The organism is Neisseria sp. 74A18, assembly GCF_001308005.1.
Classification (GTDB): Bacteria; Pseudomonadota; Gammaproteobacteria; order Burkholderiales; family Neisseriaceae; genus Neisseria; species Neisseria dumasiana.
Map to the genome: position 1 here is coordinate 1 of NZ_LGZA01000009.1, position 57,412 is coordinate 57,412.

General features: G+C 51.0%; 55 protein-coding genes and 1 pseudogene (1 of these 56 cut by a window edge). 21 read left to right on the forward strand and 35 right to left on the reverse strand.

The features are described 5' to 3' along the window. Together AKG43_RS04425 and AKG43_RS13195 are read left to right on the forward strand one after the other, a co-directional pair. On the forward strand, positions 1-221 hold a 221-nt coding region (locus AKG43_RS04425), incomplete at its 5' end, for a helix-hairpin-helix domain-containing protein (RefSeq protein ID WP_054599369.1). A 306-nt stretch (positions 222-527) separates the two neighbouring features. After that, positions 528-859: pseudogene (locus AKG43_RS13195) on the forward strand (transposase); the annotation flags it as partial. Between the two features lie 76 nt (positions 860-935). Here the strand turns inward: AKG43_RS13195 and AKG43_RS04435 are convergent. The 8 genes from AKG43_RS04435 to AKG43_RS04470 form a co-directional block, all read right to left on the reverse strand. Further along, complete coding sequence (locus AKG43_RS04435; RefSeq protein ID WP_054599370.1) at positions 936-1,364, reverse strand: hypothetical protein; 429 nt, start codon at positions 1,362-1,364, stop codon at positions 936-938. Beyond that, complete coding sequence (locus AKG43_RS04440; protein ID WP_054599371.1) at positions 1,354-1,644, reverse strand: hypothetical protein; 291 nt, start codon at positions 1,642-1,644, stop codon at positions 1,354-1,356. The genes AKG43_RS04435 and AKG43_RS04440 overlap by 11 nt, the downstream gene beginning before the upstream one ends. Before the next feature lie 271 nt (positions 1,645-1,915). After that, the gene (dnaJ, locus tag AKG43_RS04445) at positions 1,916-3,043 is read right to left on the reverse strand and encodes a molecular chaperone DnaJ (protein WP_054599372.1); all 1,128 of its coding nucleotides are present in this window, start codon (positions 3,041-3,043) and stop codon (positions 1,916-1,918) included. A gap of 220 nt (positions 3,044-3,263) precedes the next feature. Continuing rightward, complete coding sequence (gene oppF, locus AKG43_RS04450) at positions 3,264-4,250, reverse strand: murein tripeptide/oligopeptide ABC transporter ATP binding protein OppF (RefSeq protein ID WP_054599373.1); 987 nt, start codon at positions 4,248-4,250, stop codon at positions 3,264-3,266. Beyond that, positions 4,247-5,233 (reverse strand): oligopeptide ABC transporter ATP-binding protein OppD, encoded by a 987-nt coding sequence (oppD, locus tag AKG43_RS04455; protein ID WP_004286177.1) that lies wholly within the window; start codon positions 5,231-5,233, stop codon positions 4,247-4,249. The genes oppF and oppD overlap by 4 nt, the downstream gene beginning before the upstream one ends. 67 nt (positions 5,234-5,300) lie before the next feature. Then, positions 5,301-6,218 (reverse strand): oligopeptide ABC transporter permease OppC, encoded by a 918-nt coding sequence (gene oppC, locus AKG43_RS04460; RefSeq protein WP_004283975.1) that lies wholly within the window; start codon positions 6,216-6,218, stop codon positions 5,301-5,303. A gap of 89 nt (positions 6,219-6,307) precedes the next feature. Next, positions 6,308-7,228, reverse strand: coding sequence for an oligopeptide ABC transporter permease OppB (oppB, locus tag AKG43_RS04465; protein ID WP_054599420.1), 921 nt, complete (start codon positions 7,226-7,228; stop codon positions 6,308-6,310). A 136-nt stretch (positions 7,229-7,364) separates the two neighbouring features. After that, positions 7,365-9,026: an ABC transporter substrate-binding protein gene (locus AKG43_RS04470; protein ID WP_004283973.1), complete on the reverse strand. Its 1,662-nt coding sequence runs from the start codon at positions 9,024-9,026 to the stop codon at positions 7,365-7,367. A 382-nt stretch (positions 9,027-9,408) separates the two neighbouring features. Between AKG43_RS04470 and bioB the strand changes: the two genes are divergently transcribed. Further along, positions 9,409-10,416 (forward strand): biotin synthase BioB, encoded by a 1,008-nt coding sequence (gene bioB / locus AKG43_RS04475; protein ID WP_054599374.1) that lies wholly within the window; start codon positions 9,409-9,411, stop codon positions 10,414-10,416. Positions 10,417-10,505: 89 nt separating this feature from the next. On the opposite strand, the gene AKG43_RS04480 is transcribed toward bioB, so the two are convergent. Beyond that, positions 10,506-11,648: a class I SAM-dependent RNA methyltransferase gene (locus AKG43_RS04480; RefSeq protein ID WP_054599421.1), complete on the reverse strand. Its 1,143-nt coding sequence runs from the start codon at positions 11,646-11,648 to the stop codon at positions 10,506-10,508. Between the two features lie 554 nt (positions 11,649-12,202). Here AKG43_RS04480 and AKG43_RS04490 point away from each other — a divergent pair. Further along, positions 12,203-12,748, forward strand: a complete 546-nt coding sequence (locus AKG43_RS04490; protein ID WP_054599376.1) for a porin family protein — start codon at positions 12,203-12,205, stop codon at positions 12,746-12,748. Between the two features lie 140 nt (positions 12,749-12,888). Here AKG43_RS04490 and AKG43_RS04495 read toward each other — a convergent pair whose 3' ends face one another. From AKG43_RS04495 to AKG43_RS13200, 6 genes are all read right to left on the reverse strand, one after another. Next, positions 12,889-13,527, reverse strand: coding sequence for a hypothetical protein (locus tag AKG43_RS04495; RefSeq protein WP_054599377.1), 639 nt, complete (start codon positions 13,525-13,527; stop codon positions 12,889-12,891). 551 nt (positions 13,528-14,078) lie between these two features. Then, positions 14,079-14,705, reverse strand: coding sequence for a 16S rRNA (guanine(527)-N(7))-methyltransferase RsmG (gene rsmG / locus AKG43_RS04500; protein WP_054599378.1), 627 nt, complete (start codon positions 14,703-14,705; stop codon positions 14,079-14,081). A gap of 294 nt (positions 14,706-14,999) precedes the next feature. Beyond that, on the reverse strand, positions 15,000-18,209 hold the full coding sequence (gene carB, locus AKG43_RS04505; RefSeq protein WP_054599379.1) for a carbamoyl-phosphate synthase large subunit: 3,210 nt from the start codon (positions 18,207-18,209) through the stop codon (positions 15,000-15,002). A 40-nt stretch (positions 18,210-18,249) separates the two neighbouring features. Then, entirely contained in the window at positions 18,250-18,861 is a 612-nt protein-coding gene (locus AKG43_RS04510; protein WP_054599380.1) for a hypothetical protein, read from the reverse strand. A 451-nt stretch (positions 18,862-19,312) separates the two neighbouring features. Continuing rightward, entirely contained in the window at positions 19,313-19,840 is a 528-nt protein-coding gene (locus AKG43_RS04515; protein WP_054599381.1) for a transposase, read from the reverse strand. A gap of 268 nt (positions 19,841-20,108) precedes the next feature. Then, on the reverse strand, positions 20,109-20,312 hold the full coding sequence (locus AKG43_RS13200; RefSeq protein ID WP_231718109.1) for a signal peptidase: 204 nt from the start codon (positions 20,310-20,312) through the stop codon (positions 20,109-20,111). 290 nt (positions 20,313-20,602) lie between these two features. On the opposite strand from AKG43_RS13200, the gene AKG43_RS04520 reads away from it, so the two are divergent. Further along, the gene (locus AKG43_RS04520; protein ID WP_054599382.1) at positions 20,603-21,922 is read left to right on the forward strand and encodes a pitrilysin family protein; all 1,320 of its coding nucleotides are present in this window, start codon (positions 20,603-20,605) and stop codon (positions 21,920-21,922) included. Positions 21,923-22,116: 194 nt separating this feature from the next. On the opposite strand, the gene mnmG is transcribed toward AKG43_RS04520, so the two are convergent. The 5 genes from mnmG to prmA all read right to left on the reverse strand — a co-directional run bounded on the left by mnmG (position 22,117) and on the right by prmA (position 28,806). Next, positions 22,117-24,003, reverse strand: a complete 1,887-nt coding sequence (mnmG, locus tag AKG43_RS04525; protein WP_054599383.1) for a tRNA uridine-5-carboxymethylaminomethyl(34) synthesis enzyme MnmG — start codon at positions 24,001-24,003, stop codon at positions 22,117-22,119. 391 nt (positions 24,004-24,394) lie between these two features. After that, positions 24,395-25,993, reverse strand: a complete 1,599-nt coding sequence (locus AKG43_RS04530; RefSeq protein WP_054599384.1) for an isocitrate lyase — start codon at positions 25,991-25,993, stop codon at positions 24,395-24,397. Between the two features lie 430 nt (positions 25,994-26,423). Then, positions 26,424-27,293, reverse strand: a complete 870-nt coding sequence (locus AKG43_RS04535) for a lipid A biosynthesis lauroyl acyltransferase (protein WP_054599385.1) — start codon at positions 27,291-27,293, stop codon at positions 26,424-26,426. Positions 27,294-27,347: 54 nt separating this feature from the next. Continuing rightward, on the reverse strand, positions 27,348-27,890 hold the full coding sequence (gene ruvC / locus AKG43_RS04540) for a crossover junction endodeoxyribonuclease RuvC (protein ID WP_054599386.1): 543 nt from the start codon (positions 27,888-27,890) through the stop codon (positions 27,348-27,350). Positions 27,891-27,918: 28 nt separating this feature from the next. After that, positions 27,919-28,806: a 50S ribosomal protein L11 methyltransferase gene (prmA, locus tag AKG43_RS04545; protein WP_054599387.1), complete on the reverse strand. Its 888-nt coding sequence runs from the start codon at positions 28,804-28,806 to the stop codon at positions 27,919-27,921. Positions 28,807-29,054: 248 nt separating this feature from the next. Between prmA and rpmE the strand changes: the two genes are divergently transcribed. Next, a complete protein-coding gene (gene rpmE, locus AKG43_RS04550; protein WP_054599422.1) occupies positions 29,055-29,270 on the forward strand; it encodes a 50S ribosomal protein L31 in 216 nt (71 codons plus the stop codon). A gap of 81 nt (positions 29,271-29,351) precedes the next feature. On the opposite strand, the gene AKG43_RS04555 is transcribed toward rpmE, so the two are convergent. Continuing rightward, entirely contained in the window at positions 29,352-29,834 is a 483-nt protein-coding gene (locus AKG43_RS04555; protein ID WP_054599388.1) for a hypothetical protein, read from the reverse strand. 95 nt (positions 29,835-29,929) lie between these two features. Further along, positions 29,930-30,421, reverse strand: a complete 492-nt coding sequence (locus AKG43_RS04560) for a hypothetical protein (protein WP_054599389.1) — start codon at positions 30,419-30,421, stop codon at positions 29,930-29,932. Between the two features lie 271 nt (positions 30,422-30,692). On the opposite strand from AKG43_RS04560, the gene AKG43_RS04565 reads away from it, so the two are divergent. Both AKG43_RS04565 and AKG43_RS04570 read left to right on the forward strand, forming a co-directional pair. Then, complete coding sequence (locus AKG43_RS04565; RefSeq protein WP_054599390.1) at positions 30,693-32,150, forward strand: surface lipoprotein assembly modifier; 1,458 nt, start codon at positions 30,693-30,695, stop codon at positions 32,148-32,150. 248 nt (positions 32,151-32,398) lie between these two features. Next, the gene (locus AKG43_RS04570) at positions 32,399-33,199 is read left to right on the forward strand and encodes a J domain-containing protein (RefSeq protein ID WP_054599391.1); all 801 of its coding nucleotides are present in this window, start codon (positions 32,399-32,401) and stop codon (positions 33,197-33,199) included. A gap of 273 nt (positions 33,200-33,472) precedes the next feature. Here the strand turns inward: AKG43_RS04570 and AKG43_RS04575 are convergent, their stop codons facing one another. The 12 genes from AKG43_RS04575 to AKG43_RS04630 all read right to left on the reverse strand — a co-directional run bounded on the left by AKG43_RS04575 (position 33,473) and on the right by AKG43_RS04630 (position 46,725). Continuing rightward, a complete protein-coding gene (locus tag AKG43_RS04575; protein ID WP_054599392.1) occupies positions 33,473-34,702 on the reverse strand; it encodes a glycerate kinase in 1,230 nt (409 codons plus the stop codon). A 196-nt stretch (positions 34,703-34,898) separates the two neighbouring features. Continuing rightward, entirely contained in the window at positions 34,899-36,533 is a 1,635-nt protein-coding gene (locus AKG43_RS04580; RefSeq protein WP_197273115.1) for an SLC13 family permease, read from the reverse strand. Then, the gene (locus tag AKG43_RS04585; RefSeq protein ID WP_054599393.1) at positions 36,534-38,033 is read right to left on the reverse strand and encodes a HAMP domain-containing sensor histidine kinase; all 1,500 of its coding nucleotides are present in this window, start codon (positions 38,031-38,033) and stop codon (positions 36,534-36,536) included. A 53-nt stretch (positions 38,034-38,086) separates the two neighbouring features. After that, positions 38,087-38,353 (reverse strand): hypothetical protein, encoded by a 267-nt coding sequence (locus tag AKG43_RS04590; RefSeq protein ID WP_156300619.1) that lies wholly within the window; start codon positions 38,351-38,353, stop codon positions 38,087-38,089. 665 nt (positions 38,354-39,018) lie between these two features. Next, a complete protein-coding gene (glmS, locus tag AKG43_RS04595) occupies positions 39,019-40,854 on the reverse strand; it encodes a glutamine--fructose-6-phosphate transaminase (isomerizing) (RefSeq protein WP_054599395.1) in 1,836 nt (611 codons plus the stop codon). A gap of 247 nt (positions 40,855-41,101) precedes the next feature. After that, a complete protein-coding gene (locus AKG43_RS04600; RefSeq protein WP_054599396.1) occupies positions 41,102-41,623 on the reverse strand; it encodes a hypothetical protein in 522 nt (173 codons plus the stop codon). 12 nt (positions 41,624-41,635) lie between these two features. Next, entirely contained in the window at positions 41,636-42,286 is a 651-nt protein-coding gene (locus AKG43_RS04605) for a hypothetical protein (protein ID WP_054599397.1), read from the reverse strand. 57 nt (positions 42,287-42,343) lie between these two features. Further along, positions 42,344-42,883, reverse strand: coding sequence for a hypothetical protein (locus AKG43_RS04610; RefSeq protein WP_054599398.1), 540 nt, complete (start codon positions 42,881-42,883; stop codon positions 42,344-42,346). Between the two features lie 54 nt (positions 42,884-42,937). Further along, a complete protein-coding gene (locus tag AKG43_RS04615; protein WP_054599399.1) occupies positions 42,938-44,197 on the reverse strand; it encodes a PAAR domain-containing protein in 1,260 nt (419 codons plus the stop codon). Between the two features lie 45 nt (positions 44,198-44,242). Continuing rightward, complete coding sequence (gene glmU, locus AKG43_RS04620) at positions 44,243-45,604, reverse strand: bifunctional UDP-N-acetylglucosamine diphosphorylase/glucosamine-1-phosphate N-acetyltransferase GlmU (protein ID WP_054599400.1); 1,362 nt, start codon at positions 45,602-45,604, stop codon at positions 44,243-44,245. Between the two features lie 90 nt (positions 45,605-45,694). Beyond that, on the reverse strand, positions 45,695-45,994 hold the full coding sequence (locus AKG43_RS04625; RefSeq protein WP_054599401.1) for a hypothetical protein: 300 nt from the start codon (positions 45,992-45,994) through the stop codon (positions 45,695-45,697). An 83-nt stretch (positions 45,995-46,077) separates the two neighbouring features. Next, on the reverse strand, positions 46,078-46,725 hold the full coding sequence (locus AKG43_RS04630; protein WP_054599424.1) for a pyrimidine 5'-nucleotidase: 648 nt from the start codon (positions 46,723-46,725) through the stop codon (positions 46,078-46,080). Positions 46,726-46,879: 154 nt separating this feature from the next. On the opposite strand from AKG43_RS04630, the gene AKG43_RS04635 reads away from it, so the two are divergent. Continuing rightward, positions 46,880-47,890: a thiamine ABC transporter substrate binding subunit gene (locus tag AKG43_RS04635; protein WP_054599402.1), complete on the forward strand. Its 1,011-nt coding sequence runs from the start codon at positions 46,880-46,882 to the stop codon at positions 47,888-47,890. A gap of 97 nt (positions 47,891-47,987) precedes the next feature. Here the strand turns inward: AKG43_RS04635 and bioH are convergent, their stop codons facing one another. Beyond that, entirely contained in the window at positions 47,988-48,746 is a 759-nt protein-coding gene (gene bioH, locus AKG43_RS04640; RefSeq protein WP_054599403.1) for a pimeloyl-ACP methyl ester esterase BioH, read from the reverse strand. Between bioH and AKG43_RS04645 the strand changes: the two genes are divergently transcribed. From AKG43_RS04645 to nuoE, 12 genes are all read left to right on the forward strand, one after another. Further along, positions 48,745-49,470 carry a ComF family protein gene (locus AKG43_RS04645; RefSeq protein WP_054599404.1) on the forward strand — a complete coding sequence of 242 codons (726 nt, stop codon included), beginning with the start codon at positions 48,745-48,747 and terminating at the stop codon, positions 49,468-49,470. The two genes, bioH and AKG43_RS04645, sit on opposite strands and share 2 nt — an antisense overlap. Positions 49,471-49,534: 64 nt before the next feature. After that, positions 49,535-49,999 (forward strand): tRNA (uridine(34)/cytosine(34)/5-carboxymethylaminomethyluridine(34)-2'-O)-methyltransferase TrmL, encoded by a 465-nt coding sequence (gene trmL, locus AKG43_RS04650; protein WP_054599405.1) that lies wholly within the window; start codon positions 49,535-49,537, stop codon positions 49,997-49,999. Positions 50,000-50,063: 64 nt separating this feature from the next. Continuing rightward, positions 50,064-50,783 (forward strand): septal ring lytic transglycosylase RlpA family protein, encoded by a 720-nt coding sequence (locus tag AKG43_RS04655; protein WP_054599425.1) that lies wholly within the window; start codon positions 50,064-50,066, stop codon positions 50,781-50,783. A gap of 115 nt (positions 50,784-50,898) precedes the next feature. After that, positions 50,899-51,021 (forward strand): lipoprotein signal peptidase, encoded by a 123-nt coding sequence (locus tag AKG43_RS13205; protein WP_082402974.1) that lies wholly within the window; start codon positions 50,899-50,901, stop codon positions 51,019-51,021. A 56-nt stretch (positions 51,022-51,077) separates the two neighbouring features. Next, the gene (gene ruvA / locus AKG43_RS04660; protein ID WP_054599406.1) at positions 51,078-51,662 is read left to right on the forward strand and encodes a Holliday junction branch migration protein RuvA; all 585 of its coding nucleotides are present in this window, start codon (positions 51,078-51,080) and stop codon (positions 51,660-51,662) included. Positions 51,663-51,743: 81 nt separating this feature from the next. After that, positions 51,744-53,594, forward strand: a complete 1,851-nt coding sequence (locus AKG43_RS04665) for an ABC transporter ATP-binding protein (RefSeq protein ID WP_054599407.1) — start codon at positions 51,744-51,746, stop codon at positions 53,592-53,594. Between the two features lie 143 nt (positions 53,595-53,737). Beyond that, positions 53,738-53,884 carry a lipoprotein signal peptidase gene (locus tag AKG43_RS13210; protein WP_082402929.1) on the forward strand — a complete coding sequence of 49 codons (147 nt, stop codon included), beginning with the start codon at positions 53,738-53,740 and terminating at the stop codon, positions 53,882-53,884. Between the two features lie 515 nt (positions 53,885-54,399). Further along, positions 54,400-54,768 (forward strand): NADH-quinone oxidoreductase subunit A, encoded by a 369-nt coding sequence (locus tag AKG43_RS04670; RefSeq protein ID WP_054599408.1) that lies wholly within the window; start codon positions 54,400-54,402, stop codon positions 54,766-54,768. Next, complete coding sequence (locus tag AKG43_RS04675; RefSeq protein WP_009115715.1) at positions 54,759-55,238, forward strand: NADH-quinone oxidoreductase subunit B family protein; 480 nt, start codon at positions 54,759-54,761, stop codon at positions 55,236-55,238. The genes AKG43_RS04670 and AKG43_RS04675 overlap by 10 nt, the downstream gene beginning before the upstream one ends. A gap of 9 nt (positions 55,239-55,247) precedes the next feature. After that, the gene (locus AKG43_RS04680) at positions 55,248-55,835 is read left to right on the forward strand and encodes an NADH-quinone oxidoreductase subunit C (RefSeq protein WP_054599409.1); all 588 of its coding nucleotides are present in this window, start codon (positions 55,248-55,250) and stop codon (positions 55,833-55,835) included. Beyond that, the gene (gene nuoD, locus AKG43_RS04685; protein WP_054599410.1) at positions 55,828-57,084 is read left to right on the forward strand and encodes an NADH dehydrogenase (quinone) subunit D; all 1,257 of its coding nucleotides are present in this window, start codon (positions 55,828-55,830) and stop codon (positions 57,082-57,084) included. Before AKG43_RS04680 ends, nuoD begins: the two co-directional genes overlap by 8 nt. Further along, on the forward strand, positions 57,084-57,412 hold the 5' portion of the coding sequence (nuoE, locus tag AKG43_RS04690) for an NADH-quinone oxidoreductase subunit NuoE (protein WP_054599411.1). 145 nt of this gene lie beyond the right edge of the window; only the first 329 of its 474 coding nucleotides appear in the window; it begins with the start codon at positions 57,084-57,086; its stop codon lies off the right edge, out of view. The genes nuoD and nuoE overlap by 1 nt, the downstream gene beginning before the upstream one ends.

A 57,412-nucleotide genomic window follows, 5' to 3' on the forward strand; every position in this document is an offset into this window, starting at 1 on the left:
CGGAGGAGGAGTTGAAGGCTCTGCCGGGTATCGGCCCGTCGAAGGCGGCGGCGATTGTGGCCTACCGTCAGCACAACGGCCAGTTCAAGAGTGTGGACGATTTGAAGAACGTGAAGGGTATCGGCGAAGGTGTTTTAGCGAAGCTGCGCGATGAGGCGACGGTGAACGGCGGAGCCAGGAAGAAAACCGACAAAGCCGTTCCGGCAATTAAGGGTAAATAAGCACCGGCGATGGTAAGACTCTGAAAACCCGTCTTCACCCAAATGGACGATAGGGCAGCCTTGCGGATGAAGACGGTATTTGGGTTTGAGGAAACGTTTCCTGAGCCGGGCATCGGCTTGGGGATATTGATTGGCTGGAAGTTGGCCTGCCTGCGCAGTTGCCGAACCAACGGCGGATTGGTTAAATCGGGCAAATGGGGCTTGGGCGGGGAGGGGGCAACCTGTGGCGGAATACCCGGAAGCAAAGGTTTAAAGTTGGATATGGGCGAATTCAGCCATTTCCGTATTAACTACAGTAAGTATTTTGCTTTGCGTTACAACGCCATTCACACGAATTTAGCAGTATTGCCGAACAGAAAGGAACTCTACAGGTACACCCGAATAGCCACAGCATTGGTGAAGAAAATTTATTTTTATCGCCCTCACCGTTCTTGGGAAAAGGCGTTGAATGAAAACACCAACGGACTTATTCGCCAATACTTCTCATATAAACGGATTCCCGCAACATCAGCCATCAGGAAATACGCAAGGTTCAAGATGAGTTGAATCATCAGTAAAGAAAAACACTTGGCTACGAAAGGCCAAGTGTTTTATTCTTAAACCAGTTCAAAGCTTTACTGTCTGAGTGTCGCACTTGAGATTTGAATCTAAGGCCGTCTGAAAACACTTGTAATCATTTTCAGACGGCCTTGGAGACTGGATTTTTAATCTGATTTATTCTTGTTCAGAGTCATTTAGCTGCTTTAATTTGTCTTTTTCCAGCTGCTTGACAGACAAATATGTTCCACAGTAATAGCAGCGTTTCCTAAAAGGTGTGAACCCCTTGGTATAGGATAAGCCAACTCCGTTACCCACTTCTGCGCCCCCATAACCTGCAGGCTGAACTTTTTTGCATTTGGGGCATCGGGCGAATATTAATGTGCTAATAGATCCTAAAAAAGTTATTGCTCCTGTACTCCAGAGAAGAACAGATTCAGTTTTTTTATTAATTTCAAATCCTAAAATTCCAGGTAAAAATATCAGTGCCCAGAGCAATACAAAAATAATAGTACATACCTTACTGAAAAAACTAGTTTTTTGATAACATTTTGCATATGTAAGTTCTTGATTATAATAATATTCATTTTTTAAATCAGATTTCATTAATGATTACCTTTTTGCCATTCAAATCTAAACACATCTTACTTAACTTAATTAAATATCCAAATCTAGTAGAACCAGCCTTATACCCCACTCCTTTGCTGCATTGACCTGTCCATAAAGATTTTAGAACCGTGTTTTGAGAAAAAAGGATTAACAGACATGGAACCACAAGTTTGTTTAAATTGCTTCTCGGTATCTTGTTTTGCTTTATGGCTGCCATAAGACCGCCAAACAGATTATTTTCGATAGCTATTTCCACTGTTTGGGCAGCTGCATTCACATTTCTACCGGTTACAAAAACCGTGCACGCGGTGAGTTTGGCATATAATAAAACTACTTAATTTTAATAACAATTGCATTATGCTCGGCTCAATGTCCAAGCATGATTGATGTATGCGTTTTTAAGTTGATTGACCATACGCCTTGAATTGTATCTACATTTGGGAAGGGCAAAGGTCTCTTCCAATTGATTGATTAAAAATCCCCTGTCGCTTGACAGGGGATTTTCATTGGCTGGAGGCTGTCTGAAATGGCGTATGCTTGGGAGACGCTTAATCGAAAATATCGCGCACTTTGTCGAAGAATGATTTTTGACGCGGTGTTTGCGAGCGTTCCATGCCGGTGGAGATTTTTTCAAATTCTTCCAACAGCTCTTTTTGGCGGTCAGTGAGATTGACGGGGGTTTCCACAACCACATGGCAATAGAGGTCGCCTACGGCGCTGGAGCGCAGTGATTTGATGCCCTTGCCTTTGACACGCATACGGCGGCCGGTTTGGGTTTCTTTCGGAATGCTCAGTTTGACTTTGCCGTCGAGCGTGGGCACTTCCACTTCGCCGCCGAGTGCGGCAATGGCAAAGCTGATGGGCATTTCGCAGTGCAGATCCAAGCCGTTGCGCTCGAAGGTTTTGTGTTCTTTCACATGAACGACAACGTATAAATCGCCGCTGGGTGCGCCGTGCATACCCGGTTCGCCTTCTCCGCTGAGACGGATGCGTTGGCCGTCGTCGATACCGGCAGGGATGTTGACTTCAACCGTTTTGGTGGTTTTTACGCGGCCTTCGCCACGGCATTTGACGCAAGGGTCTTTGATTTCTTTGCCTGTGCCGTGACAGGTGGGGCAGGTTTGCTGCATCTGGAAAATGGCTTGGCGCACATGGATGGTGCCTGTGCCGTGACAGGTGGAGCAGGTGGTTGCCGAGGTGCCGGGTTTGGCGCCGCTGCCGTGGCAGACATCACACTCTTCGTAAGTGGGAATGGTGATGCGTTTTTTGATGCCTTTGGCGGCTTCTTCGAGTGTGATTTCTACGGCGTATTGGAGGTCTGCGCCCTGATAGTTGGGCTGACGGCCTCCTGCCGCACCGCCGAACATTTGGCTGAAAATGTCGCCGAAGTCGAAGCCTTGCGCGCCGCCGAATCCGCCAAAACCACCGCCGAATCCGCCGCCCATATTGGGATCGACGCCGGCATGGCCGTATTGGTCATATGCGCTGCGTTTTTGTTTGTCGGACAAAATATCGTAGGCTTTTTGGATTTCTTTAAATTTTTCCTCCGCTTCGGCGTTGCCGGGGTTGCGGTCGGGGTGGTATTTCATGGCGAGTTTGCGGTAGGCTTTTTTGATTTCGTCATCGCTTGCACTACGGGCTACGCCGAGGGTTTCGTAGAAGTCTTTGCTGCTCATAATCTTTGTTGGTAAGGGTATGTGAAAATTGGCGTATAGATAGGGGCGGCTTGCGAAAACTCAAGAGTGGCAACGGGTTAAAAGTGTATCTTTAAGCCATCTTTTTGCGTGATGAGTTTTTATACGGTTTTGTCTGGCTCTTTTGGGCTTCAATAGGATCGAGGCCGTCTGAAAAGTTTTCAGACGGCCTCGATAAGGGTTTTACGCCGTATAGCGGTTTTTAACAGGTTGTGGTTTTCAAACAGGCTACGGTATGGGTGGATGTGTCTTGCAGTACAGGTTTGGTTTCGGCGCAGCCGTTGTCGGCCTGCGGGCAGCGGGTACGGAATACACAGCCGCTGGGCGGGTTGATGGGGCTGGGCAGGTCGCCGGGCAGAAGTTGGATGGTTTTGCTGCGCTCGGCTTCGGGGTCGGGCAGCGGTGCGGCAGACATTAGGGCGCGGGTGTAGGGGTGGGCGGGGTTGCCGTACACTTCGTGATCGGTGCCGAGTTCGATGGCGTTGCCCAGATACATCACCAGCACGCGGTCGGAAATGTGTTTGACTACCGATAAATCGTGGGCGATGAAAATCAGGGTCAGCCCCATTTCTTTTTGCACTTCTTTCAATAGGTTGACGACTTGCGCCTGAATGGATACGTCGAGTGCGGAAACGGGTTCGTCGCAAATAATCAGCTTGGGCTTGAGTATCAGCGCGCGGGCGATGCCGATGCGTTGGCATTGGCCGCCTGAAAATTCGTGCGGGTAGCGGTTGATGAGGTTGGGCAGCAGGCCGACTTTGGCCATCATGTCTTTGACCTGGTGTTCGATGTCGGCTTTTTTGAGCTTGGGGTAAAAGGTTTTCAGCGGCTCGGCGATGATGTCGCCCACGGTCATGCGCGGGTTGAGCGAGGCCAGCGGGTCTTGGAAAATCATTTGGATTTCACGGCGTTTCAGGCGCATGGCGGCGGGGGAAAGTGCGGTTAAGTCTTCGCCCTGCCAGATGATGTTGCCGCTTTTGGCTTTGACGAGGCCGATGATGGCGCGGGCAAGAGTGGATTTGCCGCAGCCGGATTCGCCGACGACACCGAGTGTTTCGCCGGCTTGAAGGTCGAACGATACGCCGTTGACGGCTTTTAAGGTGGCGGGTTTTTGCCAAAACCAAGCGTTGTCGGCTTTAACGTCGAAGGTAACGTGTAAGTCGCGTACGGATAATAGGGTTTCGCTCATGCCTGTGCTCCCTGTAAATATTCAGACGGCCTGTGGCAGGCGCGTTTGCGGTGGTCGTGCAGGATTTCTAATGCCGGTGCTTCGCGGCGGCAGATGTCTTCGACGTGCAGGCAGCGGTTTTGGAAGGGGCAGCCGGGCGGCAGGCTGGTGAGGTTGGGTGGGTTGCCGGGAATGGTGGACAGGATGTCGGCGGTTTCGTCCATGCGCGGCACCGCACCGAGCAGGCCGATAGTGTAGGGGTGGCTGGGGCGGTAGAAGATGTCGTCCACTTTGCCGTATTCCATGGTGCGGCCGGCATACATCACCAACACTTGGTCGCAAATGCCGGCAACCACGCCTAAATCGTGGGTAATCATGATGATGGTGGTGCCGAAATCGCGTTTCAAATCATTGAGCAACGCCATGATTTGCGCCTGCACGGTAACGTCGAGCGCGGTGGTGGGTTCGTCGGCAATCAAAAGTTTGGGGCGGCACAACAAGGCCATGGCAATCATCACGCGCTGGCGCATGCCGCCTGAAAATTCGTGCGGATACATGCCGATGCGTTTTTTGGCTTCGGGGATTTTCACGGCTTCGAGCATGCGCACGGATTCGGCCCATGCTTCGCTTTTGCCCATGCCTTTGTGCAGGCGCAGCACTTCGCTAAGCTGGTCGCCCACGCGCATATAGGGGTTGAGCGAGGTCATCGGGTCTTGGAAAATCATGGCGATTTGCTCGGCGCGGATTTTATTCAGCTCTTTAACGGGCAGGCCGAGGATTTCGCGGCCGTTAAACAGTGCCGAACCTGAGGTTTGGCCGTTTTTAGCCAGCAATCCCATGATGGCGAAGGCGGTTTGCGATTTGCCGGAGCCGGATTCGCCGACGATGCCCAGCGTTTCGCCTTCGTGCAGATCGAAATTGAGTTTGTTGACCGCGGTAACGAGGCCGTCTTCGGTTTTGAAGCGGACTTCGAGGTCTTTTACTTGCAGTAAGGGTGTGCTCATTGTTTTTTCCTTTTCAGACGGCCTCAAGCATCAAGAGGCCGTCTGAAAATATTGATTTTTCTTGGATTTATCTGTCTTTCGGGTCTAACGCGTCGCGCAGGCCGTCGCCGATGAAGTTGAAGCAGAACAGCGTAACCACCAAAAACACGGCAGGCACGAGCAGCTGCCACGGCGCAATCTGCATGGTGTTCGCGCCGTCTTGCAGCATCGCGCCCCAGCTTGTCATCGGCTCTTGCACGCCCAAGCCCAAGAAACTTAAAAACGATTCAAACAGAATCATGCCCGGCACCAGCAGCGAGGCGTAAACCACCACTACGCCCAGCACGTTGGGCACGATGTGGCGGAACACGATGTGGCGGTTGGATACGCCGCACACATGGGCGGCTTCGATAAATTCTTTACGTTTCAGGCTCAAGGTTTGGCCGCGCACGATCCGCGCCACGTCGAGCCACGACACCATGCCGATGGCCACGAAGATAAACGCCAGATTGCGGCCGAAAAACGTAACCAGCAGAATCACAAAAAACATAAACGGAAACGCGTTCAGAATCTCTAAGAAACGCATCATCAGCATATCGGTTTTGCCACCGAAAAAGCCCGACACCGCGCCGTACACCACGCCGATAATGACGGCCACCAGCGCACCGGCCACGCCCACCATCAACGAAATGCGTCCGCCCACGGCCACGCGGGTAAACAGGTCGCGCCCGAGCGAGTCGGTGCCGAAATAGTGTTTGTTGGCCCATTCGGGCGGCATCTGCATCGCGCCCCAGTCGGTGTGGGCATAGTCGTAAGGCGCAACAAGCGGCGCAATCAATACGAACAGGCAGATCAGCAGCAACACCAGTCCGCTTGCCAGCGCGGCGCGGTTATGGCGGAAACGCCGCCATGCGTCCTGCCACAGGCTGCGGCCTTTTACATCGGGCAGGTTTTGGTCTTCCAAGGCGGCGGCTAATGCGGCTGCCTGTTTTTTACTTACCATCATGGTTGTGTGCCTTATGGTTTTTTTATTGAATAGAACAACACATCAGGCCGTCTGAAAACCTTTATGCTGTTTTCAGACGGCCTCTCGAATCAATAACGGATTTTCGGATCAATCACCGCATACAGAATATCGACCACGGCGTTGAACACAACCGTGAGTACGCCCACGAGAATGGTCAGGCTCAACACCATGCCGTAATCGCGGTTGAGTGCGCCGTTCACAAAAAGCTGGCCGATACCGGGCAGGCCGAAAATGGTTTCAATCACAATCGAGCCGGTGATGATGCCCACAAACGCCGGGCCGAGATAAGAAATCACCGGCAGCATGGCGGGGCGCAGGGCGTGTTTCCATACGATATAGCGGGTAGGCAGCCCTTTGGCGCGGGCGGTGCGGATAAACGGGCTGTTCATCACTTCGATCATCGAGCCGCGCATAATCCGTGCAATGCTCGAAATATAGGCAATCGCCAACGCCGCCACCGGCAGTACCAGATTGCTCACGGCTCCGTCGTTCCAGCCGCCGGCGGGCAACCATTTGAGCCAGATGGCAAAAATCAACACCAGCAGCGGTGCTTTCACAAAGCTGGGAATCACCACGCCCGTCATGGCCACGCCCATGGTGAGGTAGTCGAGCCATGAATTTTGCTTCAAGGCCGCCAGCACGCCGAGCAGCACGCCGACAACCAGCGCGATAATAAAGGCGTACAGGCCGATTTCGAGCGACACGGGAAAGGCTTGCGAGAGCAGCTCGTTAACGGTGTAGTCTTTGTATTTGAACGACGGCCCGAAATCACCGTGCGCCAGTTGTTTCAGATAATTGAGGTATTGCAGCCAGATGGGGTCGTTGAGATGGTATTTGGCTTCGATGTTCGCCAGCACCGCGGGCGGCAGGTTGCGCTCGCCGGTAAACGGGCTGCCTGGAGCCAAACGCATCATGAAAAACGATACGGTAATCAGAACCAGCAGCGTGGGTATGGCTTCCAACACGCGCCTGATGATGAATTTCAACATAAGCAAACTCTAACGGTGGTTTGTACTTTCGGCCCTGCCGTTTCAGACGGCCTGTGGTTGTTGTAGATAAACGTGCTTTTCAGGCAAAGGCCGTCTGAAAACAAACAAACTTGTTTTCAGACGGCCTTTTTCGGTTTTAGTGTTTCAGGATTTTCCAGTTTTTGATTTGCCAGTTGTCCATCGGGTCTTTGGTTGAATAGCCGTCAACATAAGGTTTCACCAAACGGGCATTTACATAGTGGAAAACGAAAATGGTTGCCGCATCTTTATCCATCACGGCTTCGGCTTGGCTGTACAGCTCGCCGCGTTGCTCGGGCGTTACATCGCCGCTGAGCGTTTTCAGTATCAGATTGTCGAATTCGGCACTTTGATATTTGCCGTAGTTGCTGCTGTTGTCAGACTTAAACGTGTTCAGGAAAGTTGAAGCTTCGTTGTAGTCGGCACACCAGCCGCCGCGCGCCATTTGGTGTTTTTGGTTGCGGCGGGTATCGAGATAGGTTTTCCACTCTTGGTTCACCAGATTCACATTCACAAAACCCAATGCCTCTTTCCACAATGCGGCAGCGGCCACGGCATTTTTCTTGTGGTTTTCGTTGGTGTTGTAGAGCAGCTCGAAATTCAAAGGCTTAGACTCGCTGTAACCGGCTTCGGCCAGCAGTTTTTTCGCTTCTTCGATGCGTTTGGCCTTATCCCACGATTTCCATTCCGGCACAAATTCCTTCATGCCTTGGGCGGCAGGCGGCGTGAATTGGTAGGCGGCCGTTTCTCCGCGCCCGATCACTTTATCTACCATGGTTTCGCGGTCTAAAGTAAGTTGCAGCGCCTTACGCACTTTCACATCGTTAAACGGCGGTTTGGTGTGGTTGAACTCGTAGTAATAGCTGCACAGATAGGGGGCAACTTTCATCTGGCCGCCCATCTCTTGCTGCAACGATTTGAATTGTTCGGTCGGAATGTCGTTATACGTTACGTCCACTTCGCCCGCTTTGAAGCGGCTCATATCGGTAGGTGGCGAAGAAATCGGCAGCAGGGTGGCTTTGGTGATGGTGGTGTTGGCATCGTCGAAATAATTCGGGTTGCGTTCCAACACGATTTGGCTGTTTACGTCCCACGTTTTCACGGTGTAGGGGCCGTTTACCACGATATTGGCGGGAGAAGTCCATTTGTCGCCGAATTTTTCCACCGTGGCTTTATGCACGGGCTTCACAGAAGTGTGAATCAGCATGTCGGGGAAGTAAGGCACCGGCTCTTCCAGCGTGATTTCCAGCGTTTTCGCATCCACGGCTTTCACGCCCAAGCTGTCGGGCTTGGCTTTGCCTTCGATGATTTTGGCGGCATTCAGAACTTTGGCATCAGCCAGATAGCTGGCATAAGGCGATGCGGTGGCCGGGTCGGTAACGCGGCGGAAGCTATATGCGAAATCTTCGGCGGTAACAGGGTCGCCGTTGCTCCATTTGGCATCACGCAGGGTAAATTTCCATACTTTGTTATCGGCACTTTCCCATTTTTCCGCCATGCCCGGAACGGTGTTGCCGTCGTTATCGGTAGAAGTGAGGCCGACTAAAATTTGGCGCAGAATACCCGATTCGGGTACGCCCGATACTTTGTGCGGATCCAGCGATTCGGGCTCGGCACCGTTGTTGATGACGATTTCTTGTTTTTCAGCCGCCTCGGTGGAAACGGGCGCGGTATTTTGGTTATTCTCCGCGCTGTTTCCTCCGCCGCAAGCTGCCAATCCGAAAGCGGTGGCTACGGCCAACAGCAGGGCTTTTTGCTGAAAAAAGGTGTGTTCTTTCATATTGTTCTCCTTTTAATTCAATTGGTTTTAATCAATAAAACTTTTCAATCGGGTCTATTTTTTTTAATTTAAGTAAAGCTGTCAAGAAAAATTTTACGTTAACATTGTTAACAATACGGCTTCTTTACACGAATGCGCCCGCCGCAAAACCGCTTGTTACAAACGGTGCAACCCGCCTGCCTGCATCATCATCTTCCCGACAGAAGCTGTTGAAGCGGCAGAATATTCCCGTTAAACTGCCCGCACTGCCGATGCCGTCTGAAAATATTTAAGCCGTTTCAGACGGCATCAACAGGCAAACCGCTGCTGCAAACATTGTGCTTGCAGTTTTGCACGTCAGCGTCATTGCGCCGCTGCGAAACCCGATAAAGAAAGACACGATATGACCGTATCCCCCGTAGCCTTGCGCCGCCAAACCGAGCGCAAGCCCCATGCTACCGCCCAATACTGGCGCAAATGCCAAGTTGAAGAACTGTTTGAAATGCCGTTTTTGGATTTGGTTTACAAAGCCGCCGCCATCCACCGCGAACACTTCAATCCGCAAGAAGTCCAACTTTCTACCCTGCTTTCCATCAAAACCGGCGGCTGCCCCGAAGACTGCGAATACTGCCCGCAATCGGCGCACTACAACACCGGCCTCGAAAAAGCCAAAATGATGGACGTGGAAGAAATCCTCGAAAAAGCCAAAATCGCCAAATCGCGCGGCGCCAGCCGTTTCTGCATGGGTGCGGCGTGGCGCGGCCCCAAACCGAAAGACGTAGAAACCGTGTCGGAAATCATCAAAGCCGTCAAAGGCTTGGGTTTGGAAACCTGCGGCACTTTCGGCATGCTCGAAGACGGCATGGCCGAAGATTTGAAAAACGCCGGTCTCGACTACTACAACCACAACCTCGACACCGACCCCGACCGCTACAACGACATCATCCACACCCGCCAACACGAAGACCGCATGGACACGCTGGGCAAAGTGCGCGGCGCAGGTTTGAAAGTGTGCTGCGGCGGCATCGTGGGCATGAACGAAACCCGCCCCGAACGCGCAGGTTTAATCGCCAGCCTCGCCAACCTCGACCCACAGCCCGAAAGCGTGCCGATTAACCAATTGGTAAAAGTGGAAGGCACGCCGCTCGCAGATGCCGAAGATTTGGACTGGACGGAATTCGTGCGCACCATCGCCGTCGCCCGCATCACCATGCCGAAAAGCTACGTCCGCCTGTCGGCCGGCCGCAGCAATATGCCCGAAGCCATGCAGGCCATGTGTTTTATGGCGGGCGCGAACTCGATTTTCTACGGCGACAAACTGCTCACCACCGAAAACCCCGAAGAAGACGGCGACCGCGTGTTAATGGAAAAACTGGATTTGTATCCGTTGCAGCATCAGGCTGATGCTTAGTCTGTTGTACTGTTTGCTTCATATATAAAGAGGCCGTCTGAAACGTTCAGACGGCCTCTTATCTTCTCTTTTTCCGCGTTCCGAGCCGCTTAACGGTTCGAGCCTTGCACCATATCCATCAAAAACAATCGGCAATCGAGATTGCCGTTATACAGCGGCACTTTGCGTTTGGGCGAAAGGCGCATGAACTTCGGCATGTCGCGGTCGCCGGTGAACATGCCCACCAGCCAGCCTGCGTAATGCTGCTTCAGCCAAGTGCCCAGTTGCGGATACAGAGCCTGCAATGCCTGCACTTCGGCCAAGCGCACGCCGTAGGGCGGGTTCGAAATCATGATGCCGTTTTCACCGTTGGGGCGCACGGATTGCACGTCTTTCACTTCCCAGCGGATGATGTCGTCTACTTCCGCCGCCTGCGCGTTGGCAATGGCGGTGCGTATCATGTGGCGGTCGTTGTCGCTGCCGCCGATGGCAGAGGCCGTCTGAAACTGGATTTGCTGCTCGGCTTCGCGGCGGATTTTTTCCCATAGTGTTTTATCGAACCCTTGCAGTTTTTCAAATCCGAAACGGCGCATCAGGCCGGGGGCGCGGCGGGTGGCTATCCATGCCGCTTCGATGGCAATCGTGCCGCTGCCGCAAAACGGGTCTTGAAACGGCTGCGTGCCGTCGTAACCGGCCAGCAGCAGCAAACCGGCGGCCAGATTTTCGCGCAATGGCGCTTCGCCGGTTTCTTGACGGTAGCCGCGTTTGAACAAGGCTTCGCCGCTGGTGTCGATAAAAATCTGCACGGTTTTGTCGTTGATAAAGGCGTGAATGCGCACGTCGGGCTGCACTTTGCCCACGCTCGGGCGGGCGTTGCAGGCTTCGCGGAACGCGTCGCACAGGGCATCTTTGATTTTCAGGCCGACAAAATCAAGGCTCTTCACCCGCGCGCGCTTGCCTTCCACTTTCACTTTGAAGGTCTGCTCCAGCGCAAACCAGTTTGTCCAGCGGATATTGCGGGCGAGTGTGTAGATGTCGTTTTCGTTGCGGTAGCTGCCTTTGGTCAGTTGCAGCAGCACGCGGCTGGCGGTGCGCGAATGCAGGTTGATGCGGTAAACGTGTTCCAACGTGCCTTTGCAGGCAACGCCGCCGTCGGTCGCTTCAATCTGCGTGCAGCCTTGTGCGGCCAATTCTTGAGACAATACGGTTTCCAAACCGCGCGGGCAGGTAATAAAGAGGGAATATCGGGTCATGGCACTTTCTTTGTGAAGAAGCATTCAGGCCGTCTGAATGCCTTGGTGAATAGATGGTGTGGATTATAGCGGGGTATGGGGTAGGCCGTCGGATTATTTCAGACGGCCTCTTCGGATGCTTGCTTGATGGCAAGCATAAAATAGCTGGTAAATAGCGCGAAACGGCGGCGGTTAAAACAGTCGATGAGACGAAACGGCACAAAAAACCACACTATGCGAGTGTAAAGCCGGTTGGGGCTGAAACCGTCGCTTAAGGCGTATTCAGACGGCCGCAATGTTACGGCCAAACAGGACATAATGTGAAAACGCTGCGCTGTTTTCTGCCGTAGTTTCAGCCTGTTGGCGGAGTGCATTTGCTCTATGCAGGCCGTCTGAAAAAAGGCAAGGCTCTGAAAAAATGCCGAAAAATCTTTACATTACAAATGTTAAGTTCATGAGAAATCGTGTAATTCACCCAACGCCGCCCTTGTGAAGCAGTCATATAAACACAATACTTTAGCGCATGGAACGCGCAGTTGTGTTCCCCCGAATAAAATCCCGATAGGAGTATGAAAATGAAAAAAGTGTTATTGACTGTTTTGGCTTTGGGTTCTGCCGCCGCGGTATCTGCCCAACCTTCATCAACCTTCGTAGGCCCGGCTGTGGAAATCGGCGCAGGCGTAAGCAAAGGTGACGTTAAAAACGGTCATTTCGATGAAAAACACAGAGCCGATATGGCCATCCGCGGTAACTACAATGTCGAATACGGTGCCAGCAACTGGATCGGCGGCGCGGAATTGGCTGTAAAACCGATTAACCGTACTGTAGGCGAAACCAAAGCCGGCAAAATCAAACAAAAAACCAATGTTTCTGCTTCTTATGTGCACGGCTACCGTTTCGTGCCTGAAGCCATGGTATACGGCAAAGTCGGCTACCACTACGGTAAATTCAAAGGCATGGGCGAGAACACCATGCACGGTGTCGGCTACGGTACCGGTTTGAAATATGCCGTAGCGCCTAACGTAGAAGTGGGCGGCGAGTGGGAGCAAACCCGCTTCAAACGCGCCGGCAACAAAATCAAAAACAACAGCTATATGGCTACCGTGGGCTACCGTTTCTAAGCCTGTGCAAGCTCTGATTGCTTAAACCCGAAAGGCCGTCTGAAAACATTTCAGACGGCCTTTCGGGTTTTATATAGTCAATCAACACATTTTTAATGCAAGGCAGCAACGCCATAGTAAAAGTTAGGTGTATACAATATCTAGCGGCGGGGCGGCTCGGAATGTTGTGCCGAAGCGTTTTGGATGGGCGGGTTGTTTACAGGCGTTTTATGCGGTTGCCGACGGTTTTGATCCTGTGTGAAACGGATGTTTACCGCCATGCTCAGGCAGACGGCCAGCAGCAGCACCAAGCCGTAATGGGCCAACACGTCTTCAAACAGCACAACTTTGTTCCAAGAGCGGGCAATGCCCAGCCAACAGATAAAAAGCCAGCTTGCCGAATTGACGGCTCCGGCGATAGAAAGCTGAATCGACAAAGCGCAAGGTAGTTGTGCCGGCGCGGTAGCGGGAGTAATGCGGCGGCTGAGGCGGTGAACCCACCATCCGTTGGCCGCCAGCGCTGCAACGCAGAGAAATTTAACCCACAACTTGGGGTTGTTCATATATTCGGGAACGGTCGCCACCCCGTTTATAACCAAAAGCGCACCGCTGGCCACCAAGCCTGCCAAACCCGGCCACACAAATTTACGGGTTTCGGCAATGTAGTCGAACAAATCGCGGCCGAGCGGGGCGTGATAATTTTTCAGCACGAGATAATCGGTGTGCAGCACGCGGAACAACAATGCCGCAGCAAGCACGAAATGCACAAATACCAGAGCGGTGATAACGTATAGCTGCATAAGCAGTCTCCCTATGAAAGCCGCGCCTTGTTGTACTGCCCCTTGCATCGAAAATAAGTTTATTTGCTATATCCGCTTTCCCGCTGCGGATGAAATGCAAACCCGGCCGAATCCGATTGGCCTGATCGGGGCAGTGTGGCGCTGTTTATATGTGAATCAATAGAATCCGATAAACCGGTTTCGGCGGCACGGCAATGCGGCCTGAAAAAAGCAGTTTATTTGTTGCAAAAAGAAATGAGAGACGCTTGAACGATGTGGCTGAAAGCACATTCTTGAAATTGTGATGCCGTTTATTCACCACGCTGTTTGCTTTGGGTGGATGCGTGTGGCGAATAACGAAAGCATAAAAATACTAAACCAACTCGGCACGGCAACCGGATATTTTTGAACAAAGGTTGAGAATCCGTATAAATGGTATGGTTTTTGATAAACGCAATCAACGGTGGAAGATAAGGTATGCAAAAACGGCCGGGCTTTTTATATCGATAATAAAAAGCGTTCGGCCGTTTTAATATTTTAAAAACAGGTTGTCGGTTTGCTTGCCGGCAGCCTTATTTCTTGGGCTTCATCACCACCATATGACGCTCGGCATCAAGCTGAGGCACGTCGAGTTTGTCTACGCGCACCACTTCCACATTGGCAGGCACATGTTCCAATTCTTCGTAGGGATACACGCCTTTCATTGCCGCCCAATAACCGTTTTCGTTCAACAAATGTTTGGTTAGCGCGATAAAGTCTGCCAGCTCGGCAAAGGCACGGCTGGTTACCACATCGACTTTCTTATCGTGCATCGCTTCTACGCGCCCGCTGGCAACGGTAACATTGTTCAAACCCAACTCGATAACCGCTTGCTGCAAAAACGTGGTTTTTTTTGTGTTGGAATCCAACAGCGTAATCTGCAAATCGGGGCGGCAAATGGCGGTGGGAATGCCGGGCATACCGCCGCCCGAGCCAACGTCCATCAGCGTTTTGGCTTCTTTCACATAAGGCAGCAGCGTGAGACTGTCGAGAATATGATGGCTGATCATGGTGTTTTCGTCGCGCAGGGCGGTCAGGTTGTAGGTGCTGTTCCATTTTTTCAGCAGCGAAACATATTCAAGCATCAATAATTGCTGTGCGGTGGAAAGCTCAAGGCCGAGCTTGGCCAAACCTTCTTGTAATTTTTGTTTGTTGTCCATTTTTTATTATCCTGATTAATCTTTTTTCTCGAGCGAAGGGCGTATCGCCAGAAAGCATTGCGGCGGTATTTTGGTCAAACGACGCGCCTCAATCTTATCCGAAAACAGGCTGTTATAGTCGGTCAACTTAAAAATAGTATGCTCGTCTTACTCGGGCTTGACCCTGGCACGACGGTTTACGTTAATAAACTTAAGTGGATTAACTATAAATTAAAGCGTTTGACTATATAAGGCCGTCTGAAAACGATGGCTGGTGTTTTCAGACGGCCTTAACAGACTACTGAAGGTAACCGTTTACTTCTTCAACCTTCCGTGCAATTCCTGCACGCTGTACACACCGAGGGCGTTCATGCTTTTCACGCCTTCGCTCATGGCTTCGCCGCCGGCCACGGTGGTGTATTGCGGCACGCGCTGGGTGAGCGAAGTGCGGCGGATGCTGTGGCTGTCGGCCACAGATTGCACGTCGCTGCCTACGGTGTTGACCACTAAGGCGATTTCGCCGTTTTTAATCGCATCCACAATATGCGGGCGGCCTTCCGGCACTTTGTTCACCACTTGCACGGTTACGCCTTGCTCTTGCAGATAAGCGGCGGTGCCGCGGGTGGCGCATACGCCGTAGCCCAGAGCTTGGAAGTTTTTGGCGGTTTTCACGATTAACGGTTTGTCTTCGTCGCGCACGGCTATAAACACTTTTCCGGTGGCAGGCATACGTTCGCCCGCGCCGAGTTGGGCTTTCAGGTAGGCTTCGCCGAAGGTTGCGCCCACGCCCATTACTTCGCCGGTGGAGCGCATTTCGGGGCCGAGAATGGTGTCCACGCCGGGGAATTTGATGAACGGGAACACCGCCTCTTTCACGGCATAGAAATCGGGAACCACTTCTTTTTCTACGCCTTGCTCTTTCAGGCTGATGCCTGCCATCGCGCGCGCGCCCACTTTAGCCAGCGGCACGGAAGTGGCTTTGGAAACAAACGGCACGGTACGCGAGGCACGCGGATTCACTTCCAGCACGAACACCACGCCGTCTTGCACGGCAAATTGCACGTTCATCAGGCCGACCACGTTCAGCGCATAAGCCATCGCTTTGGTTTGGCGGCGGATTTCGTCTTGAATCTCTTCGGAAAGCGAGTATGGCGGCAGCGAGCAGCCCGAATCGCCCGAGTGGATACCGGCCTGCTCAACGTGCTGCATGATGCCGCCGATCACCACATCTTTGCCGTCTGAAACGCAATCCACATCTACTTCGATGGCATTGTTTAAGAAGAAATCGAGCAGCACGGGGCTGTCTTCGGAAACCTGCACGGCTTCGCGCATGTATTTCTGCAACTGTTCGGCAGAATGCACCACCTGCATGGCGCGGCCGCCCAACACATAAGACGGGCGCACCACCAGCGGATAGCCGATTTCTTCGGCCAGCACCAACGCTTCTTCTTCGTTGCGCGCGGTGCGGTTGGGCGGTTGGCGCAGGCCGAGGTCGTTCAGCACTTTTTGGAAGCGTTCGCGGTCTTCGGCGGCGTCAATCGAATCGGCAGACGTGCCGATGATGTTCACGCCGTTTTCCACCAAAGCATTGGCCAGTTTCAGCGGGGTTTGGCCGCCGTAATGCACAATCACGCCCCACGGGTTTTCAGTGCGCACGATTTCCAGCACATCTTCCAGCGTGAGCGGCTCGAAGTAAAGGCGGTCGGAAGTGTCGAAGTCGGTGGAAACGGTTTCGGGGTTGCAGTTCACCATAATGGTTTCAAAGCCCGATTCGCGCAGCGCCAGCGCGGCGTGTACGCAGCAATAGTCGAACTCGATACCTTGGCCGATGCGGTTGGGGCCGCCGCCGAGAATCATCACTTTTTTGTTTTCAGACGGCCTCGCTTCGCATTCTTCTTCGTAAGTGGAATAGAGGTAAGCCGTGTCGGATTGGAATTCCGCCGCGCAAGTGTCCACGCGCTTGTACACGGGGTGCAGCTTCAAGCCGTAGCGGTGTTCGCGCACTTCTTTTTCGCTCACGTTTAACAATTGTGCCAAACGCTTGTCGGAAAAGCCTTTGCGTTTCAAGCAGCGCAGGGTGGCGTAGTCCAAATCGTTCAGACGGCCGTCTGAAACTTTTTGCTCTTCTTGAACCAAGTCTTCGATTTGCGCCAAAAACCACGGATCGATCGCGCAAATTTCGTGGATGTCTTCCTTGCTGAAACCGGCGCGGAAAGCATCGGCCACATACAGAATGCGCTCTGGGCCGGGGGTGGCTAATTCGCGGCGGATTTCCGCCTTGTCGGTAGTTTTCGGATTAAAGCCGCACAAACCGGTTTCCAAACCGCGCAGGGCTTTCTGCATCGATTCTTGAATCGTGCGGCCCATCGCCATCACTTCGCCCACCGATTTCATTTGTGTGGTCAGGCGGTCGTCGGCAGCGGGGAATTTCTCAAACGCAAAACGCGGGATTTTGGTAACCACATAGTCAATCGAAGGCTCGAAAGACGCAGGCGTGCGGCCGCCGGTGATGTCGTTGCGCAATTCATCCAACGTGAAGCCCACCGCCAGTTTCGCCGCCACTTTCGCAATCGGAAAGCCCGTGGCTTTGGAAGCCAGCGCCGAAGAACGGCTCACGCGCGGGTTCATCTCAATCACAATCATCTCGCCGTTTTCAGGGTTGATGGCAAACTGCACGTTCGAGCCGCCCGTATCCACGCCGATTTCGCGCAGCACCGCCAGCGAAGCATTGCGCATGATTTGGTATTCTTTGTCGGTAAGCGTTTGCGCGGGCGCAACCGTAATCGAGTCGCCGGTATGCACGCCCATCGGGTCGAAGTTTTCAATGGAGCAGATGATGATGCAGTTGTCGTTTTTATCGCGCACCACCTCCATTTCATACTCTTTCCAGCCCAGCACCGATTGCTCAATCAGCAATTCATGTGTGGGCGAGGCATCGAAACCGCGTTCGCAAATCGCCAAAAACTCGTCTTTATTGTAGGCAATGCCGCCGCCCGAACCACCCATGGTAAACGACGGGCGGATCAGCGTCGGAAAGCCTACCTGCTCTTGCGCCGCCAACGCTTCGTTCATGGTGTGGCACACAAAAGATTTCGGGCAATGCAAGCCGATTTTTTCCATCGCCTCTTTAAAGCGGCCACGGTCTTCCGCTTTATCGATCGCATCTTCCGTTGCGCCGATTAACTCTACATTGTATTTCGCCAGCACACCGTTGCGCGCCAAATCCAGCGCACAGTTCAGCGCCGTTTGGCCGCCCATGGTCGGCAACACCGCATCGGGGCGCTCTTTGGCGATAATCTTTTCCACCGTCTGCCACATAATCGGCTCGATATAGGTAACATCGGCCATTTCAGGGTCGGTCATAATCGTGGCGGGGTTTGAATTGACGAGAATGACTTTATAGCCCTCCTCGCGCAAAGCCTTACACGCTTGCGCGCCGGAATAGTCAAACTCGCAGGCTTGGCCGATCACAATGGGGCCGGCGCCGATGATTAGAATGGATTTTAGGTCGGTACGTTTGGGCATGGTTTTTCTCTATAATTAAAAGCAAACTAAAAAATAATTTCTAAGTATAAATCTTTATTACATACAAAACTAAAATAAGCATCCACCATATTGCGTAAAATAAATTCTTTTTATTCAGAAGAATTTTACTCAAAACTAAAAAGGTAAAGGCTATTAAAAACACAATTACAACAGTAATTATAATTGAAAGGAAAAAAGCTGTATTAAATTGCGGTAGATAAGATGGTTGAATAATGGCAAGAATGATAATAGAAAATAAAAACAAAATTATTCCAATGGAAAACCAAACTAAAACACTCCCAGCTATATATTTCAACAAATGTGCAATATAATCATCAAAAAACTCAGTTTTGTATAATTTAGATATATTATTTATAATCAAGCTTATTAAACTTGCTACAACAATAAAGGTATCTAATCTTGATTTATCAATATTACCTGTCCAAAAATCCAAAAATAAAAAAATAAGGAAAATAAAGGAAAGTGATATTGCAACCAAAAAAGTACGAGGATATTTCGCAAAGTATATGTTTTCTTGTTGTTTTTTATTATTAGCATGAAGCATCTTCTCTTCTAAAAAAGAAACAAATTTCTCTGCACAGACATTGACTAATTCATTAACTCCAATCAGCATATTAATTAATTTTTTCATAAATAAATCTATCCTAAGCAAGCGTAGGTTGGGTTGAAGCGAAGCGTAAACCCAACATTGCCACGTTTGATTATTTTGGCTTAATGTTGGGTTACGGCCTGCGGCCTAACCCAACCTACGGTATTTTTATCCAACGGTTTTTGTTGGGTTTATCAACCCAACCTACATCAAATCCAATCACTCTCCGAAATCGCCCTCTGCTTCTATGCTGCTTCCCGCCCAATCCACCGGCAAAATGCCTTGTGCCACATAACGGTGAAACGATGAATACGGCCAATCGGCTACCCGCATTACATATCCGTGCTTAACGGGGTTGAAATGAATGTAATCAATATAGCAAGCGTAGGTTGGGTTGGAGCGAAGCGCAAACCCAACATTGCCATGTTTGGTTATTTGGGCTCAATGTTGGGTTACGGCCTGCAGCCTAACCCAACCTACCAAAAATCCGCAATTATTCGCCGAAATCGCCCTCTGTTTCCATGCCGTTCCCCGCCCAATCCGCGGGCAAAATGCCTTTTTGCACATAACGGTGAAACGATGAATACGGCCAATCGCTCACACGCCCAACATATCCGTGTTTGACCGGGTTGAAATGAATGTAATCAATATGGGCATTCAAATCCCGCTCGTCGCGGATTTGGTGTTCCCAATAACGCCGCTGCCAAATGCCACGCTCGCCTTTATCCTGCCTTGACCGGCTGATCAGCTCCGTTTTAGGCAACGTGCGTGAAAACTTGGCTTTGATTAAACGCAACCGGGTCGGATAATCGCTGTCGTTCTCGGGCAAGCTCATGATTAGGTGCAGATGGTCGGGCAATATACATACGGCCACTATCTCAAACGGATGCCGTTTCTTCACTTCAGCAAATGCTTGACGCAAATTGCCGATATGGCGTATCAGCCAATCTGCTTTTCGGTTTTGCAAGGCCAACGTAAAAAAGTAGCTGCCACCTGCACTAAACGCCCTACGGTACCGCATTCTTATTCCTGCCTGTTTGCTTACTCCAAGCGGCCAATCCAACGTTAATGTTCTATTTTAAGGCTGCAAATCCTATCGTAACCGAAAAATATGGGACTGCCCAAAAGCATAAGCCGTCTGAAAAGTTGTTCAGCAAGCGTAGCCTGCGTGTAGGGTGTGGGGCGTAGCCACGCACGCGTTTTTTATTCCTACTGAAAATTTTAACCACCGCATGCGTGCCATTGGCGCACACCCTACTGATTGTTGGTTAAGCCGTCTGAAAAATTGTTCAGATATGAGATGTTGGATATATAAATTCTAAAAGACCGCCATCGTAAATTTTAGGCTGAGACCTGTGCAAAACCCTCAGATGCGGATGCAGTTCAAGGCGTAGCAGCGCAGCGAGTGCAGACATATCAAATAGATAGGCAAACGAGCGAGCAGCGCACAACGCAGAAATGCGTCGCAGATGGGGGTTTTGCAAAGGTCTCAGGCTTTAATTCCCGAGCCTCAGCTTTCATACACCGGGGCTTTCATGCAATACAAGCATACCCATCTGATGCAGGTTTGCAGAAAGGCTGCCTGAATGGGTTCAGACAGCCTTTTGTCCGCCCGTGTGTGTTTTCGGCGGTAATCTTTAATACTTTGGCGGGATTATACATTATTTACGATAATTTATGGCGGGCTTGGTAAAAGGCCGTCTGAAGCTTTTCAGACGGCCTGCTTGTTTAAAGCAGGGGCAGGGGCTATTATTTCGGGCGATATTTATTTTAAGGACGATTCATGTTACGCCGTATTGTTTTGCTGGCCGCGCTGGCCACCACCACCCCCGCATGGGCGCAAACGCTTTCCCGCACGCTGCCCAACGGCCTGAAAGTGATTGTAAAAGAAGACCGCCGCGCGCCGGTGGCGGTGTCGCAGCTTTGGTATAAAGTGGGCAGTATCGACGAAAAGGAAGGCAAAACCGGCCTGAGCCATGCGTTGGAGCATATGATGTTTAAAGGCACGCCCGCCGTGCCTTCGGGCGAATTCAGCCGCCGCGTGTCGGCTTTGGGCGGGCAGAACAATGCCTACACCAACCGCTACGAAACGGTGTATTACGAAAACGTGGCCGCCGCCAATCTACCCGAAGTGCTGAAAATGGAAGCCGACCGCATGGCAAACCTGAATTTCAGCGATAAAGAATTTATAAACGAAATGAACGTGATACGCGAAGAACGCCGCCAACGCACCGACGACAGCCCGTTCGGAAAACTGTGGGAACATGTGTTTCTCAACAGCTATCGAACTCCCGCCCTGCGCGCGCCGGTAATCGGCTACATGAACGACCTGCACACGCTCAAAGCCGACGATTTGCGCCAATGGTACAAACAATGGTATGCGCCGAACAACGCCACGCTGGTGATTGTGGGCGATGTGAACGCCAAGCAGACTTTGAAAACGGCGGAAAACCTGTTCGGCAACATCCCCGCCAAAACCCTGCCGCCGCGCAACCGCATCAATGAAACCGCCGAACGCGCGCCTGTTTCGGCCGAAACCACTTCCGCCGTTACCCGCCAGCCTGTTATCGCACTTTCCTACCGCGTGCCCAAGCTGGAAAAAACCACCGACAAACTGCCTTATGCCTTAGACGTGTTGTCGGATATTCTCGGCGGCAACTCGTCGAGCCGCTTGGATAAAAACCTCGTGCGCGGCAAACAGCTCGCCTTGGATATCGGCGTCAACTACGATATGTTCAGCCGTAACATGGCGCTGTTCAGCATCGTTGCCATGCCCGCCGAAGGCACAGACGACAAAGCCCTGCTCGAATCCATCCGCAGCGAAATCAAAAACATTGCCGACAACGGCATCAGCCAAAGCGAACTGGAGAGGGTGCACCGCCTGAGCGCCGCTTCGGAAATCTATGCCAAAGATTCCATGACTTCCCAAGCATCGCTGTTGGGCAAGTTGGAAACGCGCGGTTTCCAATACAGCGACGAAGCCGAAATCCGCCGCCGTCTGCAAAAAGTAAGCACCGCCGATGTGCAGGCCGCCGCCAAACTGCTCACGCCCCAACGCTCCAGCGTGGTGGTGGTTCGCCCCGAAAAGGCTGGTGTGCGCTAGTGTTTTGATTCTGTTATTTTATTTATATGGTCAATGCACTTAAGTTTAATCGCAAAACCGTCATACTCGGGTTAAGCTTGAGTATGATAAATGTACTATGACGAATGTACTATTTTTAAGTTGATTGAATACAAATCAAGAAAAGGCCGTCTGAAAATAAGTTTTTCAGACGGCCTGTTTGTTAAAACCGGTGATCACTTCGCATCTTTAAATCCGCGTTTCAAATGCACCATCAGCAAGGCGACGGCGGCGGGGGTTACGCCGGAAATGCGCGAGGCTTGGCCTACGGTTTCGGGGCGGTGCTGGTTGAGTTTCTGCTGCACTTCGGCGGATAAGCCTTTGACTTTGCCGTAATCGATTTCAGACGGCAGTTTCAGGGTTTCGATGTCGCGGCGGCCTTCGATTTCTTCGTTTTGGCGGTCGATATAGCCTTGGTATTTCACTTGGATTTCCACTTGTTCGACCACGCTTTCGGGCAGGTTTTCAGACGGCTCTGCATCGGGCAGGGTCATCAGGGCGGCGTAGTCGATATTGGGGCGGCGCAAGAGGTCGTGCAGGTTGGCTTCGCGTGACAGTTTTTGGCCGAATACGCGGGTTTGCTCGCTTTCGGGCAGCTTGGCGGGGGTGTACCAAGTGGATTTCAGGCGTTGGATTTCGCGTTCGATCTGCTCGCGTTTTTGCTCGAAAGCCTGCCATTGCGGTTCGGTAACGAGGCCGATTTTGTAGCCGTCTTGGGTAAGGCGCATGTCGGCGTTGTCTTCGCGCAGTTGCAGGCGGTATTCGGCGCGGCTGGTAAACATGCGGTAAGGCTCGTTTACGCCTTTGGTAATTAAGTCGTCTACCAACACGCCGAGATAGGCTTGTTCGCGGCGCAGCAGCAGCGGGTCGCGTTCGCGCACATACTGTACGGCGTTGGCTCCGGCCAACAGGCCTTGTGCGGCGGCTTCTTCGTAGCCGGTGGTGCCGTTGATTTGTCCTGCGAAAAACAGGCCGGCGATGCTTTTGGTTTCAAGGCTGGCTTTGAGGTTGCGCGGGTCGAAATAGTCGTATTCGATGGCGTAGCCGGGGCGCAGGATGTGGGCGTTTTCCAAGCCTTTCATGGAGCGCACGAGGGCGAGTTGGATGTCGAACGGCAGGCTGGTGGAAATGCCGTTGGGGTAGTATTCGTTAGTGGTCAGCCCTTCGGGTTCGAGAAAAATCTGATGGCTGTCTTTATCGGCGAAGCGGTTGATTTTGTCTTCAATCGAGGGGCAGTAGCGCGGGCCGACACCTTCGATTTTGCCGGTAAACATGGGGCTGCGGTCGAAACCGGAGCGGATGATGTCGTGCGTTTGCAGGTTGGTGTGGGTAATCCAGCACGACACTTGGCGCGGGTGCAGTGCGGCATGTCCGCGCACGGAAAACACGGGCACGGGGGTGTCGCCGGGCTGTTCGGTAAGTTGCGAGAAATCGATGGTGCGCCCGTCGATGCGCGGCGGCGTGCCGGTTTTGAGGCGGCTTTGCGGCAGGTTGAGTTCTTTCAGACGGCCCGACAAACCTTGTGCGGCGGGGTCGCCTGCGCGTCCGCCGGCATAGTTTTCCAAGCCGATGTGGATTTTGCCGGCAAGGAATGTGCCTGCGGTGAGCACAACGGCACGTCCTTTGAATTCGACGCCCATGGCGGTTTTCACGCCGCTTGCGCGTTCGCCTTCGAGCGTGATGTCTTCAACCGACTGCTGGAAAATTTCCAGATTGGGCTGGTTTTCGAGCATTTCGCGGATGGCGGCTTTATACAGAATGCGGTCGGCCTGTGCGCGGGTGGCGCGTACTGCGGGGCCTTTGCTGGCGTTTAGGCGGCGGAATTGAATACCCGACATATCGGTGGCCAAGGCCATGGCTCCGCCGAGTGCATCGACTTCGCGCACGAGATGGCCTTTGCCGATGCCGCCGATGGAGGGATTGCACGACATTTGGCCGAGGGTTTCGATATTGTGTGTAAGTAAAAGCGTTTGCGCGCCCATGCGTGCGGCGGCGAGGGCGGCTTCGGTGCCGGCATGGCCGCCGCCGACCACGATGACATCATAGGTTTTGGGGTAAATCATGGTGTTGAATGCAATAAGAAAAATAGCGTGATTGTACGCGCTTTTAAGGCCGTCTGAAACTGGTTTGAAGGTTTCAGACGGCCTCAAAGCCGTGTAACAAGATGAGCCGAAGCGCGTTTCAGGCTGTTTATGTTGATTTGAGATGCTGAACGATGAATGCTCTGCCGACTTGCAACGCATAAAAAAGGGGCAATCCCAAAGGATTGCCCAATACCTCAAATCAGAGATTTACGCTTCACAAACAATACAGGCTTTCGCCTGCCTTTATCTGCACAGCTCAACTCTGTGCAAATAAAGAGGGTGGTTTCAGACGGCATACGAAGAGGGTTGTTTAGGCCGTCTGAAACATCCATTCTCTGTTTGTTCCGAATCGGAATTATTTCGGAATTATTTAAGAGAATTGATTCATGGTGTTATCTTTACCGCCTGCTTTCAACGCAGCTTCACCGGCAAAGTATTCTTTGTGGTTGTCGCCAATATCCGAACCGGCCATGTTTTGGTGTTTCACACATGCGATGCCGTTGCGGATTTCTTGACGTTGAACGTTCTTCACATAAGCCAGCATACCTTCGTCGGCGAAGTAGCCTTTTGCCAAAGTGTCGGTCGACAATGCGGCAGTGTGGTAAGTCGGCAGAGTGATGAGGTGGTGGAAAATACCGGCCTCGCGCGATGCGTCGCGTTGGAAGGTGCGGATTTTCTCATCGGCTTCTTTAGCCAATTCAGAGTCATCGTAATCGGCGCTCATCAGTTTGGCACGGTCGTATGCAGATACATCTTTACCGGCTTCTTGCCAAGCGTCGAACACTTGTTGGCGGAAGTTCAGCGTCCAGTTGAACGACGGGCTGTTGTTGTACACCAGCTTGGCGTTCGGAATCACGGCACGGATTTTGTCCATCATCTCTTTGATTTGGCCGACGTGCGGTTTTTCGGTTTCGATCCACAACAGATCGGCACCGTTTTGCAGAGAGGTAATGCAGTCCAACACCACGCGGTCGATGCCGGTGCCTTTACGGAATTGGAACAGGTTGCTGGCCAAACGGGTCGGCTTGATGGTTTTGCCGTTGGTGTTCACGATTACGTCGCCGGGTTTCACTTGGCTCAGGTCGGTGATTTCTTCGCCGTCCAAGAAGCTGTTGTATTGGTCGCCCAAGTCGCCTTTTTCGGAAGAGAAAGCGATTTGTTTGGTCAGGCCGGCACCCAAAGAGTCGGTGCGGGCAACGATTACGCCGTCGTCAACGCCCAGCTCCAAGAATGCGTAGCGCACGGCATTGATTTTCGCCAAGAAGTCGGTATGCGGAACGGTTACTTTGCCGTCTTGGTGACCACATTGTTTCTCGTCGGATACTTGGTTTTCGATTTGGATACAGCAAGCACCGGCTTCAATCAGTTTTTTCGCCAGCAGGTAAGTGGCTTCTGCGTTACCGAAACCGGCATCGATGTCGGCAATAATCGGCACAACGTGGGTTTCGTAGTTGTCGATTTGGTTTTGGATTTCTTTGGCTTTGGCAGAATCGCCGGCTTTGTTGGCTTCATCCAGCGCGGTAAACAGCAAATCCAGCTCGCGGGCGTCGGCTTGGCGCAGGAAGGTGTAGATTTCTTCGATCAATTCGGGCACGGAAGTTTTTTCGTGCATAGATTGGTCGGGCAGCGGCCCGAATTTGGAACGCAAACCGGCAACCATCCAGCCGGAGAGGTATAAATAGCGTTTGTCGGTGGTTTTTTGGTGTTTTTTAATGGAAATTAATTTTTGTTGTGCAACGAAGCCGTGCCAGCAGCCCAAAGATTGGGTGTATTTGCCGTGGTCGGCATCATATTCGGCCATGTCTTTACGCATGATGGCTGCGGTATATCGGGCGATATCCAAGCCTGTTTTGAAGCGGTTTTGCAGACGCATGCGGGCTACATATTCGGGCGTGATGTTGTGCCAGCCGTTGCCGTTTTTCTGTTTCAGTTCATCTGCAACTTTAATCTCGTTTTGGTAATTTGCCATTTATTTCTACTCCTTTGTTCTCGCTTGATTTTTGGATGACCGGCATACATCAGATTCGTGTAATTCGGTGTAGTCGGAATGTACGCTTTTTTTCCCGCCTTGCCAAGCCCCGCTCTTAAAGTTTTTGATTTATAAACAATCCTTCGGAGTGCGCCAAATAAGATGTTTTTGGAATTTTTCGATTATTTTGAAACAAACGGCAGGATTTTTCTCTAACTTATGCTTGTTTTTAAGCATTTAGTGGTGACGTGGCCGGAGTGGGAATTTATTTACAAGCTAATGATATAACAGGGAAAAAGGCGGAGGGGTGTATGGCTTATGTTGTTTGGGTAGGCGGGTGGACAGGTTAAGGCTTTTGCAAAACCGGTTTGTGTAGTTTGGCGTAGTGCGGCTTGAGTGCTGCCAATCGGGTTGAGGATGCCGTCTGAAATCAATAGAAGCCGGCTTCCCCTTCGGGGCGGGTTTTGAAGCGTTTGTGCAGCCAAAAATATTGTTCGGGATGTTCGCGCACCCGCGCTTCGATAAAGTCGTTCATGCGCTGGGTGTCGTTGACAACATTATCGGTCGGGAAGTTTTCCCATGCGGGATAGAAACGCAGCGTCACAGTACCGTCGGCTTCGCGGGTGGGAATGGCGGGAATGACTTTGGCTTTGGTTAATGCGGCAATGCGGCTCAAGCCTTCGATGGTGGCGGCGGGAATACCGAAGAAATCAACAAAAATCGAATCTTTGCGGCCGAAATCTTGATCGGGCAGATATAAAAAAGGTGCGTCGCTCTTTTTAAGCTGTTTGATGATGGCGCGCAGTCCGTCGTTGCGGCCGATGAGGAAAACATTGTTGTAGCGGTGGCGGCCTTTTAAAATTTGTTCGTCTAAGGCTTTGTTTTTTTGGTGTGAATACATGCTGACCAATGGCACGTCCTGATTCAGCGTATAAACTGCCATTTCAAAGGCGGTGAAGTGCGGATAAAGCAAAATCACTTTATCGCCCGCTGCCAATGCGTCGTCGAGATGGTGTTTGTCTTGATAACGAACCAATTTGCGCAAGCGGTCGGCGGGTGCATACCAATACAGGCCGTATTCCAGCATCAGCTTGGCCATGTGTTGGAAATGGCGTTTTAACACGGCTTGGCGTTGTGCTTCGCTCCATTCGGGGAAGCATTTTTGCAGATTCACCGTACCGACACGGCGGCGCGGTGCGACGGCGTAATAGGCCAGCCAACCGATAAAATCGGCCAGTTTCTGAATTGCGCCGAAGGGCAGCAGCTGGATTAAATAGAGAACGGCAAAGGCAAATTTCATGGCAGGTTTTCAGACGGCCTGATGGGATGGCGAAAAGGGATTATAAGCGATAAATCAAGGCTGGAATCTGCCGCGCTTAATTTGCAGGCCGCCTTGTTGCAGTTGTGCGGCAAGGCTGTGGTTGCGTAAAGCGTGAGTAAGCGCAACAGCCAAACCGTCTGCGGCATCGGCTTGCGGTGTGCCGGATAAATTCAGCATCTGCACCACCATGTGCTGCACCTGCTCTTTGGCCGCTTTGCCTTTGCCGACTACGGCCTGCTTTACTTGCAGGGCGGTGTATTCGAATACAGGTAAATCACGCATTACCAAAGCTGCCATCGCCGCGCCGCGCGCCTGCCCCAGCATCAGCGTGGAAGCTGGGTTCACGTTCACAAATACCTGTTCGATGGCGGCTTGCTGCGGGCGGTAGAGGGTAACGATTTCGCCGATGTGTTTCACAATCACGGCAATCCGTTCGGCGAGCGGTGCGTCGGGCGGGGTTTTGATGCAGCCGGACGCCACATAAAAATGTTCGCGGCCGCACACATCTACCACGCCGAAGCCGGTAACGCGGCTGCCGGGGTCTATGCCTAAAATACGCGTGGTTCGGGTTGCCATGTGTGCGGTTGCTTTTCAGACGGCCTGATCAGCGTTTTACGCCGCTCAAGCATGCCCAGCCTTCATCAGTCTGTGCCGGAGCCATGTCGAACCATTCGGCGTAGATGCCGCTCATTTCTTCCACCTGTTCTTCGAGAATGCCCGACAAAACAATACGGCCGCCCTGTTTGGTGCGCTCTGCCAGAAGGCTGCCGAGCATACGCAGCGGATTGGCCAAGATGTTGGCAACCACAACGTCGAACTGGGCTTGAGGCATTGCATCGGGCAGATAAAAGCGCGCATCAACATTATTTTGGGCGGCATTGTCGTTGCTGGCGCGGATGGCCTGCTCGTCGATATCCACGCCAACGGCTTCGCCGGCACCGAGCTTTAAGGCGGCAATGGCGAGAATGCCGGAACCGCAGCCGTAGTCCAACACCGATTCTCCGCCTTTCAGACGGCTGTCGAGCCATTGCAGGCACAGGCGCGTGGTCGGGTGGCTGCCGGTGCCGAATGCCAAACCCGGATCAAGCTGTAAATTAACGGCATTTTGGTCGGGGGCTTCGTGCCAAGAAGGGGTAATCCACAAGCGGTCGGAAATTTTAATCGGATCAAACTGCGCCTGCGTCAGCCTTACCCAGTCCTGTTCGGGCAGCAGCTCGGTTTCGTAAGCATTCACGGTTAGGCCGCAATCTTGGGCGGCTGCCGCCACAATCGGCGCAACATCCGTGTGTTCGCCAAACAGGGCAATCACTTTGCTTTGCTGCCATATTTGTTCGGCCGGCATACCCGGCTCGCCGAAAATGGCCTGCTCATTGGCCGTACCCGCATAAGCGTCTTCAATTGCGGCGGAAAGTGCGCCGTGATCCATCAGCGCATCGGCAAGGCGTTCGGCAGAGTGGTCTTTTACAGCAATCGTGATTTGTTGGTAAGACATAAAGCATATTCCGTTGTAAGGCCGTCTGAAAAAGTTTCAGACGGCCTGTATTAATCATTATGGCAGAAAGGGTAAAAAGTCTCTTACCGTATAACGGCCGAATGTAGCGATTTTAGCAAAAAAACGCGGCAGATTAAACCGCAACACGCAATATCTCCTTGACAGAAAGCAAAAAAAAAGAAATACTACGCGGCTTATTTTGAAGCATAGGCACAACCCCTATGCCCGCCAACCAAAAGGAAACCCAAATGAAACAAAATGCTCATCCCGATTACCGCGAAGTTAACGTAACTTGCTCTTGCGGCAATAAATTCACTACCCGTTCTACTATGGAAAAAGAAAACTTCAATATCGAGGTTTGTTCTTTGTGCCATCCTTTCTACACCGGCCAACAAAAAATCGTTGACACCACCGGCCGTGTGGACAAATTCAACCAAAAATTCGGCAATATGTTCAAGCGTTAATCCGCTTTTGAAGATAAGCGATAAAAAAGACTGCATAATGCAGTCTTTTTTATTTGTGCCGATCCGTTTCGGCTTTGCCGCTTACTTGGCAGGCATACAGTTTTTGACCATTGTGTCGTCCACAGACATCACTTCGCTGTTCACCTGCTGTTTTTCATGGCGGACTAAGAAGCCGTTGTCTTCTTTATATAAATCGGTTTGATATTGGTTGCTCACCGTCCAAGTGTGCGAGCCGTCGCTAAACGCAATCAAATCTTGGTTGCTGTATTCGCTGCTGTGCGGCAATTTGAAGGTTTGGTTGTCGAAACGCACTTCGGCGGCAGGCTTGCCGTTGTCGTCGAAATAGCGTGCGCTCAACGTTAAGCCGTCGTGGCATTGGTAAGACTGCCATTGGGCATCTTTTTCCGCGGCCAAAGGCACAGAGGCGGCAGAGGCGGCTGTTGCGGTGACAACGGCGGAACCGGCTGCGGGTGCGGCGGAATCCGCCGGCGCGGCCGTTTCTTGTTTACAGGCAGCCAAAGCAAGTAAGGCTACTAAAGGCAGGGATGTTTTTAACAGGTTCATAAGTGTGCTTTCACGAGTGGGGTTGATAAGGCTTAGTGTAAAAGAAAATACCAAAAATTTCACGCCTAGCGGTTTTTAACATTGCTTGAAAACATTTAACCGTTAATTGGCGGTATCGTATTGGAACGCATGCGGTACCACCCCCACAAACGCCATACGCACAAGCAGGCAACCAAGGGTTGGCAGGCTGCAACGATCAAATAGCGGGGCGAGTCTAAATGAAAAGTATTGCGCCCGCCGGCCAGTTTGATCACCGCCCACAGCCATTCCCACAAGGCGGGAAGGCTGAAGGCCAATACGGCAATCAGCCCCAATGTTCGGAAAACACCGATGGAAAACGGGCGGTTTTGCAATACGGAACGGTTCAGCTGCAGCAAAACGAACAGCCCGAAGCCGATAATCAAAGCCATGCCGCCGTTGGCTACAACCTGTAAACCGCTGAACGCGATATCGGGCGCAACGGGCAGCCCGTCTTTGGGCAGACGGGTTTGCGTGAGATTGAAACTTTGTAGGATACTCAACGCGAATGTATAGACCATATCGGCCAGAATGATCCATATAGGTAAGGAAGAAAGCAGACGCTTCATCGCGTGTCACCGCAAAAAATAAAGAGTTTAAATGATTCGGCTGCGTTTATGAATCGTTTTGCCGCGCACATGCCGTTTTGTGGCCGATGTGGCGCGGCTGCATAATGTTTCGATGAAAAGTGTGTCTGAAAGTAGGCACATGGCCGAATGTTTGTTAATATTTGAAAATATATTTTTGCGTTATATTTACATTTGAATGGATTTTCGTTTAACCAAACCAAGCAAAAAAGGCCGTCTGAACCGTTTCAGACGGCCTTTCGGACAATAAACCATGTATAAATATCTTTTTATCATATTGTCGACAGGCGTATCGGCGGCAGCTCTGGCCGATGCACCCCCGCCGCCTCCTCCGCCATTGTTCGGCGACAATCAATTAAACATTGCCGAGCCTCAAACAGATAAGCCCGAAGTAGCGGCTTCGGTTCAAACGGGTAAGGCCGAAAAATCGGAGTCGGTGCATCTTGATGAAAGCGATTTGCGCCGAAATCCCGAACTCACCGCCAGACTGATCGAGCAGGCGATACACGGTCAGAATTGGCCGTTGTTGGAAGCTTTGCTGCCGCTTTACCGCAGCCTGCCGCAGCACGATGCCGTGTTATACGACTATGCAAACGGTGCTTTGCTGCGCGCACAAAAAAAACATCCCCAAGCCATTGCCGCTTACCGCCGCATCATTGCCGCACATCCCGATTTGAGCTATGTGCGTTTCGACTTGGCAGGCATGCTGTATGAAAACAAGCAATATCAGGCCGCCAAAGACCAATTCGAGCGCGTAAAGGCAGACGATATTTCGCCCCAAGCGCGTGCGCTTGCCGATATTTACCTTGCCCGCATTCAGAAACAGCAAGGCTGGGAAATCAATGCCGGCATGCAATATACCCGTAACGACAACGTAAACAACGCTTCTTCTGCGCGTTATATCGATACGCCCGGCGGAAAACGCTTGGAGCGCAATCAAGATTCCCTTCCGAAAACCGCCAACGGCTTGAGCTACAATTTTTCTGCCGACCGTGATTGGAGCCTCACCGGCAACCACTATCTCACCACTCAGGCATCATTCGACGGCGTGTGGTATTGGGATAACCGCGATTACAGCGAACAAAGCGTTCGTTTTGGAGCGGGCTATAAAAACCAGCAAATCCGCCAATGGTTTTCAGCCGTGCCTTTCGTAGGCTATCACCGTTTGGGCGGCGAAGCATACAGCCGCAATTTCGGCGCATCCACCCAATACGGTCGCTGGCTGAACGACAATTGGCAGGTTGTCGGTTCGTTAAGCCATGTGCAGAAACGCTATGCCCGCGATTATCAGTCTAAACGTTTCGACAGCCGTCTGAACAATGCTTCCCTAACTGCGGCATGGCTGCCCAAAGCCAATTTGATGGTTTACGGCGGTGTGGATTACGGCCGCGAACATGCGAAAGACGCGCAAGAATCGTCCAAACGCCAAGGCGTGCGGACAGGCGTATTGAAAGAATGGCAAAACGGCTTGAGTACACGGGTCAATCTGCGCTATACCCACCGCCGTTTCGATGCGCCCAACCAGTTTTTCGCCGTTAAACGCCGCGATAAAGAATATCAGGCCAATATCGCCGTGTGGCACCGCAGCCTGCATGTTTACGGGATTACGCCCAAGTTGAATTTCCAATATCAGAAAATCGACAGCAATATTCCCTTATTTTATTCCCGTCAAAACAAACAATGGTTTGTTACGCTGGAAAAAACCTTCTAAGCATCAGAGCAGAGCGGTTTGCCGTATGGGCAGATACTTTGCCGCTTTATTTTGCAGCCGGAGCAGACAACTCCGGCTGCAATGTTTATGAAATCCGCACTCTAATATGGTCAATCAACTTAATCTTACATACAAGGCAGCAACGCCGTAGTAAAAGTTAAGTTAAGCAGCCATATTCAATCGCCTTTCAAGGGCTTTGCTATATAATCACTTTTTCATTCCATCCCAATCCATTTTCAGCAGGCACTATGTCGAAGCGAATACGCACCCATTACGACAATCTTAAAGTTTCGCAGGATGCGCCGATTGAAGTGATTCGCGCAGCTTACCGCTCGCTCTGCAAGAAATACCACCCCGATCAAAATCACGACAACCCTGATGCCGACCGCATCATGAGCTTGATCAACCGCTCGTATGCGGTACTCTCCGACCCCGACCAACGCCGCGCCCACGATGAGTGGATAGCCGCGCAAAAGCATGGCCATACTGTCAATACCGTAGCCACCGCCGCAGAAGACTACTCGGCAGCACCGCCCGCATCAAGGCCGTCTGAAACAGATTCTGAAACAGATAATGTGCTGCATCAAACCCTGCATAAACGCCGTTTGTGGTTGGGGTTGGTGTTTTTTCTGATGGTGTTGGGGGGATTGTTTTGGCTGGCAGGCCAACAGCGCCAAGCCGTATCCGATATGCCGCAAACACGCGGCGGCGAAGATGCTGCGGCGTCTTACCCCGAATTTGCCCAATATTTGGCAGGCTATCCCGTTTTGGCCGAACACGGCAACGGTATGGTGAAAATCAACAACGGCACCAACCGCTCGGCTGTGTTTGTACAGATTTATCCGGCAGATCAAAAAAACGCCATCCGCACACTGTATATTCCGCCTGCCGCCGATTTTACCGTGTTTAAACTGGAAGCCGGCAGCTATACCTTAAACTACCGCCAGCTGCTGAATGATGTTTGGGAGCAGGCCGACTTTCACATTTCAGACGACCAAACCCAAGCGGAAAACGTTCACCTGAAACCCGCCCGTGTCGCAACACCCTAAATCCAAAGCGAACTTAAAAAAACAGTACGTTCGTTATACCCGGGTAAGCTCGAGTATAACGAACGTACATCTTAGTTTAAGCCGGTTGGCTATGCGGTCAGAGTGCAGCACTCAAACTCACAATCTGAGGGTTTTGCAAAGGTCTCATCTAAGCATATCTTAAGCAGCAAGGAAAAAACCAAGATAAAACCGCTTATCGGTTGGCCCGTTTCCTTCGCCGCTTCGGTTTTGAAGTGTTGCAAGCGGCGGGCGGCTGTTTGCTTGCCGGCTTATTTACCATTCATAATTTTCTTTATTCATGCGGCGGGTTGCCATTGCCGCCCCGAGCAGAAGGGTGCGTGTTAAACGTTCGGTGGCTTCGATCAGTAACCTTTCGCCTTCGTCGATCGCCTTTTCGAGACTCATCGGAATCGGCACGATAGAGGCAATGGCATCAATACCGATATCGTAAACGTCTTGCGCACCTTTACCCAATGTGCCGGCCAAAGCCACAACAGGCACGCCGATATTGCCTGCTCGCCATGCAATTTCGGCGGGTACTTTGCCGCGCGGTGTCTGAAAATCGATGGCACCTTCCGCCGTGATAACCAAATCGGCTTTTTTCAGCAGGCTGTTCAAATCGAAACCGGCCAAACCGGAGTCGAGCAGTGCTTCAAACCGCGAGACGAGTTGTGCGCCGATAGCGGCCAAACCTGCACCCAAGCCGCCCGATGCGCCGGTGCCCGCACCTTTGAAAAAATCTGTTGATTGGGCTTGCGGCAGGCAATATTGCGAAAGTTTTTCGGCCCAGTTGAGAAAGCCGCGCTCCAGTTCTTCGACCTGCGAAGGCGTGGCACCTTTTTGCGGGCCGAATACGCGTGCTACGCCGCGCTCGCCGGTGAGAATGTTGTGGGCGTTTAAAGCCATCACGATTTTAACTTTGCCGTCGCGTAGTGCGGGAGGCAGGCCGCTCATGTCGATTTTATCCACTTGGGCGAGATGGCGGCCTCCGTAACCGCACTCTTGGCCGGAGGCATCGGTAATTTTAACGCCCAATGCCTGCAATGCGCCTAAGCCGCCGTCGCTGGTGCCCGAGTCGCCGCAACCTATCAGAATGGTGTGGATGTCGTGTTCCAACGCAGCCAAAATCAGCTCGCCTACGCCGTATGTAGTGGTAATGGTCGGGTCGCGCATGTCTCTCGGAACCAAGCGCAAACCTGCCGCGGCAGCCATTTCAACAACGGCCACGCCTTTGGAGTTGCCGCCCAATAAGGCAAAATGCGAGTCAACCGGTTCGCCGACCGGGCCCACAACGGTTTGGTAAACCAATCTGCCGCCGGTGGATTCGGCCAACATGGCAGCGGTTCCTTCTCCGCCGTCGGGCATGGGGATGGCTTTGATATAAGCGCCGGGAATGGCACGGCGCACGCCTGCCGATATGGCTTTGGCTACCGAGTTGGCATCTAGCGATTCTTTAAAGCCGGCCGGTGCAACCAGAATATGTTGCGGGATGGATGTGTTCATAAAATGTACTCCTCAGATAAATCGGATAAGTCCGCGGCTGTTTGAGATTGTTCAGACGGCCTCGGCCGTCTGAACAAGCCTGCCTGCATTCTGCGCGTATGGGCGTTTTCGGACGCTATCCGCAAATAAAATCATTACCCGTTAAACGAGCAACGGCTAAACATCCCCTTGTGAGCATAAATCGATCGTTTTTATTTTAGGGTTGAACAAACAGAGGCATTCCGATCATCGGCCAGATGAAGAATGTGAAAAGCAGAACAAGAATCACGCTGATAGGAGCGAGCCATGCACTCAACCGCAACAGGTCTTTGGCCGAATAAGTCGGCATATCTTCCAATTTTGCATAAAGCGCCATAGGCTTGGCCGAGCTGCTGAGCGTATGACAGAAGCCCGCAGCGGCTGTGGATGCAAAGGCGGCGGCCACGGCGGAAACCCCTACTTCGGGCGCAAGCGATACCACAATCGGAATCAGCACCGCGGAGCGTGCCGAGCGTGATTGGATAACCAAATGGGCAACGGTTGAAATCAACACGATCGTTACGGTAAACAATACGGCTGCCGTGGTGCCGGTGCTTTTTATCGAACCGAGCATACTGCCGGCCGCCCAAGCAGCCGATCCTGATGTAACCAACGCCGATCCCATCGCCAAAGTTGCCGCCATAAAAATCAGCAACGACCACGGTACCGATTTGAGTGCTTTGCCCAAGCTGACCACGCCGAGGCTGTTGCTGCTCATAATCAGCCCGCCCGCCAGTGCGATAACGGCAGGGTGGATTCCATGCACGGGTTCCATACACCACATCACGATAACAATGCCGACAAGCCAAGAAACTTTTACTTGCGCGGGTGTTAATTTGCCCTTGATGGGAATGGTGGTATGGCTTTGCAGGTCGTTGGCCGAAATACTCAGCTGCATGGCTCTGTCTTTTTTGGATGTAAACAGCATCAGAATCAGCTCAACGCAGATCACGCTGGACACCACAGCCAACGGCAAGCCGTACAGCATCCAGTTGGTAAAAGAAAACGAAGGAAAATCGCTGGCGGCCAGAATCTGGCTGGTGATCAGATGTGCGCCCGCGCCTAAGTACGAACCTACCGCCGAAAGCAGAATAACAGACGGAAACAGCAAAGCGAGCGATAAGACCAGCGACGGGCGGTTACGCAATACGGAAGCCAATGCCACGAACACAGGCATGGCCAGAGCCGCACGCCCCGATGTGGAGGGAACGGCAAAAGCCGTGGCGACTAATGCGGCACTGCTCAAATGCATTAACTGGCGGGCGTTTTGCGCGCCGGTAACGATAAATGCGGCGGCGCGCGTGGCCAAGCCCGAGGATGTGATTCCGGCAGCAATCACAAAGGCACCGAGCAGCAGCCAAACCGTATCGTCTCCCAAGGTGTCGAACAAGGCTTTTTCGGGCAGTACGCCCATGAAGACGAGCAAAATGGCTGCACCCAAAGCAACATAAGTGTCGTCGATGTTGGTGAAAATCCAAAACCACACCGCCATTGCAAATACCGACAGCGTTACCGCACCTTCTGTACTCAGCGCGTCTGCACCTCCGACACCTTCCACAGATATGCTTACCCACCAGATAATCATCAGCACGATAGCGGTAGCCGCAATCACGGCAACCAGATGTTTGCGGGTAAAGTCTTTTTTCAGCAGCGCCAAACGTTCAAAAAATGTCGGCTCCTCCTGTTGGCGTTCGGTATCTGATTTTTTTGTTTGACGCGCATCTTGTAGGTTTAGCGATGAACGGGTGCGGTAAAACACCGAATCCGATTGTTTGGGCGGCAAACCGCCCATGCCTGAATTGTTTTCACGCATTTATTGCTCCTGCTGCATTGCTTCAATGGCTTTTGCCTGAACATTTTCCGCTTTACCTGCTTCAGAGAGGCGGGTAAGCGGGATGTCGATACCGAAAACCGTACCGCGTTCGGAGCCTGACTCCACCCACGCATAACCGCCGTGGGCATGTGCAAGCGCCTTAACCACTGCCAAACCGATACCCATACGCGGGGCATCTGCATTACTCGGGTCATGTTTGTGGACAGCAGGTTCAAATACTGCGGCTACTGTTTCGTCGCTTAAGGGCAGTCCTTGGTTGACTATCCAAAAGCTGGCCATAGAATTGCCGTCGGGCAGGTGCCGGATAGAAGAACCCAGCTCGATGGCTTCGCCGGAATCATCGTGTTCGGTGGCATTGTGGGCAAGGTGGTGCATAGCCAGCAAAATACGTTGGGGATCCATAGGCACATGGATATTCGCTACCTCGGCCACTTCCCATTTGTGTGCAGGATACATATCGCGTAACTGCTTGGCCAAACGGTAGGTCATGTCATCCAGTTTGGTTTTTTGATAATGCAGAAAATCAGGATTGCCACTCTCGAGCAGCAGTTCCAAGTTGCGGCTCAGACGCTGCATATTCTCCAACATTTCTTTAAATAAAGGCGGTAAGGAAGAATCTGCCGGATATTGGCGTTCGAGATATTGCAAAGTATGTGTATGCTCTTGTATTTGTTGAAGAACGGCATAGAGAATATGCTTTTGCTCAAGATGGGCGTTACCCAAGCGGTCAAGCATATTGTTTAGCGAACGTGCCAAACGGGAAAGCTCTTCCGTCCCTTCATCTTCCGGCAGGCGGGTATCTAAATTGAAAGCATCGATATTTTCGGAAAAACGGGTAAAACGCTTGATTGGTGCCAGAATCTGCCCGGCCACCAGCCAGGCGATTAATGCGGTCAACAGCAGGCCGCCCAACATAACGCCGAATAAAATCAGCATATTGCGGTGAACGGCATCAATATTGTTTTTCACAAACTGCGCAACCAATAAAACCCCTCTTTGGCCTTGCCCTTCGATCACGCTTTTACCCCAGCGCAATTGGCCGTCGGGCGTTCTTTCCAGACCTGAATTTTTAGGGCTGTCCAAAAGGGCATTTAACCGTTCGCGGTTGGCTGCTAAACGTTCGCCGGCATCGTTACCGGCGTTATCTACCACCAACACATCCGTGGGTGTAATGGCGATGAAGGCTTCTCCTCTGTCGGGTGTTTGGCGTTCGAGATAACGCTCCATCAAGCCGGTAATGGAAGAAAACGGCCTATGGGTACGGGGGTCGACAGCTTCTTTGGCAAAGGCATTAAATTCCTGCACTTCTTGGATAATCGCCATATTGGCTTCTACATGCACCTGCCGGATAAAAATCGAGCGTGCGGTTAAGATCAAAATCAAAATCATCAATGCAGTGGTCAGTAAAATCCATCCCACAATGCGCCAGCGCGCGGTAGAAGGCATTTCGAGCAGTTTTTTACGCTTGTTGTAATCCATAGACTGACGGTCTTTCGATCGAAGGGTTGATAAGGTGCGGCGTATTTGTTTTTTTATTTTTTGTTCGGTGACGGATTGGGGTTGTATTCACCTTCATCCAGAGGATTGATGTGTTTGACTGAGCGCGGAGTATAAAACGCCGGTACTTCCTGATCGGGCAAACGCTCGGCACGAATGTGTTGACGGGTATTGAGTTTTACTTCTACTACTGAAGAAGGCAGTTTGGGCGGCTCAACCTTGCGGGTCATCTGTTGCGACAATAGAGCAATGGCGATGGGGAGACACAAGAGAAAACAGATAATCAATAAACGTGAGAGCATGATGGATTTGAATTCTGAATATTAAATATAGAAATGATTATAGGTTTTCTGTGTGTTGCCATTTTTTATTTAATTTTAAATTAGGGTTAAAGTTAATGATGCAATGTTTTACAGTTATTCGTCATTATTTTGCCATATATTTATAGGCTTTTTGCATAAAAACATATTAACTTGAATGCTTTTTATATTAATTGCATAAATTGACCTAATAAATTATTAAAATAATTTAAACGGTTTCTCAAAAGAAATTTGTTTGATTAAACTTATTTATTCTATTTCGATCTGTTTGTTTATTTGTTAATAAAAAGTTTGGCAGGCTGAAGAGCGGATGTGTTGTGTGGCAACCCGCAGAAAACGTGTACGGGTAATTATGTAAATTCATGTTGTTATAAAAAGAATCATTCTGCATGTTTTGAGCTGTTGATGTGTGGAATACTACTGCTTGCCAGCCCAAATAAACTTAGACGCTTAATCAAAATGTGTTGATTGACTATACGCATCGAACTGCATCCATATTTGGGGGTTTCAGCGGCCTAAACAACAATGCAAAATAAATTTTTCTATGCGTTTCCTTAATAAAAAATGTCGGATATATTAAAACCCATTGAGGTCGTCTGAAAAATGGCTTTTCAGACGGCCTCAATGGGTTTTAAAGCGGTTAAATGTTATTCCACCGTAACCGATTTAGCCAGATTGCGCGGCTTATCTACATCGGTGCCGCGAGCAAGCGCGGCATGGTAAGACAAAAGCTGAACCGGAATCGTATGAACAATCGGAGACAACACGCCGACATGGCGTGGAGTGCGGATAACGTGCACGCCTTGGTCTTCGTTGAAGTTGCTGTCGAGGTCGGTAAACACAAACAGTTCGCCGCCGCGCGCGCCGACTTCCTGCATGTTGGCTTTCACTTTGTCCAAAAGCATATCGTTGGGCGCAATCACCACCACCGGCATATTTTCATCCACCAAGGCCAGCGGGCCGTGCTTCAGTTCGCCGGCGGGGTAGGCTTCGGCATGAATATAGGTGATTTCTTTCAGCTTCAACGCACCTTCGAGCGCAATCGGGTAGTGGATGCCGCGGCCGAGGAACAATGCGCTGTTTTTAGAAGCGAATTTTTGTGCCCAAGCGGCAATCTGCGGCTCGAGATTCATCACATGCTGGATGCTGCCGGGCAGTTGGCGCAGTTCTTCGGTGTAGCTGTGGGCTTGGGCATCAGAAACGTGGCCGCGCATTTTGCCCAAGGTAACGGCCAAGCCGAACAATACTACTAATTGGGTGGTAAAGGCTTTGGTGGACGCTACGCCGATTTCGGCACCGGCACGGGTGTACAGCACCAATTCGCTTTCGCGCGGCAGGGCGGATTCCATCACGTTGCAGATGGAAAGGCTGTGCTTGTGGCCGAGCGACTGGGCGTATTTCAAGGCTTCCATGGTGTCGAGGGTTTCGCCCGATTGGGAAATGGTAATCACCAGTTGTTTGGGGTTGGCAATCACGTCGCGGTAGCGGTATTCGCTGGCGATTTCCACGTCGGTCGGCACTTTGGCGATGCTTTCCAGCCAGTATTTGGCGGTTAATGCAGAATAATAGGATGTGCCGCAGGCCAAAATTTTAATGCTGTCGATTTCGTTGAACACTTCACGCGCTTTGCCGCCGAAGTTTTCCGGCTCGAAACCGCCTTCCAAGAATACTTCGGCGGTATCGGCAATCGCGCGCGGCTGTTCGTGGATCTCTTTTTGCATGAAGTGGCTGTACGGGCCGAGTTCGAGCGAAGCCAGCGACAATTCGGATACTTTCACTTTGCGCTCGGCGGGTTGGCCGTTTTTATCAATCAGTTTTTCGATGCCTTTGGCGCTCAAGAGGGCAATGTCGCCGTCTTCAAGGTAGGCGATGTTGCGGGTGAAGGCGATCACGGCGGAAACGTCGGAGGCGATAAAGGTTTCGTCTTCGCCGAAGGCCACCAGCAGCGGGCAGCCCATGCGCGCCACTACCATGTGGTCGGCGTTGTCTTGTGCCATCACGGCAATGGCAAATGCGCCGTGAAAGCGTTTGCAGGCGGCTTCTACGGAGGCAAATAAGTCGCCGTTTTGCAGATATTCGTGGGTTACGCTGTGCGCAATCACTTCGGTATCGGTTTGCGATTCAAACACATAGCCGAGTTTTTGCAGGCGGGCGCGTTCTTCTTCAAAGTTTTCGATGATGCCGTTGTGAACCACCGCAATCGTGCCGCTCGAAATATGGGGGTGGGCATTCGGTTCGGTAACGCCGCCGTGAGTGGCCCAGCGTGTATGGCCGATACCGATATGGCCGAACATGCCGCGCTCTTTGGCGGCTTCTTCCATCAGGGCGACGCGGCCGACGCGGCGCACACGTTTGATTTTGTTGTCTGAATTGACGGCGATGCCCGAAGAGTCGTAACCCCGGTATTCGAGGCGTTTCAAGCCGTCGGTGAGAAAGTCCACTACATTGTGGTTGGCGCGGATGGCGCCGACGATACCGCACATAATTGTTCCTTAGTATCAAGTGGTTGGAAGAAATCAGCCCGGCTGACGTTCAGACGGCCTGACGGGAAAGGTTAAGGGAAAATAAATCATTTGGCTGGTTGAGCTTCTTTTTGGTTCACTTCAACTAGAAAAAACATTCGATGCCGAATGCTATTTTGGTTAAATGTTAAATAGAGTATCCAAATATGCATTAGCAGTATTGTGCCTTTTTGCCCTATTGTTAAATCATGGTTTAACCTTTATCAGCCTACTTATATTCAACAATATCTTTATTCAAAATAGAGTCTTTCAATTTTTCTAACCATCCGAATAGTCCGCCGTAGTATTTTTGTGGCTTCCAGTCCTGATTGGAGCAGTTTCCACCATTTTCATCAGTATTAACATTGACTAGTTTGATACGGTTTTCATTTTGTTCAATACAAAATTGAACAAAATGAGCCTTATCAAGACTTCCATCTGTATCTTCATTACTTACAAAAATATAATATGGTTGCTTATATTTAAGCTCATTTATGCTTTTATTATAGAAAATACAGCTTTCTTGGCTATTTCCATATTTATCAATTGATCTTTTATCAATATATCCAACTTGCGCTCCCGTAAATGTTACTCGGGAAACTTTCTTGCCATTGCTTAAGTAAACACAAGGTAAGTTATTTTTTACTATCACTCTTGCTATCCCGTCAGGCATGATCGCCTGTGAAACAGCAAGAACGAAATTAGAATATAGTAGTAAATATAAAAATATCACGCTTTTAAAATTATTCATGATATTTCCTAACTAAAATACTGTTGTTTTGGGCAACAGATTACTGTCATTAGGGTTCACTTTAAATTTAGCTAAAACTCTTTCTCTATTTTGTTGAGATGTGGATGGTCTAAAATCAACTCCTTGGGTGAACATATAATAGTCAGCAATAATGTTACCTTGTTGCTCCATATTAAATTCTGACAGATCTTTTTTTTCAAGAATATCGTTATCATATTTATAAGCAGCAGAGTTTTTGTAACCTCCTTGGGTTGCAATCACCAACCCTGCTTTTTTAACATCGTAGCCAAGTTGATACTGCCATACATGAACCATTTCATGTATGAACAAATGCTTATCGCTAGGTTGAGTGGTCGCTGAAAAATCATTTTTGTAAGTTTTATCAGGAAAATGCATCTCTCCATTAGGTGTCATGGCAGTATTATTATCCTGAACCCATAGCAGATACTCACCCTTATGCACTTTTACTTTGGCATAGTCGATGGAGTCTTTAAATACCTGTTTGGCCAAATCGATTTCCCCTTGGGTAAGGCTGCGGCTTTTTTGAATCCGGGTAACGGCTTTTGCGGCTTTGCCTGCAACGGCCAGAGTCAGTTTCAGACGGCTGCTTTCGATTTTGGGGAACCCTATTTTGACCCGACGCTTACGGGAACGGCTCACCATTTCGCCTATGTCGTCTATAACAGGGATGTTTATGTCATTACTGGGGAAGAAAGTATGTTATTTATATTCGATAATATCTTTATTGAAGATAGAGTCCTTTAATTTCTCCAGCCAGCCGAATATCCCGCCATAGTATTTTTGTGGTTTCCAATCTTTATCAGAGCATTTGATTTTACCCGTATTGCTTCCTTTTGAATCTCGAATTTTTTCGATACTTACTATGCGAGAAGAATGTTTATTTTTTTTTATACAAAACAAAAAAGAATGGGGTTTGTTGTTGAAATTGCTATGAATAAAGCCGGAATAGATAGTGTTGTCTTGCAAAACAGATATTTCATCTTGATTATATTCAACACAATTTCTCATATTATATCCAACTGTCTGATTATCAGGGATTATTATTTCTTGAGCCTTAACCATGTTGCTTTTAATTATTGTCAAGCTCTTTATTTTTTTTTCATTGTTTAAAAAGAAGCAAGGATTACCGTTTTTCAAAATGATATTAACTACCCCATCAGGTAATAAAGGGCTGGACATAGCAAACAACTTTGAATTTGAAAACAATATAAACATTAAAATGATCCATATCCTACTCATTTATAACTTCCTTAACCGGTTTTTATAATATTAAATCATGATAATGTCTTGATTCTATACAAAATTATTAGTGGATGGTTTTAAATCGGTATCTTTAGGATTTTTGATAAACTTTTCTAACACTCTTTCAAAGTCTTTTTTTGCGACTGATTTATTATGTATGTTAGCAATAAAATAATCCGCAACAATATCTGCTTGCTGTTCCATATTAAATTCGGATAAATCAGACTGTTTTGAAATTATAGAACTATATCTATATGCTGCATTATTAATGTACCCTCCTTGAGCAGCTAATAATAATCCATTTTTTTCAACATCATATCCCAATTGATATTGCCATATATGTGTCATTTCATGAATAAAAAATCTTTGGTCAACTTGTGAAAAATCTTCTTTATAAATCTCTTCAGGAAAATACATCTCACCATTGGGCGTCATGGCGGTATGGTTGTCTTGAACCCATAGCAGATACTCACCCTTATGCACTTTTACTTTGGTATAGTCGATGGAGTCTTTAAATACCTGTTTGGCCAAATCGATTTCCCCTTGGGTAAGGCTGCGGCTTTTTTGAATCCGGGTAACGGCTTTTGCGGCTTTGCCTGCAACGGCCAGAGTCAGTTTCAGACGGCTGCTTTCGATTTTGGGGAACCCTATTTTGACCCGACGCTTACGGGAACGGCTCACCATTTCGCCTATGTCGTCTATAACGGGGATGTTTATGTCATTGCCGCGAAAGGGGTTGGGTATGTTCATTTCTGCCAGCATGGCATGCGACGAGCAGCAGGCGTCCAATACTTCTGCGGAAATGTTGATCTCTACAATTTCCAAAGCCTCGTCGGCTTTTATGGTTTGGGTATGGCCGCCTTCATCGGTTATGCCCGTGTGAATCGAGCTGTCTGAAAGTTTGATTTCGTAATCAAATTTCTTATAAGGGATATTGTGTTCGCTTTTTAACAGAAAGCGGTCTGCGTAAATTTTGCCGGTTTCGGCAAAATTTTTTGCTGCTGGCGGAGAAGAGCGGTTTATCGAACCGTCTCCTTGTCCGTCATCCACCCAAATTAACGATTGTGAACCGATTAAATTCGCTCCGCAGGCGGTTCTCATGCCTTCCAGCGCAACACCTCTTCCGTCTGCACCAAACATCCGGTCGGAGCCTTCGATAATAGGGAAAACTCCTTTGCACTTCGGGCAGTGAACTTTGTCTCCCATCAAGGCCACATTCTTATTGTCGGCCATGATGAAATGTGATCCCTCGATTACCGTGCCGCCGTGAGTAGTGCTGTCTCCAACCACAATTGCTTTACGCGTGGGCATCGTTTTTTCCTTTTGTGTAATGAATATTGAGAATGGCCGTTTGGGTTATTTTTTCTCCGGCCGTATCCAGCCTTCAATCACGGTTTGGCGGGCGCGGGCGAGGACGAGGGTGTTGTCTTCGCAGTTTTTGGTAATCGAGCTGCCTGCGCCGACGGTTACTTTGTTGCCCAGTTTGACGGGGGCTACCAAAACGACGTTGGAGCCGATGCGTACTTCGTCGCCGATATGGGTTTTGTGTTTGTTGACGCCGTCGTAGTTGGCGGTAATGGTGCCTGCGCCGATATTGGTTTTGCTGCCGATTTCGGCATCGCCCAAGTAAGTGAGGTGGTTGGCTTTGCTGCCTTTGCCCATCACGGTGTTTTTTACTTCGACGAAGTTGCCGATGTGTACGTCGGCGGCGAGTTTGGCATTGGGGCGCAAACGGGCAAACGGGCCGATGCGGGCATCTTCGCCGACTTCGCAGCCTTCGAGGTGCGAGAAGGGGGCGATTTGGGTGCCGGAGGCGATTTTGGTGTTTTTAATCACGCAATGTGCCCCGATTTCTACGTTGTCGCCCAATTCGACATCGCCTTCAATCACCACGTTTACGTCGATCACGACATCTTGGCCGTGTTTCAGACGGCCTCTCAAATCGAAGCGGGCGGGGTCGCGTAGGGTAACGCCGGCTTTGAGCAAGGCTTGCGCCTGATTGTTTTGGAAAATGCGCTCCAATTCGGCAAGCTGCACTTTGTTGTTTACGCCGGCGGCCAAGTAAGAGGCGGAAACCTGCACGGGATGTACGGCGATGCCGTCTGAATTGGCCAGTGCAATCAGGTCGGTTAAGTAGTATTCGCCTTGGGCGTTGTTGCTGGAAAGGCTGTTCAGCCAGCCTTCGAGTTTGGCGTTGGGCAATACGAGAATGCCGGTGTTGGTTTCTTTTACGGCTTTTTGGGAGTCGTCGGCATCTTTTTCTTCGACAATCGCCACCACTTTGCCGCCGTCGCGGATGATGCGGCCGTAGCCGGTGGGGTCGTCGAGCACGTCGGTCAGCAGGCCGACTTCGTTGCCGGCGGTATCCAACAGTTTTTGCAGGGTGTCTGCATCGGTGAGCGGCACGTCGCCGTAAAGCACCAGCGTGCGGCCTTCTTTAGGCAGGTGCGGCAAGGCCATTTTCACGGCGTGGCCGGTGCCGAGCTGTTCGGTTTGTTCCACCCAGTTCACATCGCGGTTGACCCGTGCCAAAACCTGCTCTTTGCCGTGGCCGATAACGACGCTGATGCTTTGCGGATGAAGGCTGCCGGCGGTGTCGATAACGCGCTGAACCATCGGTTCGCCGCCGATTTCGTGCAACACTTTGGGAAGTTTGGAATACATGCGCGTGCCTTTGCCGGCTGCGAGAATAACGATGTGCAGGGAGGATGGGTTCATGATGTTTCTCTAAAAAATAAAGAATCGTAATAATGGGATTGCAGGCCGTCTGAACACTGTGTTTCAGACGGCCTGATTGGTAGATGTTGTTTATTGTGCGGTGTCGGGCGTTGCGCCGTTAACCGGCACGCTGCTGCCTGAAGACATATGCGGTTTTTGCCAATGCGTGCCGCGGATGTCGTGCTCGTTGTGTTGAGAGGTAACGGCACGCTGTTCGGGGCGGAATTGGTTGTGGCGCATATTGCGCGAATAAGTGCCGTCTTGATACACCACGGGTGTGCCGGTTTCATATTTTTGTCTTAAAGCGGTATGACCGTCGGCGGTTTGGTAAGTTTCCCAAGAACAGCCCGCCAATATGGCAAGTGCGGCAAGAAGGGCAAGATGACGCATGATGTTTCCTTAATGAAAGAATAATGGGAGAGATAGTTATGATGCTATTTTAATCAAAATGTAATCCGATAGATAGCCGGGCATCATGCATACTGCGATGCCCATTCGGCCAGCGCGGGCATGTCGGCGGCGGCGCAATCTACAAAAGGCAGCGGGTGTGCCTGTTTGCCGAACCAAACGGTGCGCATACCGAGTTGTTTGGCTGCGTGGAGGTTGTCGGCGCTGTCGTCAACCATAATGCAGCATTCTGCCGTTGTGCCGAGCATGGCGCATACGTTGAGATAGGCATCGGCGTGGGGTTTGTACAACAGGCCGAAATCGTCGGTGCCGTATAAAGCATCGAAACAAGACGTGATATTCATCGCCTCTGCCAGTGCCTGCACATAAAACGACGGGGCATTGGAAAAGATGGCTTTTCGACCTTTCAGACGGCCTAAAGTTTCTGCCGCGCCTTCTACGGGCACGAGGGCGGGCAAAATGGCATCGAGCGGATGGCAGCGGCGCAGAAAGTCGTCGATACAGATTTCGGGGTGGTGTTTTTGCAGGCCGGCAAGCGTGGCGCCGTAGCGGTGCCAGTAGTCTTGCCGCACATTCGAGGCGGTTTGTTCGTCCAAACCGAGTTTTTCGGCGAGATAGGCGGTCATGCTGCGGTTGATCAGCGTGAAGATTCCGGCATCGGCGTGATGCAGGGTGTTGTCGAGGTCGAACAACCAAATAGTTTGACAAATCATAGTATTTAAAATATTTTGCAAACGTTTTTTCAGTTTAAAAAGTTGAATAAATGATAAAAACCGGCGGGTTCGGAGATTTTGAAAGCCGCAGGCCGCGGCCATGTTCAAAGTCATGATTCCACAATACACACCATTATGATACGGACAATATGAAATGAAAATAAAACATACTTTTTTGTTGGGAATCGGCGCGTTACTGTTTGCTGCAACAGCAGCCGCCCAAACAGAAGTGAGGCTGGCAGTACACAGCTCGTTCAGCCTGCCCAAAGAAACCATCGCCAAATTCGAGCGCGACCACAACGCCAAGCTTACCGTGATTGAAGCCGGCAGTGCCAATGAAATGCTCAACAAACTGATCTTGAGCCGCGCCCGTCCGATTGCCGATGCGGTGTACGGTTTGGACAATGCCAACATTACCAAAGCACTGCACAGCAAAATCTTGGCCGACAAGCAGCCTACATCGGTGCCGGCAAACGCTTCCCTGCCCGGTGCGGTGGCGGTGGATTACGCCTATGTTGTGTTGAATTACGATAAAAAATGGTTCGACGAGAAAAAGCTGCCGTTGCCGAAATCTCTCGAAGATTTGGCCAAGCCCGCCTATAAAGATTTGCTGGTTACGCCCAATCCCGGCACATCCAGCCCCGGCCTCTCTTTCCTGATGGCCAATATCGGCGGCTTGGGTGAAGAGCAGGCATTCAAATGGTGGGCCGATATGCGTAAAAACGGCGTGAAAGTAACCAAAAGCTGGAGCGACGCTTATTACACCGATTTCACCCAAAACGGCGGTTCGCGCCCGTTGATTGTGAGTTATGCCACCAGCCCCGCAGCCGAGGTGCATTTCAGCAAAGGCAAATATACCGTGCCGCCTACCGGCAATCTGTTTTTGAAAGGCGGCGTGTTCCGTCAGGTGGAAGGTGCGGCCGTATTGCGCGGAACCAAGCAGCCTGCGCTGGCTACCAAACTGGTGGCTTATCTGCAAAGTGCCGAGGTGCAGAAAGCCGTGCCGTCTGAAATGTGGGTGTATCCCGCCGTTAAAGGCACGCCGCTGCCCAAAGTGTTTGAATTCGCCCAAATGCCGAAAGAACACTTTGCCCCTTCCGTTGTTTTGATGGAGCAAAAACAGAAACAATGGGTCAGCCGCTGGATTAAAGTGGTGTTGAAATAAACGTTTTCAGACGGCCTGATGCACGGAATGAAAGTGCTTGAGGCCGTCTGAAAATAATATTGTGAAGCGTATATTGGAAACCGTATTGCAGCACTGTTTATGTTGAAGCGGATTCAGGCCGTTCCACAAAGTCTGTCAGTATTTGGGCAAATTCAGCCGCCTGCGTTAAAAAAGGAGCGTGGGCGGCTTTTTCTATGATGTGCAGGCGGCTTTGCGGCAGATGGCGGTGCAGATACTCGCCCATACGCGGCGGGGTAATGGAATCTTTGGCACCGAAAATCAGCAGCGAAGGCATGTTGATGTGCGGAAGAAAAGCGCGTGCATCGGCTTCAGCCACCGCGTCTAGCGCCGCTTGCAGAGCCGAAGGTGCGCCGTGTTTCACAATATCGGGCAACACTTTTTCCAATACCGAATGCTGGTCTTTGGCATATAAGAATTGCAACTGAAGAAACTGTTTCATATATTTGTGATAATCTTGCTCAAACAGTTCGATCATTTTTGCCAGCGCAGGATTTTTCAAACCTTCGGGATAATCCGGCGCGGCCTGAAAGCGGGCGAAACTGGCCGTCAGGCACAGGCCGCGCACTTTTTCGGGATGGCGGGCGGCCATATACAGCGACACCAGCCCGCCCAGCGACCAGCCGAGCAGGTAGGCCGGTTCGGTGATGTGTGCGGCGAAAGCATCGGCAGCGGCGGCCACGTCGAACCCGCCGTGAAAAGGTGCGTCGCCGTGGCCGGGCAGATTGAGGGCTTGGATATCCCATTCGTCGGGCAGGCGCGGAATCAGGTCGTCGAAAACATGACGGTTTGCCGCCCAGCCGTGTATCAGATAAACTTTCTTGGGTGTATGTTGCATGGATATTCTTTCATGGTGGCGTAATCGGCGGCAGCGTGCCGGATGTTGCGTATTATGCCATGCTTGCGCCGTTTCAGACGGCCTGTGCGCAGGTTGTGCGTCTGATTTGGCGCAATGCCGCACCGATTCCGCCAATACCTGCCCTTCCTGCACGCAAACCAGCGTGGGCGCGGCGTTATGCGGGCAATGCCAGCAGAAACCGCCGCCTTTTGAAAAATTGTGGACGTCGGTTTATTACGAACCGCCCGTCAGCAACATGATTCATGCGTTCAAACATCAGGCCGATTTGAGTATGCAACGCCCCTTGTCGGCCTTGATGCTGGATCATGCTCCCCTATGGTTGGCGCATGAAGATATAGATGCCGTGATGGCCATGCCTTTAAGCAAAGAAAGGCGGCTGTTTCGCGGTTTTAACCAAGCGGAAGGGCTGGCAGAAGCGGTCGGCAGGCATTACAGGCTGCCCGTTTTGCCCCGTTACACCGTTTTCAGACGGCATCGTGTGCCGCAAAGCACATTGAAGCGCGAAGAGCGAAGAAAAAACGTCCGCCATGCCTTTGTAATAAATCATGAGCATAATCAACATGTTAAAAACCGTAAGATTCTGCTGGTCGATGATGTAACCACAACAGGCGCAACTTTTGAAGCATTGGCCGCAACCTTAAGAAAGGCGGGGGCTTCAGCCGTTTTTTGCTGGGCATTGGCTTCTGTTCAAATGAAAAAATAGTGAAAATTTTTTGACGCACCTGCCGGATTAGGGCATAGTGCCGAACCTTAAATGATTGATTTATATGTTTACTGTTGTTTTATACCAGCCTGAAATCCCGCCCAACACGGGCAACATCATCCGCTTGTGCGCCAATACCGGCGCCGATCTTCATCTGGTGAAGCCGCTCGGTTTTCCGTTGGACTCAAGCAAAATGAAAAGGGCAGGGCTGGATTATCACGAATTCGCCAAAATTACCGTACACGAAAATTTCGACGATTGCGTGAAAGCATTATCGGGACGGCGCATTTTCGCGCTGACCACCAAAGGCAGTACCCGCCCCGATGCGGCAGCTTTTAAAGCAGGCGATGTGTTTCTGTTCGGGCCCGAAACCCGCGGCCTGCCGGCAGAGATACTCGACACTTTGCCGGAAGGGCAGAAACTCCGCCTGCCGATGTTGCCGGGCAGCAGAAGCATGAATCTTTCCAATACCGTGGCCGTGATGCTGTTTGAAGCATGGCGGCAAAACGGTTATACAGGCGGCGCATAACAGCCCCACAACCTGCTTGGCTGGCCGTCTGAAAACCCTATCAACTCGAGAATTGGAATTTGTTTTGACCCAAGCCAAACGAAACTTCTTTATGGGAACCGTTGCCGCCCTTGTATTCGGGTTCGGCACGTCTTCCGTTGCACAAGCCGATGCCGTTGTCAAAGCGGAGAAACTCAGCAAATCCGCCAACATGAGCTACAAAGTAGCCGGCAAACGCTACAATCCGTTAAAGAAAGTCTCTTCGTTCAGCCAAACAGGCAGCGCATCATGGTATGGCGGCCAGTTTCACGGCCGTAAAACTTCCAGCGGCGAGCGTTACAATATGCACGCGATGACCGCCGCGCACAAAACCCTGCCCATTCCCAGCTATGCCCGCGTAACCAATCTGAGCAACGGCAAAAGCGTAGTGGTGCGCATCAACGACAGGGGGCCGTTTCATGGCAGCCGCGTAGTTGATGTGTCAAAGGCAGCCGCACAAAAGTTAGGTTTTATCCAACATGGCACGGCCAAAGTGCGTGTGGAGCAGATCGTGCCGGGGCGCGATGCTTCGGAAAGGTTTGCCCAACAGGAAGCCCGAAATATCTATGTCAATCTGAAAACTTTCAACAGCAAAGCCGCCGCCCAAGATTATCTGAAGCGCAGCGGCGGTCATTTGAAATCAGCCGACATGAACGAAAAAGTGTCTATGGTTAAACAAGGCGGCAACTATGTGGTGCGCATCGGCCCGTTTCAACGTCAGGAACATGCGGATACCGCCAAAGGCAGATTGCTTACCTCGCTTTAATCTGTGCTTTTTCAGACGGCCTGCATCATGCAGGCCGTTTTGTTTGGGCAAGTGTATAATGTGTGGCCGTCTGAACAGGTTTTCAGACGGCCAAAGACCTTGGTAAAACCGCCGTTTGCGGCGCATTTCTGCGTTGTGTGCTGCCCGCCCGCTTAGCTTTATATATGTGTCTGCACTCGCTGTGCTGCTACGCCTTGAGCTGCATCCACACCCGGCGGTTTTGCAAAGACCTCGGTAAGAATTGTCCATAACTTCAATCTCATACTCAACATCCCACACCCAACGGAAGTAACCATGATCAGCAGACTCACCGGCAAACTCATCGAAAAAACACCTCCGCAAATCGTGATTGATGTCGGCGGCGTGGGTTACGAAGTCGATGTATCCATGCAGACTTTTTATCTGCTGCCGCCGCTTGGCGAGAGCGTGCAGCTTTATACCCAGCTTGTGGTGCGCGAAGATGCCCATTTGCTGTTCGGCTTTGCCACCTCCGCCGAACGCGCTACGTTCCGCCAGTTGGTGAAGGTAAGCGGTATCGGAGCCAAAACCGCATTGGGTATTTTGTCGGCCATGACTTCGGACGAACTGGCGCAGGCTGTGGCTCAGGAAGATGTGAAACGGCTTTCTTCCGCGCCCGGCATCGGCAAAAAAACCGCCGAACGCATGGTGCTCGAACTGCGCGGCAAGCTGGTGTCGGAACAAACCGCCGCCGGCCTGTTCGCCCCCGCTGCCGCGCCGGACGAAACCGACGATATCGTCAGCACGCTTTTGGCCTTGGGCTACAACGAGCGCGAAGCCAAAGCCGCAGTAAAAGGCATTGCGGCGGGAATCGATGTGAGCGAAGGCGTGCGTTTGGCTTTGAAGAATTTGTTGAAATAGTTTTCAGACGGCCTATCGGGTGTTTCAACCGCTGAGGCCGTCTGAAAAAACCGCAAGCCGTTATGATTAAGCAGTGAAAGTATGATGAAGAAAATATTTGACTGGTTCGAATCCCGTATCGACCCCTATCCCGATACGCCGCCGAAAACGCCTGAAAAAGGCTTGTGGCGTTTTTTGTGGGGCAGCATGGAAGGTGTGCGCGGCTGGATTTTGGTGCTGGCTCTGATGACTGTCGGCATCGGCATCATGGAAGCCCTGCTGTTCCAATTTATGGGCAAAGTGGTCGATTGGCTGGGCGCATACACGCCGCAAACTCTGTGGGCGGAAAAGGGTTGGGCATTAACGGGCATGGCCGCGCTGATGGTGTTTGCCGTGTTTTGGCATTTCGTTGCGTCGAACGTGCGCCTGCAAACCCTGCAAGGCGTGTTTCCGATGCGTTTGCGTTGGAATTTCCACCGCCTGATGCTGGGGCAGAGTCTCGGGTTTTATCAGGACGAATTTGCCGGGCGGGTTTCGGCCAAAGTAATGCAAACCGCGCTGGCGGTGCGCGATACGGTGATGACACTGGCCGATATGGTGGTGTATGTGCTGGTGTATTTCATCAGCTCGGGCGTGATTCTGGCGGCGTTCGACGGCTGGCTGCTGCTGCCGTTCGTGTGCTGGATTATCGCGTTCGGCACCGTGATGCGCGTGCTGATTCCCAAGTTGTCGAAAACCGCACAGCGTCAGGCTGATGCCCGCTCGTTGATGACCGGCCGCATCACCGATGCCTATTCCAACATTACGACGGTTAAGCTGTTTTCGCACGGTGCGCGCGAGGCGGGCTATGCCAAGCAATCCATGCAGGAATTTATGGTAACGGTGCATGCGCAAATGCGTTTGGCCACCACTTTATATACTTGTAATTTTATTGTGAATACGTCGCTCACCTTGTCCACCGCCGCATTGGGCATTTGGCTGTGGTATCACGGGCAGGTCGGCGTCGGTGCGATTGCCACCGCCACGGCCATGGCTTTACGCGTGAACGGTTTGTCGCAATACATCATGTGGGAATCCGCCCGCCTGTTTGAAAACATTGGCACCGTAAATGACGGCATGGTTACTTTGTCTAAACCGCAAACCATTTTAGACAAACCGGCCGCACTGCCGTTGAAAGTGGAGCACGGAGAAATCCGTTTCGAGCATGTCGATTTTTCCTATGATGCCGGCAAACCGTTGCTCAACGGCTTTAACCTTGCCATCAAACCGGGCGAAAAAGTCGGCCTGATAGGGCGTTCGGGCGCAGGCAAATCCACCATCGTTAATCTGTTGCTGCGCTTTTACGAGCCGCAAAGCGGTATCATCACCATCGACGGCCAAAACATCAACGACATCACCCAAGAAAGCCTGCGCGCCCAAATCGGCTTGGTAACACAAGACACCAGCCTGCTGCACCGCTCCGTGCGCGATAACATCGTTTACGGCCGCCCCGATGCCACCGAAGCAGAAATGTATCAGGCCGCCGAAAAAGCCGAAGCCGCCGATTTCATCCCCAACCTTTCCGATGCCAAAGGCCGCAGGGGATACGATGCCCATGTGGGCGAAAGAGGCGTGAAACTTTCAGGTGGCCAGCGGCAACGCATCGCCATCGCCCGCGTGATGCTGAAAGATGCGCCGATTCTGCTGCTCGACGAAGCCACCAGCGCGTTGGATTCCGAAGTGGAAGCCGCCATTCAGGAAAGCTTGGATAAAATGATGGAAAACAAAACCGTGATCGCCATTGCCCACCGTTTATCCACCATTGCCGCTATGGACAGGCTGATTGTGCTCGATAAAGGCCGTATCGTCGAAGAGGGCAGCCATGCCGAATTGCTGGAGAAAAACGGTTTGTATGCCAAATTGTGGGCGCACCAAAGCGGCGGGTTTCTCAATCAAGATCAGGTGCATGGTTGATTAACCCAATGCTTTTGCCACATGGCAGGGTTGTTCTCACAGGCGAAGCCGATAACCGGCAGAACCGGAAGCAAAACCGGTCTTGCCAAGGTTTCAACGTATAAGCTTTCTTGTCTTAACTAAAAAAGCAGAGGCCGAGACCTTTGCAAAACCCCCATCTACGGCGCATTTCTGCGTTGTGCGCTGCTCGCTCGTTTGCCTATCTATATGATATGTCTGCACTCGCTGTGCTGCTACGCCTTGAACTGCATCCACATCTGAGGGTTTTGCAAAGGTCTCAGGCCGTCTGAAAACATTCAGACGGCCTCTGCCTTATTTTACGGACAAGTGAATCATTTCCTGTGCTTGGAAAGGCTGACATGTTATTTGTCTCATGACACCGGAAGCCGTTGTTGGATTTCAGTATTTATAGTCAATCAACCATTTTTCATACAGGGCCGCAAGCCGAAAACAATGCGAGTATTACGACATGGCGCTGCAATGCCGTAGTAAAAGTTAAGTTGATGGACGAAATACGTTGATTAGAAACTCAGGCTTTCAAGCTTTTAATCAAATAACATCATTTTTTTAATATATCAAATTTATTGGAAATAACTTTTTCATACAAAAAATCAAATTTATACAAAATAAAGCATACGGTTATTGATTAAATATTAATTAATGATAATCGTTATCGAAAATTCATTGAAATTATTAGCTTTTTTCGTCATTTTTTTAACGCTTCAACTTTTAAAGGTTTTTGAAATTAGATACAATCGGAAAGTATTTACCAGCATTTTATGTAAACAAATTTAGGTGTAAACCCATGTTGGCAAACTATTTACCTGTATTGATATTCATCATCATCGGCTTAATAGCCGGTGTCGTGTTTCTGACTTTGGGCAATGTGCTCGGCCCGAAACGCCATTATGCCGAAAAAGACGCGCCTTTCGAGTGCGGTTTCGAAGCATTTGAAAACGCGCGTATGAAATTCGACGTGCGCTACTACTTGGTGGCGATTCTGTTTATCTTGTTTGATTTGGAAGTGGCATTCATGATTCCGTGGGCTGTGGTGTTTAAAGACCTGATGGTTTCCCACGGGCAGTTTGCCTTCTGGTCGATGTTTGTGTTCATCGTGGTGCTCACGGTGGGCTTTATCTATGAATGGAAAAAAGGTGCGCTGGAATGGGAATAGAAGGCGTTTTGAATAAAGGCTTCGTAACCGCCAGCGCGGATACGGTGTTGAATTATGTGCGTACAGGGTCGCTGTGGCCGGTAACTTTCGGCTTGGCCTGCTGCGCGGTAGAAATGATGCAGGCGGGCGCTTCCCGTTACGACCTTGACCGTTTCGGTATTATTTTCCGTCCGTCTCCGCGTCAGTCAGACTTGATGATTGTGGCCGGTACTTTGTGCAACAAGATGGCGCCCGCGTTGCGCCGCGTATACGACCAAATGGCCGAGCCGCGCTGGGTGTTGTCGATGGGATCGTGCGCCAACGGCGGCGGCTACTACCACTATTCTTATTCAGTAGTGCGCGGTTGCGACCGCATCGTGCCGGTAGACGTATATGTGCCCGGCTGTCCGCCGACTGCCGAAGCCTTGATTTACGGCCTGATTCAGCTGCAAGGCAAAATCAAACGCACTTACACCATTGCCCGTAACTAGGAGAACAAGATGCACGTAAACGATTTGTATCCGGTTGTCCAAAACGTGTTGGGCGATAAAGCAAGCAAAGTCATCTTGGCTTTAGATGAAATTACCGTTGAATGCCAACCCGAGCACTACCTGAATATCATGACCACGCTGCGTGATCATGCCGACCTGCACTTCGAATCGTTGGTAGATTTATGCGGTGTCGATTACAGCACCTATAAAAACGAACCGTGGGAAGGCAAACGCTTTGCTGTAGTCAGCCAGTTGGTGTCAATAAAAAACAACCAACGCATCCGCGTACGCGTGTGGGCGGCAGATGACGATTTTCCTGTTGTTGATTCCGTTACCGATATCTACAACAGCGCCGATTGGTACGAACGCGAAGCCTTCGACCTGTTCGGTATTCTGTTTAACAACCACCCCGATTTGCGCCGCATTCTCACCGACTATGGTTTTGTCGGCCATCCTTTCCGCAAAGATTTCCCGATTTCCGGCTATGTAGAAATGCGCTACGACGAAGCCGAAAAACGCGTGATTTACCAACCCGTAACCATCGAGCCGCGCGAAATTACCCCGCGCATCGTCCGCGAGGAGAACTACGGTGGCTAATAAATTAAGAAACTACACCATCAACTTCGGCCCGCAGCACCCTGCCGCACACGGCGTATTGCGTATGATTTTGGAGCTGGAAGGCGAAACCATCGTCCGTGCCGACCCGCATATCGGCCTCCTGCACCGCGGTACCGAAAAACTGGCCGAAACCCGCACCTACCTGCAAGCCCTGCCTTATATGGACCGCTTGGACTACGTTTCCATGATGGTCAACGAGCAGGCGTATTGTTTGGCAGTAGAAAAGCTGACCGGAGTCGAAGTCCCTATCCGCGCCCAATACATCCGTGTGATGTTTGCCGAAGTAACCCGCATTCTGAACCACCTGATGGGTATCGGTTCCCATGCGCTCGATATCGGCGCGATGACTGTATTCCTCTATGCTTTCCGTGAGCGCGAAGAGTTGATGGACTTATACGAAGCCGTATCCGGTGCCCGTATGCACGCGGCTTATTTCCGCCCCGGTGGTGTATATCGCGATTTGCCCGACTTCATGCCTAAATACGAATCGAGCAAATTCCGCAATGCCAAAGTGCTGAAGAAACTCAACGAAGCCCGCGAAGGCACCATGCTCGATTTTATCGAAGCTTTCACCGAACGCTTCCCTTCTTGTGTAGACGAATACGAAAGCCTGCTCACCGACAACCGTATTTGGAAACAGCGTACCGTCGGCATCGGCGTGGTTTCGCCCGAACGCGCCCTGCAAAAAGGCTTTACCGGCGTGATGCTGCGCGGTTCGGGCATCGAATGGGATATCCGCAAAAAAGCCCCTTATGATGCCTATGCCAACGTTGATTTCGATATTCCCGTCGGCGTAAACGGCGACTGCTACGACCGCTACCTGTGCCGTATCAACGAAATGCGCGAATCCAACCGCATTATCAAACAGTGCGTGCAATGGCTCAAAGCCAACCCCGGCCCCGTGATTGTCGATAACCACAAAGTCGCTCCGCCCAAACGCACCGAAATGAAAATGGGTATGGAAGACTTGATTCACCACTTCAAACTGTTTACCGAAGGCATGCATGTGCCCGAAGGCGAAACCTATGCCGCAGTCGAGCACCCCAAAGGCGAGTTTGGCATTTATATGATTTCAGACGGCGCCAACAAACCTTACCGCCTGAAAATCCGTGCGCCCGGCTTTGCCCACCTGCAAGGCATGGACGAAATGGCACGCGGCCACATGTTGGCCGACGTGGTAGCCATCATCGGTACGCAAGACATCGTATTCGGAGAGGTAGACCGATAATGTTATCCGCAGAATCTTTAAAACTGATAGATGTTGAATTGGCCAAATACCCTGCCGACCAACGCCGTTCCGCCATCATGGGTGCATTACGCATTGCCCAAGAAGAAAAACGCTGGCTCACGCCCGAAACCATAGAGTTTGTGGCTGATTATGTCGGCATCGCACCGGCAGCCGCTTACGAAGTTGCCACTTTCTACAATATGTACGACCTCGCCCCCGTAGGCAAATACAAACTTACCGTATGCACCAACCTGCCCTGCGCCCTGCGCGGCGGTGTGAATGCGGCCGAATACCTGAAACAGAAACTCGGCATCGGCTTTGGCGAAAC

Excerpts from the sequence above, each read along its gene's own strand:
- AKG43_RS04435 (WP_054599370.1), bottom strand. The coding sequence starts at position 1,364 with ATGAAATCTGATTTAAAAAATGAATATTATTATAATCAAGAACTTACA.
- dnaJ (WP_054599372.1), bottom strand. The coding sequence starts at position 3,043 with ATGAGCAGCAAAGACTTCTACGAAACCCTCGGCGTAGCCCGTAGTGCA.
- oppF (WP_054599373.1), bottom strand. The coding sequence starts at position 4,250 with ATGAGCGAAACCCTATTATCCGTACGCGACTTACACGTTACCTTCGAC.
- oppD (WP_004286177.1), bottom strand. The coding sequence starts at position 5,233 with ATGAGCACACCCTTACTGCAAGTAAAAGACCTCGAAGTCCGCTTCAAA.
- oppC (WP_004283975.1), bottom strand. The coding sequence starts at position 6,218 with ATGATGGTAAGTAAAAAACAGGCAGCCGCATTAGCCGCCGCCTTGGAA.
- oppB (WP_054599420.1), bottom strand. The coding sequence starts at position 7,228 with ATGTTGAAATTCATCATCAGGCGCGTGTTGGAAGCCATACCCACGCTG.
- AKG43_RS04470 (WP_004283973.1), bottom strand. The coding sequence starts at position 9,026 with ATGAAAGAACACACCTTTTTTCAGCAAAAAGCCCTGCTGTTGGCCGTA.
- bioB (WP_054599374.1), top strand. The coding sequence starts at position 9,409 with ATGACCGTATCCCCCGTAGCCTTGCGCCGCCAAACCGAGCGCAAGCCC.
- AKG43_RS04480 (WP_054599421.1), bottom strand. The coding sequence starts at position 11,648 with ATGACCCGATATTCCCTCTTTATTACCTGCCCGCGCGGTTTGGAAACC.
- AKG43_RS04490 (WP_054599376.1), top strand. The coding sequence starts at position 12,203 with ATGAAAAAAGTGTTATTGACTGTTTTGGCTTTGGGTTCTGCCGCCGCG.
- AKG43_RS04495 (WP_054599377.1), bottom strand. The coding sequence starts at position 13,527 with ATGCAGCTATACGTTATCACCGCTCTGGTATTTGTGCATTTCGTGCTT.
- rsmG (WP_054599378.1), bottom strand. The coding sequence starts at position 14,705 with ATGGACAACAAACAAAAATTACAAGAAGGTTTGGCCAAGCTCGGCCTT.
- carB (WP_054599379.1), bottom strand. The coding sequence starts at position 18,209 with ATGCCCAAACGTACCGACCTAAAATCCATTCTAATCATCGGCGCCGGC.
- AKG43_RS04510 (WP_054599380.1), bottom strand. The coding sequence starts at position 18,861 with ATGAAAAAATTAATTAATATGCTGATTGGAGTTAATGAATTAGTCAAT.
- AKG43_RS04515 (WP_054599381.1), bottom strand. The coding sequence starts at position 19,840 with ATGCGGTACCGTAGGGCGTTTAGTGCAGGTGGCAGCTACTTTTTTACG.
- AKG43_RS04520 (WP_054599382.1), top strand. The coding sequence starts at position 20,603 with ATGTTACGCCGTATTGTTTTGCTGGCCGCGCTGGCCACCACCACCCCC.
- mnmG (WP_054599383.1), bottom strand. The coding sequence starts at position 24,003 with ATGATTTACCCCAAAACCTATGATGTCATCGTGGTCGGCGGCGGCCAT.
- AKG43_RS04530 (WP_054599384.1), bottom strand. The coding sequence starts at position 25,993 with ATGGCAAATTACCAAAACGAGATTAAAGTTGCAGATGAACTGAAACAG.
- AKG43_RS04535 (WP_054599385.1), bottom strand. The coding sequence starts at position 27,293 with ATGAAATTTGCCTTTGCCGTTCTCTATTTAATCCAGCTGCTGCCCTTC.
- ruvC (WP_054599386.1), bottom strand. The coding sequence starts at position 27,890 with ATGGCAACCCGAACCACGCGTATTTTAGGCATAGACCCCGGCAGCCGC.
- prmA (WP_054599387.1), bottom strand. The coding sequence starts at position 28,806 with ATGTCTTACCAACAAATCACGATTGCTGTAAAAGACCACTCTGCCGAA.
- rpmE (WP_054599422.1), top strand. The coding sequence starts at position 29,055 with ATGAAACAAAATGCTCATCCCGATTACCGCGAAGTTAACGTAACTTGC.
- AKG43_RS04555 (WP_054599388.1), bottom strand. The coding sequence starts at position 29,834 with ATGAACCTGTTAAAAACATCCCTGCCTTTAGTAGCCTTACTTGCTTTG.
- AKG43_RS04560 (WP_054599389.1), bottom strand. The coding sequence starts at position 30,421 with ATGAAGCGTCTGCTTTCTTCCTTACCTATATGGATCATTCTGGCCGAT.
- AKG43_RS04565 (WP_054599390.1), top strand. The coding sequence starts at position 30,693 with ATGTATAAATATCTTTTTATCATATTGTCGACAGGCGTATCGGCGGCA.
- AKG43_RS04570 (WP_054599391.1), top strand. The coding sequence starts at position 32,399 with ATGTCGAAGCGAATACGCACCCATTACGACAATCTTAAAGTTTCGCAG.
- AKG43_RS04575 (WP_054599392.1), bottom strand. The coding sequence starts at position 34,702 with ATGAACACATCCATCCCGCAACATATTCTGGTTGCACCGGCCGGCTTT.
- AKG43_RS04580 (WP_197273115.1), bottom strand. The coding sequence starts at position 36,533 with ATGCGTGAAAACAATTCAGGCATGGGCGGTTTGCCGCCCAAACAATCG.
- AKG43_RS04585 (WP_054599393.1), bottom strand. The coding sequence starts at position 38,033 with ATGGATTACAACAAGCGTAAAAAACTGCTCGAAATGCCTTCTACCGCG.
- AKG43_RS04590 (WP_156300619.1), bottom strand. The coding sequence starts at position 38,353 with ATGCTCTCACGTTTATTGATTATCTGTTTTCTCTTGTGTCTCCCCATC.
- glmS (WP_054599395.1), bottom strand. The coding sequence starts at position 40,854 with ATGTGCGGTATCGTCGGCGCCATCCGCGCCAACCACAATGTAGTGGAC.
- AKG43_RS04600 (WP_054599396.1), bottom strand. The coding sequence starts at position 41,623 with ATGAATAATTTTAAAAGCGTGATATTTTTATATTTACTACTATATTCT.
- AKG43_RS04605 (WP_054599397.1), bottom strand. The coding sequence starts at position 42,286 with ATGGTGAGCCGTTCCCGTAAGCGTCGGGTCAAAATAGGGTTCCCCAAA.
- AKG43_RS04610 (WP_054599398.1), bottom strand. The coding sequence starts at position 42,883 with ATGAGTAGGATATGGATCATTTTAATGTTTATATTGTTTTCAAATTCA.
- AKG43_RS04615 (WP_054599399.1), bottom strand. The coding sequence starts at position 44,197 with ATGCCCACGCGTAAAGCAATTGTGGTTGGAGACAGCACTACTCACGGC.
- glmU (WP_054599400.1), bottom strand. The coding sequence starts at position 45,604 with ATGAACCCATCCTCCCTGCACATCGTTATTCTCGCAGCCGGCAAAGGC.
- AKG43_RS04625 (WP_054599401.1), bottom strand. The coding sequence starts at position 45,994 with ATGCGTCATCTTGCCCTTCTTGCCGCACTTGCCATATTGGCGGGCTGT.
- AKG43_RS04630 (WP_054599424.1), bottom strand. The coding sequence starts at position 46,725 with ATGATTTGTCAAACTATTTGGTTGTTCGACCTCGACAACACCCTGCAT.
- AKG43_RS04635 (WP_054599402.1), top strand. The coding sequence starts at position 46,880 with ATGAAAATAAAACATACTTTTTTGTTGGGAATCGGCGCGTTACTGTTT.
- AKG43_RS04645 (WP_054599404.1), top strand. The coding sequence starts at position 48,745 with ATGGATATTCTTTCATGGTGGCGTAATCGGCGGCAGCGTGCCGGATGT.
- bioH (WP_054599403.1), bottom strand. The coding sequence starts at position 48,746 with ATGCAACATACACCCAAGAAAGTTTATCTGATACACGGCTGGGCGGCA.
- trmL (WP_054599405.1), top strand. The coding sequence starts at position 49,535 with ATGTTTACTGTTGTTTTATACCAGCCTGAAATCCCGCCCAACACGGGC.
- ruvA (WP_054599406.1), top strand. The coding sequence starts at position 51,078 with ATGATCAGCAGACTCACCGGCAAACTCATCGAAAAAACACCTCCGCAA.
- AKG43_RS04665 (WP_054599407.1), top strand. The coding sequence starts at position 51,744 with ATGATGAAGAAAATATTTGACTGGTTCGAATCCCGTATCGACCCCTAT.
- AKG43_RS04670 (WP_054599408.1), top strand. The coding sequence starts at position 54,400 with ATGTTGGCAAACTATTTACCTGTATTGATATTCATCATCATCGGCTTA.
- AKG43_RS04675 (WP_009115715.1), top strand. The coding sequence starts at position 54,759 with ATGGGAATAGAAGGCGTTTTGAATAAAGGCTTCGTAACCGCCAGCGCG.
- AKG43_RS04680 (WP_054599409.1), top strand. The coding sequence starts at position 55,248 with ATGCACGTAAACGATTTGTATCCGGTTGTCCAAAACGTGTTGGGCGAT.